The organism is Pseudacidovorax intermedius (assembly GCF_001476815.1).
Taxonomy (GTDB): domain Bacteria; phylum Pseudomonadota; class Gammaproteobacteria; order Burkholderiales; family Burkholderiaceae_C; genus Xenophilus; species Xenophilus intermedius_A.
Genome location: NZ_LDSL01000065.1, coordinates 1 through 40,731, shown reverse-complemented (window position 1 = coordinate 40,731; position 40,731 = coordinate 1). Strand labels below are relative to the sequence as shown.

At 71.7% G+C, this 40,731-nt stretch carries 36 protein-coding genes and 1 pseudogene; 17 read left to right on the top strand and 20 right to left on the bottom strand.

Translation table 11 applies throughout. The annotated features are described in order from the left end of the window. The 4 genes and pseudogenes from NS331_RS11380 to NS331_RS11365 form a co-directional block, all read right to left on the bottom strand. Nucleotides 1-374: pseudogene (locus tag NS331_RS11380) on the bottom strand (DUF4136 domain-containing protein); the annotation flags it as partial. 102 nt (nucleotides 375-476) lie between these two features. After that, on the bottom strand, nucleotides 477-1,418 hold the full coding sequence (gene ttcA / locus NS331_RS11375) for a tRNA 2-thiocytidine(32) synthetase TtcA (RefSeq protein WP_058642106.1): 942 nt from the start codon (nucleotides 1,416-1,418) through the stop codon (nucleotides 477-479). Between the two features lie 65 nt (nucleotides 1,419-1,483). Further along, nucleotides 1,484-1,858, bottom strand: coding sequence for a dihydroneopterin aldolase (locus tag NS331_RS11370; RefSeq protein WP_058642105.1), 375 nt, complete (start codon nucleotides 1,856-1,858; stop codon nucleotides 1,484-1,486). A gap of 11 nt (nucleotides 1,859-1,869) precedes the next feature. Then, nucleotides 1,870-2,646, bottom strand: a complete 777-nt coding sequence (locus NS331_RS11365) for an SDR family oxidoreductase (protein WP_058642104.1) — start codon at nucleotides 2,644-2,646, stop codon at nucleotides 1,870-1,872. A 95-nt stretch (nucleotides 2,647-2,741) separates the two neighbouring features. On the opposite strand from NS331_RS11365, the gene NS331_RS11360 reads away from it, so the two are divergent. From NS331_RS11360 to NS331_RS11345, 4 genes are read left to right on the top strand one after another with little or no spacing between them, the layout of a single operon-like run. Continuing rightward, the gene (locus NS331_RS11360) at nucleotides 2,742-3,872 is read left to right on the top strand and encodes a class I SAM-dependent methyltransferase (RefSeq protein ID WP_058642103.1); all 1,131 of its coding nucleotides are present in this window, start codon (nucleotides 2,742-2,744) and stop codon (nucleotides 3,870-3,872) included. Nucleotides 3,873-3,916: 44 nt separating this feature from the next. After that, on the top strand, nucleotides 3,917-4,678 hold the full coding sequence (gene hisN, locus NS331_RS11355) for a histidinol-phosphatase (RefSeq protein ID WP_058642102.1): 762 nt from the start codon (nucleotides 3,917-3,919) through the stop codon (nucleotides 4,676-4,678). A gap of 21 nt (nucleotides 4,679-4,699) precedes the next feature. Further along, complete coding sequence (locus NS331_RS11350) at nucleotides 4,700-4,894, top strand: DUF2905 domain-containing protein (protein ID WP_058642101.1); 195 nt, start codon at nucleotides 4,700-4,702, stop codon at nucleotides 4,892-4,894. A 37-nt stretch (nucleotides 4,895-4,931) separates the two neighbouring features. Further along, nucleotides 4,932-5,858: an ROK family protein gene (locus tag NS331_RS11345; protein WP_058642100.1), complete on the top strand. Its 927-nt coding sequence runs from the start codon at nucleotides 4,932-4,934 to the stop codon at nucleotides 5,856-5,858. A 15-nt stretch (nucleotides 5,859-5,873) separates the two neighbouring features. On the opposite strand, the gene NS331_RS11340 is transcribed toward NS331_RS11345, so the two are convergent. Continuing rightward, complete coding sequence (locus tag NS331_RS11340) at nucleotides 5,874-6,293, bottom strand: GFA family protein (protein WP_058642099.1); 420 nt, start codon at nucleotides 6,291-6,293, stop codon at nucleotides 5,874-5,876. 110 nt (nucleotides 6,294-6,403) lie between these two features. Next, nucleotides 6,404-7,864, bottom strand: coding sequence for an aminotransferase-like domain-containing protein (locus NS331_RS11335; protein ID WP_058642110.1), 1,461 nt, complete (start codon nucleotides 7,862-7,864; stop codon nucleotides 6,404-6,406). A gap of 180 nt (nucleotides 7,865-8,044) precedes the next feature. Between NS331_RS11335 and NS331_RS11330 the strand changes: the two genes are divergently transcribed. Then, the gene (locus NS331_RS11330) at nucleotides 8,045-8,395 is read left to right on the top strand and encodes a hypothetical protein (protein ID WP_058642098.1); all 351 of its coding nucleotides are present in this window, start codon (nucleotides 8,045-8,047) and stop codon (nucleotides 8,393-8,395) included. Between the two features lie 62 nt (nucleotides 8,396-8,457). On the opposite strand, the gene NS331_RS11325 is transcribed toward NS331_RS11330, so the two are convergent. Next, on the bottom strand, nucleotides 8,458-9,240 hold the full coding sequence (locus NS331_RS11325; protein ID WP_058642097.1) for an SDR family NAD(P)-dependent oxidoreductase: 783 nt from the start codon (nucleotides 9,238-9,240) through the stop codon (nucleotides 8,458-8,460). Between the two features lie 103 nt (nucleotides 9,241-9,343). On the opposite strand from NS331_RS11325, the gene NS331_RS11320 reads away from it, so the two are divergent. Then, nucleotides 9,344-10,273 carry a LysR family transcriptional regulator gene (locus tag NS331_RS11320; protein WP_058642096.1) on the top strand — a complete coding sequence of 310 codons (930 nt, stop codon included), beginning with the start codon at nucleotides 9,344-9,346 and terminating at the stop codon, nucleotides 10,271-10,273. Between the two features lie 120 nt (nucleotides 10,274-10,393). On the opposite strand, the gene otsA is transcribed toward NS331_RS11320, so the two are convergent. The 6 genes from otsA to NS331_RS11290 all read right to left on the bottom strand — a co-directional run bounded on the left by otsA (nucleotide 10,394) and on the right by NS331_RS11290 (nucleotide 17,365). Next, nucleotides 10,394-11,779, bottom strand: coding sequence for an alpha,alpha-trehalose-phosphate synthase (UDP-forming) (gene otsA / locus NS331_RS11315; RefSeq protein ID WP_058642095.1), 1,386 nt, complete (start codon nucleotides 11,777-11,779; stop codon nucleotides 10,394-10,396). A 46-nt stretch (nucleotides 11,780-11,825) separates the two neighbouring features. Further along, nucleotides 11,826-12,575, bottom strand: a complete 750-nt coding sequence (otsB, locus tag NS331_RS11310; protein WP_058642094.1) for a trehalose-phosphatase — start codon at nucleotides 12,573-12,575, stop codon at nucleotides 11,826-11,828. A gap of 88 nt (nucleotides 12,576-12,663) precedes the next feature. After that, complete coding sequence (locus NS331_RS11305; RefSeq protein WP_058642093.1) at nucleotides 12,664-13,914, bottom strand: multifunctional CCA addition/repair protein; 1,251 nt, start codon at nucleotides 13,912-13,914, stop codon at nucleotides 12,664-12,666. A 56-nt stretch (nucleotides 13,915-13,970) separates the two neighbouring features. Continuing rightward, nucleotides 13,971-14,663: a glutathione S-transferase family protein gene (locus tag NS331_RS11300; RefSeq protein ID WP_058642109.1), complete on the bottom strand. Its 693-nt coding sequence runs from the start codon at nucleotides 14,661-14,663 to the stop codon at nucleotides 13,971-13,973. A 99-nt stretch (nucleotides 14,664-14,762) separates the two neighbouring features. After that, on the bottom strand, nucleotides 14,763-15,335 hold the full coding sequence (locus NS331_RS11295) for an MgtC/SapB family protein (protein WP_058642092.1): 573 nt from the start codon (nucleotides 15,333-15,335) through the stop codon (nucleotides 14,763-14,765). 32 nt (nucleotides 15,336-15,367) lie between these two features. Next, on the bottom strand, nucleotides 15,368-17,365 hold the full coding sequence (locus tag NS331_RS11290) for a lytic transglycosylase domain-containing protein (protein WP_058642091.1): 1,998 nt from the start codon (nucleotides 17,363-17,365) through the stop codon (nucleotides 15,368-15,370). Nucleotides 17,366-17,374: 9 nt separating this feature from the next. On the opposite strand from NS331_RS11290, the gene NS331_RS11285 reads away from it, so the two are divergent. Continuing rightward, nucleotides 17,375-17,992, top strand: a complete 618-nt coding sequence (locus NS331_RS11285; protein ID WP_058642090.1) for a 5-formyltetrahydrofolate cyclo-ligase — start codon at nucleotides 17,375-17,377, stop codon at nucleotides 17,990-17,992. A 276-nt stretch (nucleotides 17,993-18,268) separates the two neighbouring features. Here the strand turns inward: NS331_RS11285 and NS331_RS11280 are convergent, their stop codons facing one another. Then, nucleotides 18,269-19,252 carry a LysR substrate-binding domain-containing protein gene (locus tag NS331_RS11280; protein ID WP_058642089.1) on the bottom strand — a complete coding sequence of 328 codons (984 nt, stop codon included), beginning with the start codon at nucleotides 19,250-19,252 and terminating at the stop codon, nucleotides 18,269-18,271. 167 nt (nucleotides 19,253-19,419) lie between these two features. Between NS331_RS11280 and NS331_RS11275 the strand changes: the two genes are divergently transcribed. Then, nucleotides 19,420-19,734, top strand: a complete 315-nt coding sequence (locus NS331_RS11275) for a DUF2917 domain-containing protein (RefSeq protein WP_058642088.1) — start codon at nucleotides 19,420-19,422, stop codon at nucleotides 19,732-19,734. Between the two features lie 117 nt (nucleotides 19,735-19,851). On the opposite strand, the gene NS331_RS11270 is transcribed toward NS331_RS11275, so the two are convergent. Next, a complete protein-coding gene (locus tag NS331_RS11270; protein ID WP_058642087.1) occupies nucleotides 19,852-20,262 on the bottom strand; it encodes a BLUF domain-containing protein in 411 nt (136 codons plus the stop codon). A gap of 108 nt (nucleotides 20,263-20,370) precedes the next feature. Between NS331_RS11270 and NS331_RS11265 the strand changes: the two genes are divergently transcribed. Further along, entirely contained in the window at nucleotides 20,371-21,120 is a 750-nt protein-coding gene (locus NS331_RS11265) for a Crp/Fnr family transcriptional regulator (protein ID WP_058642086.1), read from the top strand. A 303-nt stretch (nucleotides 21,121-21,423) separates the two neighbouring features. Here NS331_RS11265 and NS331_RS11260 read toward each other — a convergent pair whose 3' ends face one another. After that, nucleotides 21,424-22,278, bottom strand: coding sequence for a DUF6279 family lipoprotein (locus tag NS331_RS11260; RefSeq protein WP_242873722.1), 855 nt, complete (start codon nucleotides 22,276-22,278; stop codon nucleotides 21,424-21,426). A gap of 76 nt (nucleotides 22,279-22,354) precedes the next feature. On the opposite strand from NS331_RS11260, the gene glmU reads away from it, so the two are divergent. Further along, complete coding sequence (gene glmU, locus NS331_RS11255; RefSeq protein WP_058642084.1) at nucleotides 22,355-23,785, top strand: bifunctional UDP-N-acetylglucosamine diphosphorylase/glucosamine-1-phosphate N-acetyltransferase GlmU; 1,431 nt, start codon at nucleotides 22,355-22,357, stop codon at nucleotides 23,783-23,785. A 36-nt stretch (nucleotides 23,786-23,821) separates the two neighbouring features. Here glmU and NS331_RS26140 read toward each other — a convergent pair whose 3' ends face one another. Both NS331_RS26140 and NS331_RS11245 read right to left on the bottom strand, forming a co-directional pair. Further along, nucleotides 23,822-25,186 carry an XAC2610-related protein gene (locus NS331_RS26140; RefSeq protein ID WP_153012822.1) on the bottom strand — a complete coding sequence of 455 codons (1,365 nt, stop codon included), beginning with the start codon at nucleotides 25,184-25,186 and terminating at the stop codon, nucleotides 23,822-23,824. 170 nt (nucleotides 25,187-25,356) lie between these two features. Beyond that, complete coding sequence (locus NS331_RS11245; protein WP_058642108.1) at nucleotides 25,357-25,830, bottom strand: Lrp/AsnC family transcriptional regulator; 474 nt, start codon at nucleotides 25,828-25,830, stop codon at nucleotides 25,357-25,359. Between the two features lie 154 nt (nucleotides 25,831-25,984). Here NS331_RS11245 and glmS point away from each other — a divergent pair, with 154 nt between their 5' ends. Further along, complete coding sequence (glmS, locus tag NS331_RS11240) at nucleotides 25,985-27,862, top strand: glutamine--fructose-6-phosphate transaminase (isomerizing) (protein ID WP_058642082.1); 1,878 nt, start codon at nucleotides 25,985-25,987, stop codon at nucleotides 27,860-27,862. Between the two features lie 25 nt (nucleotides 27,863-27,887). Here the strand turns inward: glmS and NS331_RS11235 are convergent, their stop codons facing one another. Beyond that, nucleotides 27,888-28,310, bottom strand: a complete 423-nt coding sequence (locus NS331_RS11235) for a YkvA family protein (RefSeq protein WP_058642081.1) — start codon at nucleotides 28,308-28,310, stop codon at nucleotides 27,888-27,890. Nucleotides 28,311-28,374: 64 nt separating this feature from the next. Next, nucleotides 28,375-29,250, bottom strand: coding sequence for a response regulator (locus NS331_RS11230; protein ID WP_153012821.1), 876 nt, complete (start codon nucleotides 29,248-29,250; stop codon nucleotides 28,375-28,377). A gap of 471 nt (nucleotides 29,251-29,721) precedes the next feature. Here NS331_RS11230 and NS331_RS11225 point away from each other — a divergent pair, with 471 nt between their 5' ends. The 6 genes from NS331_RS11225 (at nucleotide 29,722) to NS331_RS11200 (ending at nucleotide 40,627) form a co-directional block, all read left to right on the top strand. Next, nucleotides 29,722-33,237: a hypothetical protein gene (locus NS331_RS11225; RefSeq protein WP_058642080.1), complete on the top strand. Its 3,516-nt coding sequence runs from the start codon at nucleotides 29,722-29,724 to the stop codon at nucleotides 33,235-33,237. Nucleotides 33,238-33,344: 107 nt separating this feature from the next. Next, nucleotides 33,345-33,866, top strand: coding sequence for an OmpA family protein (locus NS331_RS11220; RefSeq protein ID WP_058642079.1), 522 nt, complete (start codon nucleotides 33,345-33,347; stop codon nucleotides 33,864-33,866). A gap of 43 nt (nucleotides 33,867-33,909) precedes the next feature. Then, a complete protein-coding gene (locus NS331_RS11215) occupies nucleotides 33,910-37,071 on the top strand; it encodes a glutamate ligase domain-containing protein (RefSeq protein WP_242873721.1) in 3,162 nt (1,053 codons plus the stop codon). Nucleotides 37,072-37,128: 57 nt separating this feature from the next. Then, nucleotides 37,129-37,326 carry a hypothetical protein gene (locus NS331_RS11210; RefSeq protein ID WP_058642078.1) on the top strand — a complete coding sequence of 66 codons (198 nt, stop codon included), beginning with the start codon at nucleotides 37,129-37,131 and terminating at the stop codon, nucleotides 37,324-37,326. A 147-nt stretch (nucleotides 37,327-37,473) separates the two neighbouring features. Further along, a complete protein-coding gene (locus NS331_RS11205) occupies nucleotides 37,474-39,303 on the top strand; it encodes a peptidase domain-containing ABC transporter (RefSeq protein WP_058642077.1) in 1,830 nt (609 codons plus the stop codon). A 10-nt stretch (nucleotides 39,304-39,313) separates the two neighbouring features. Then, nucleotides 39,314-40,627 (top strand): HlyD family type I secretion periplasmic adaptor subunit, encoded by a 1,314-nt coding sequence (locus tag NS331_RS11200; RefSeq protein WP_058642076.1) that lies wholly within the window; start codon nucleotides 39,314-39,316, stop codon nucleotides 40,625-40,627. Nucleotides 40,628-40,731 lie beyond the last annotated feature (104 nt).

The following is a 40,731-nucleotide window of genomic DNA, read 5'->3' as shown; positions in this document are numbered from 1 at the left end:
ACGGGCCGGGATGGGGCCCCCAGCCCCAGCCGGGGGCCCCATCCCGGCCCGTCGAAGAAGGGGTCGGCCCAGGGCGACAGTTCCAGCTGCGAGCGGGCGCTCACCTGCACGGCATAGCGCGCGTTGGCGTCGTCGCGCCGCAGGCCGGCGGCGGCGAGGGAGGGTTCGGCCAGGCTTTCGAGGTCGGTCTGGGCGGCGTCGTTCGCCTGCTGCGAAGGCAGCCGCTCGAAGCGGTAGGTGGCGCCCGGCGGGATCGGCGCCTTGGCATAGCTCTGGACGTTGTTGTCCACCACGTAGGAGGTGGCACAGCCAGCCAGGCCGGCGGCCACCGCCGTCATGGCGGCCACGCCGAGAAGTCGCACTGCGCGTTGCATGTCGTCGTCATCCCTGGGGCCGTTGGCCGGCCCCTGTGTCGTTGTCGCGTCGGCTGGACGCGCGGGGGCGCGTCGTGGCTGGGAATTGCCGGGTGGCGGGCCTCAGCCGAGGCTGAGCACCTGCACCGTCGAAGGCATGGCGGGCACGGGCGGCAGTTCGGGCGGATCGAAGGCGCGATCGCCGTCCTCGCTGGCCACGCCGGTCGGCTTCAGACCCTTGAAGTCGTGCAGGGTTCCGTCCAGCAGGTGCGAGGGCGCCACGCTCTGCAGGCTGTGCAGCATGTTCTCCAGCCGGCCGGGGTGCTTGCGCTCCCAGTCGCGCAGCATGTCGCCGACCACCTGGCGCTGCAGGTTCTCCTGGCTGCCGCACAGGTTGCACGGAATGATCGGAAAGCCGCGGTGCTGGGCCCAGCGCACCAGATCCTTCTCGGCCACGTAGGCCAGCGGGCGGATCACCACGTGCCGGCCGTCGTCGCTCACCAGCTTGGGCGGCATGGCCTTGAGCTTGGCGGCGAAGAACATGTTGAGGAAGAAGGTCGCCAGGATGTCGTCGCGGTGGTGGCCCAGCGCGACCTTGGTGGCACCTAGTTCGTCGGCCACGCGGTAGAGGATGCCCCGGCGCAGGCGCGAGCACAGCCCGCAGGTGGTCTTGCCCTCGGGCACCACGCGCTTGACGATGCTGTAGGTGTCCTGTTCCTCGATGTGGAAGGGCACGCCCACCTGCTTCAGGTAGGCCGGCAGCACGTCTTCCGGAAAGCCGGGCTGCTTCTGGTCGAGGTTGACGGCGATCAGCTCGAAGTTGACCGGCGCCCGGGCCTTGAGCTTGAGCAGGATGTCCAGCATGCCGTAGCTGTCCTTGCCGCCCGACAGGCACACCATGACCTTGTCGCCCTCCTCGATCATGTTGTAGTCGGTGATGGCGCGACCGACCTCGCGGCACAGGCGCTTCTCGAGCTTGTGCGTCTCGCGCTCGATCTTCGCGGCCGCCTGGTGGCTGGGGGCGGGGGCTGCGGCGGTTTCGGGTTCGGTCCAGACGGCGTTCATAGGGCGCGATTTTGCCCGCGCTGGCACATCCTCATGGGCGGCGCGGGCCTTCGCGACTCAGGCGTTCACCACTGGCCGGTTTCGACGCGGATCGCGACCTCGCAGTCGTCGAAGATTTCCAGCTTGGCGATCTTCACGCGCACGCCCAGCACGCCGGGCAGTTGCATCAGCCGGCCGGCGACCTGGCCGATCAGGCTTTCCAGCAGGTTCACGTGGTGCGCGGTGCACTCGTCGATGATGATCTTGCGCACCTTGCGGTAGTCGAGCACGTGGAAGATGTCGTCGTCCTGCGGCGCCAGCGGCTGCGGGCCCAGGTTGAGTTCGGCATCGACGCGGATCGGCTGCGGCGCGGTCTTCTCGCTGTCGAGGATGCCCAGGTTGGCATCGAAGCGCAGGCCCGTGAGCGTCAGGCGCTGCTGGCCGTGGAGGGGGGCGGTCATGGCGGTGCTCGTCACATCAATGAAAAGTCGCGGTCGAAGCGCATCAGGTGCTGGCCGCCATCGACCAGCAGCGTGGTGCCGGTCATCGAGTTGTTCTCGAGCGCGAAGCGCACCGTCGCCGCCACGTCCTGCGGCGTGGACGAGCGGCCCAGCGGCGACAGGCGGTGCAGTTGTTCGAAGCGCTCGTCGCTCAGCATGTGGCTGGTGAGCGTGAGGCCCGGCGCCACGCCGACGACGCGCACCCGCGGCGCCAGCGCCAGCGCCAGCAGCGGCGTGGCGGCTTCCAGCGCCGCCTTCGACAGCGTGTAGCTCAGGAAGTCGGGATTCGGGTTCCACAGCTTCTGGTCCAGCAGATGGACCACGGCGCCGTGGCCGTCGCGCTCGTCCAGGTGCTGGCGCAGGGCCTGGGCCAGAAGGATGGCGGCGCCGGTGTTGCTGCGCAGATGGGCCTCCATGGCGGCATAGCCGAAGCTGGCGGCGTCGTCGTGCGCGAAGCGCGAGGCGCTGTGCACCACGGCGTCGAGCCGGCCGAATTCGGCCACCACCTGCGGCACCATGGCGCGCACGGCGGCCTCGTCTTCCAGCTCGGCGCTGATGATCGCGGCGCGGCCCGACAGCCGGGCGCAGTCGGCGGCGGTGGCCTGGGCGTCGTCGCGCGAGCTGCGGTAGTGCACCGCCACCTGCCAGCCGCCCGCCGCCAGGGCCAGCGCGATCTCGCGGCCGAGCCGGCGGCCGGCGCCGGTCACCAGCACGGTACGCGGTTCACTGGCAGGGGGAAGGGCGCTCATGGATGGGGATCGATGGAAGGGGCGGCGATCGTCTGGGTCGGCGCGGCGGGACGGCAAGTCCACCGGCGCCGGACCGCCCGGGCGTTGCAGGGAGAATGGGTGCCGTGAGCACCCCGACGACCCCGCCCAGTGTACCGACCGCCTCCTCGGCCTCTTCAGCCTGCGCGGCGCTGGTGCGGCGCGCCATCGAACGGGACGGCGGCTGGCTGCCCTTCGACCGCTTCATGGCGCTGGCCCTCTACGCGCCCGGCCTGGGTTATTACGCGCACGGCAGCCGCAAGTTCGGCCACCTGCCGCAGTCGGGCAGCGACTTCGTGACGGCGCCCGAGCTGTCGCCCCTGTTCGGCCAGAGCCTGGCCGTGGCGGTGGCCGATGCCTTCGACCACACCGGCACCGACGAGGTGTGGGAATTCGGCGCCGGCAGCGGCGCCCTGGCCGCGCAGCTGCTGGCGAGCCTGGGCGAGCGCGTCGCCCGCTACACCATCGTCGATTTGTCCGGCGCCCTGCGCGCGCGGCAGCAGGAGCGCCTGGCGCCCTGGGCCGGCCGCGTACGCTGGGTCGATGCGCTGCCCGAGGCCATCGAGGGCGTGGTGGTCGGCAACGAGGTGCTGGACGCCATGCCCGTCCAGCTGCTCGTGCGGCGCGCCGGCCAGTGGCAGGAGCGCGGCGTCGTCGTGCAGCCCGATGGCGCCTTCGGCTGGGCGGACCGCCCGACCGGGCTGCGCCCGCCCGTCGAGCCCGAGGGCCCGCAGGACTACCTGACCGAGGTGCATCCCCAGGCCCGCGCCTTCATCGCCACGCTGGCCGAGCGCCTGAAGCGCGGCGCCGCCTACTTCTTGGACTACGGCTTTCCCGAGTCCGAGTACTACCACCCGCAGCGCCACATGGGCACGCTGATGTGCCACCAGGCCCACCGCTCCGACGACGACCCGCTCGTGGCCGTGGGCGACAAGGACATCACCGCCCACGTCGACTTCACCGGCGTCGCGCTGGCCGGCCAGGACGCGGGCCTGGAGGTGCTGGGCTACACCAGCCAGGCGCGCTTTCTGCTCGACTGCGGCCTGGCCGAGCGCATGATGGCCGCACCGTTGGCCGAGCGGGCCCTGGCCGCCCGCCTGATCCACGAGCACGAGATGGGCGAGCTGTTCAAGGTGCTCGCCTTCGCTGCCGGCGAATCGTGGGACGCGGTCGGCTTCCGCCAGGGCGACCGCAGCCACACGCTCTGATTTCTTGCGTTTCCACCGACCGCTCCGCGTCTTTCCGCCCGCCCATGAACGACCTGCTCCGTACCGCCCACGCCCTGGCCGATGCCGCCGCCGCCCAGTCGATGGCGCATTTCCGCCAGCCGCTGGACATCATCACCAAGGCCGACGAAAGCCCTGTCACCCTGGCCGACCGCGCGGCCGAGCAGGCCATGCGTGACATCCTGGCACAGGCCCTGCCGCAGGACGGCATCTACGGCGAGGAGCACGGCCAGCAGAACCTGGACGCGGCCCGCGTGTGGGTGCTGGACCCCATCGACGGCACGCGCAGCTTCATCACCGGCTCGCCGCTGTGGGGCACGCTGATCGGCGCCATCGAGGGCGGGCGCGTCGTGCTGGGCCTGGTCGACATGCCGGTGCTCGGCGAGCGCTGGGTGGGCCAGGACGGCGTGGCCCTGCGCAACGGCCAGCCGGTGCGCGTGCGCGACTGCACGCAGCTGGCCGATGCGCGCATCTTCACCACCTCGCCCGACATCTTCTCGGCCGCGGACTGGACCGCCTTCGACCGCCTGAGCCGCCAGTGCGCCATGCGCCGCTTCGGCGGCGACTGCTACAGCTATGCGCAGCTGGCGGGCGGCACCATCGACCTGGTGGTCGAGGCCGGCCTGCAGCCCTACGACTACCTGGGCCCCGCCGGCCTGGTGGAGGCCGCGGGCGGCGTGATCACCGACTGGGCCGGGCAGCCGCTGGGCCTGCATTCCGATGGCCGCGTCGTGGCCGCCGCCACGCCCGAGCTGCACCGGCAGGCCCTTACGGCCCTGGCCGGCTGAGCCCGTCGCATCCCTTCGCCGATGCTGCGCTGGCTGCTCGTCACGATGCTGGCCCTGCTGCTGTTGCAGGGCCTCACCGGCTGGCTGCGCAAGCTGGGCTTCGGCCGGCTGCCGGGCGACTTCGAATTCAAGCTCTTCGGGCGCCGATGGCAGTTGCCCATCGCCAGCACCCTGGTGCTGAGCATGATCGCTGCCGGCGTGGCCCGGTTGCTGTGACCGTCCTCCCTTTTCATCACCCAAGGAAACCCCGCGCATGAAAGCCTGCGTCGACATCGGCGGCACCAAGGTGGCGGTGAGCCTGGCCCAGGCCGGCAGCACCGACCTGATCGCCCGGCAGAACGCACCCACGGCCAAGACCGGCGACCACGAGGCCGTGGCCCGACAGGTGATGCAGCTCATCGAAGCCGCCTGCGCCGAGGCCGGCGTGCCGGTGTCCCAGGTGGACCAGGTGGGCGTGTCGTCCGCCGGGCCCTTCGTGCTGCGCGAGGGCGCCATCGCCCTGGCCACGCCCAACATCTGCGGCGGCCTGGCCGGCCCCGACCGCGGCCTGCCCAACGACTGGACCTTCGCGCCCATCGAGGCGCCGCTGGCCGCGCGCTTCGGCCGCGTGCGGGTGGAGAACGACGCCGTTGCCGCGCTGGAGGCCGAGCGCCGCTGGGGCGCGCTCAAGGGCGAGGACCACTGCGCCTACGTCACCTGGAGCACCGGCGTGGGCGTGGGCCTGTGCGTGGACGGCCGCACGCTGCGCGGCAAGAACGGCAATGCGGGCCATGCCGGCCACCTCTTCGTCAGCGACGACGACAACGAGGCCCTGTGCGGCTGCGGCAACCGCGGCGACGTGGAGTCGCTCGTCGCCGGCAATGCCATCGCCCGGCGCTTCGGCGTCGAGGCGGCCGAACTCTTCGGCGCCGCGCAGCAGGGCGATGCCAAGGCGCTCGCCACCGTGGACGGCCTGTGCCGGGTGATGGGCCGGCTGCTCTACAACCTCACGGCCGCGCTGGACCTGTCGCGCATCAGCCTGGGCGGCAGCGTGTTCTGGCACAACCGCGACTTCCTGCTGCCGCGGCTGCAGTCGCAGCTGGACGGCCGCCTGCCGGCGCTCACCGACGGCGTGCCACTGGTCGCGGCGGGGCTGGGCGACAAGGTGGGCGACTACGCGGCGCTGGCGCTGGTCGACTGAACCACGGCCCGCCGCTCAACCGGCACCGCCGTCCCCCGGCGGCGCGAACTGCGCCAGTACCTGCGCCTCGGTCAGTTCGGGCGTCTGGTTGGCCAGCGCATAGAAGCCCGGCTTCCTGTCGACGTAGATCTGCTGCGTGATCTCGAAGTCGTCCGTGTCGAACAGGCCGGCCGGCACGAAGAACTCGCCCGTGGGCAGCAGCTTGTAGTACAGGTGCGTGCCGCAGCGCGTGCAGAAGGCCCGCTCGGCCCAGTCCGACGAGGGGTAGACGCCGACCTGCGCCTCGCCTTCGACGCGCAGACCGGTGCCGCAGTGCACCGCCAGCATCGGCCCGCCACCGCCCCAGCGGCGGCAGTAGCCGCAGTGGCAGGCGCCGATCTCGCGCGCATTCGGGGAGTCGACGCGCACGGCGCCACAGAGGCATTGGCCTTTCATGGGTGTTCCTTGGTGGTGTTGCGCGGCCCGGCGAATGCCGGCCGCAACGCACCACTCTAGCGGTGCACGGCGGCGGACGGGCCGATGCCCGCGGGCCGGGCCGTGGCTGTTCAGGCGGCGCGGCGCGCCTGCGGCGCAGCGACGGCGTGCGCCAGTTCCCCCAGCCGCTTCAGGCCCGCTGCCAGCGCCGGCGACCAGGGCAGGCCGCAGTTGATGCGCACGAAGCCGTCGCAGCGCGCGCTGTTGGAGAACAGCGTGCCGGGCGCGACGAGGATGTGTTCTTCCAGCGCCGCATCGAACAGCGCCTGCGCCTGCGCGCCGGGCGGCAGTTCCACCCACAACTGGAGCCCGCCGGGCGGCAGGTTGATGCGGGTGCCTGCCGGAAAGTGCGCGGCGATGGCGTCGGCGGTGCGTTCGCGCTGCAGCCGCAGCGTCTCGCGCAGCCGGCGCAGGTGGCGGTCGTAGGCACTGGTGGCCATGTACTCGCCCACCGCCCATTGCGACAGCTCCTCGTTCATGCGCGTCTGCGCGAACTTGAGCATCTCCACCCGCGCATGCCAGCGGCCGGCATGGATCCAGCCCAGCCGCAGGCCGGGCGCCAGCACCTTGTGCATCGAGGCGCAGTGGATCACGCCGCCGTCGCTGTCGAAGGACTGCACGGCGCGCGGCACGGCGTCCGCGTCCAGCAGCTCGCTGTAGGTGTCGTCCTCGATCAGCGCGGTGCCGTGCGCGCGGCACAGCTGCACCAGCCGCTGCTTGTGGGCATCGGGCATGACGCTGCCCAGCGGGTTCTGCAGGTGCGGCACCACCACCACGGCCTTGATGCCCTGGTAGGTGCGCAGGGCCAGTTCCAGCGCCTCCAGCGACAGGCCGGTCTGCGGGCTGGTGGGAATCTCCAGCGCGCGCATGCCCAGGCTTTCGAGCGCCTGCAGCAGCCCGTAGAAGGTGGGCGATTCGACGGCCACCGTGTCGCCGGGCTGGGCGACGGCGCGCAGGGCCAGGTTGAGCGCCTCGATGCAGCCGTTGGTGGGCAGCACGTCCTCCGGCGCGAGGTGCATGCCGGCGCGCAGTGCCCGCCGCGCCACCGCTTCGCGAAAGGGCGTGCGGCTGCGCGAGGGCGAGGCCTGCGTCAGCAGCTGCGGCCGCTGGCGCAGGCTGCGCACCATGGCCGCGCGCAGGGCCTCGGCCGGGTAGAGCTCGGGCGAGGCGCGGGCGGAGGACAGGTCCAGGTGCACCTCGCCCCAGCGGCGGCGGGTGACGAAGTCGGACACCGTCTGGTGGATGCCCACGAACTGCGCCGGGTCGGGCGGCCGGTCGGCGGCGGGCTCGTCCATGGGCACCATGGCCAGGCGGCGTGGCTGGCGCACGAAGTAGCCGGAGCGCTCGCGCGCCTCGGCGAAACCGTCGCCTTCGAGCGTGCGGCAGACCTGCAGGGCGGTGGACAGGCTGACGCCGTGCAGCCGCATGAGTTCGCGCAGCGACGGCAGCCGGTCGCCGGGCTGCAGCGTGCCGGTGCGCATGGCCTGGGCGTAGTGCTGAGCCAGTTGCTGATAGCGGGGCAGGGAGGACATGGCGTGGATGGTGCGCCCGCGCGCCGGATCGGAACAGATGCAGTTGTGCGACGAATCGACCATAACAGAGCCGGTCCGGCGTGAACTGCTGCGGTCCAAGCCCGGCCCGCGTGTGCCTGTTTTCGGCGGGGCGGCCGCCCTACGCTGAGGCCATCCCGTCACTGCTTCGAGAGGCCTGCCATGCACCCGTCCCGTCCCCGTTCCGACACCACCTGCATCGACCCGGGCGACCGGCTGCAACTGCATGTGCCCCGCGGCACGCTGCTGTTCGCCGTCGAGGGGCAGGTGCACATGGTGGAGCCGCCGCGCTGGCTTGCCGAGCAGATGGTGAGCGTCGAGCAACACCTGTCACCGGGCCAGGTGCATGAGGTCGGGCAGGACGGCTGGGTGCAGCTGACCGCCCTGGCCGGCGCGCCGGCCCGCGTCGCGCGGGTGCCCCCGCCTGCGGTCGGGCCGCGCCTCGCGGCGGGTCTCGCCAAGATGCGGCGGGCGGTGGCCCTGCTGGCGAGGCGGGGCATCCGCATGGCTTGAGGTGGGCGGCCCTGCCCGGCGCGCAGGACGAGCGCGGGCACGACAGCGTCGTCCGCACCGCCTCAAATGAACATGCCGCCGGACACCTCGACGCGCTGCGCCGTCATCCAGTGGTTGCCGGGGCGCAGCAGGGCCGCCACGGCGCCGCCGATGTCGTCGGGCAGGCCCACGCGGCCCTGCGCGGTCTGGCCGGCGATGGCGGCATTCATCTGCGCGTCGTCGCGCACCACGCCGCCGCCGAAGTCGGTCTCGATGGCGCCGGGCGCGATCACGTTCACGGCGATGCGGCGCGGGCCCAGTTCCTTGGCCAGGTAGCGCGTCAGCACCTCGATGCCGCCCTTCATGGTGGCGTAGGCCGCATAGCCCGGCAGCGAAAAGCGCGCGAGGCCGGAAGACACGTTCAGCACGTTCCCGCCGTCGGCCAGCAGCGGCAGCAGCGCCTGGGTGAGGAAGAAGGGGCCCTTGAGGTGCGTGGCCATCAGTTCGTCGAACTGCGCCTCGGTGGTGGCCTCGAAGCTGGCGTGGATGCCCATGCCGGCGTTGTTGACCAGGATGTCGAACTGCGTGCGGCCCCAGGTGGCGGCCAGGGCATCGCGCACCCGGGCGGCGAAGCCGGCGAAGCTGTCCGCCTGCGCCACGTCCAGCGGCAGGGCCACGGCGCGCCGGCCCAGGGCCTGCAGCTCGCGCACGACGGCCTCGGCCTCGTCGGCGCGGCTGCGGTAGGTGAGGATCACGTCGACGCCGTCGCGGCCCAGGTGCAGCGCGGCGCTCTTGCCCAGGCCTCGGCTGCCGCCGGTGACGAGGGCGATGCGGGGGGTGTCGGTGGTTGTGGTGGTGTTGGTCATTGGCGGTCCTTGCGGCGGTGGTTGGGATGACTGGTACTTTAAGAAGATGCAATCGCGCGAAAAAGCCGCGCAGAATGACTTCACTGTCATTTCGAAGTGAACAATGGACCTCGATTCGCTGCGCACCTATGTCCAGGTGGCCGAGCTGGCCAGCTTCACCCGCGCCGCCGAGCGCCTGGGGCTCACCCGGGCGCGCGTGTCGGCCGTGGTGCAGCAGCTCGAAGCCACCCTGGGCACGCGGCTCCTGCAGCGCACCACGCGCACGGTGCGCATCACGCCCGATGGCGAAGCCTTCCTGGAGCGGGCGCAGGCCCTGCTGGCCGAGGCGGACGACCTGCAGTCGCTGTTCAGCCGCCAGCCGGCGGCGCTGCGCGGCCGCATCCGTGCCGACGTGCCACTGCAGCTCGGCGCGCGGCTGGTGCTGCCGCGGCTGCCCGAGTTCCTGGCCGCCCATCCGCTGCTGGAGGTGGACCTGGGCAGCACCGACCGCCGCGTGGACCTGGTGCACGACGGCTTCGACTGCGTGCTGCGCGTGGGCGTTCTGCAGGAATCGGGGCTGGTCGCGCGGCCGGTCGGCCAGATGGCGCAGGCCAACCTGGCCTCGCCGGCGTACCTGGGGAGTCACGGCCATCCGCGCAACCTGGACGACCTGCGCAGCGGCCGGCACCGGCTGGTGCGCTATTCCTCGCGCCTCGCGGGCTGGCCCGCGTTGTGGGAGTACGTGGAGAACGGCGAGCCGCGCAGCGTCGTCATGCCGGCCGCGGTAACGGTGAACAACACCCTGGCCTACGAGGCCGCCTGCCGCGCCGGCCTGGGGATGATCCAGGCGCCCGTGCTGGGCCACCGGGAGGCGCTGGCGCGCGGCGAACTGGTGGAAGTGCTGCCCCAGTGGCGGCCGGCGCCGCTGCCGATCACCCTGCTCTATGCCCACCGGCGTCAGGTGCCGCGGCGGCTGCAGGTGTTCATGGATTGGCTGGCCGGGGTGGTGGGCGAGGCGCTGTCGGCCGACCAGCGTCCGCCGGAAGACCGCTGAGGTCGTAATGTCCGGCCAGGGCCTCTCTCCTGGGCCCGACAGCCGAGCGGTCACGAGGCGCGCAGCGGATGGCGCAGGACGCGCCGCCCGCGCCATCTTCCCGAGACACGGCTGAAGGGGCTATTCGACGCCTGGCGCGTCGCGCAGCGCTTCGAGGAAGGTGCGGCGCCACCAGTGCACGTCCTGCTCCCGGATGCGGGCGAGCAGCTTCTGGTGGCGGGCACGCCGCTCCTCCAGCGGCATGTGCAGCGCCTGCTGGATCGTCTCGGCGGTGCCGTGGGTGTCGTAGGGGTTGACCAGCAGTGCTTCCTTCAACTGCTCCGCCGCACCAGCGAATCGCGACAGCACCAGCACGCCGGGGTCCGCGGGATCCTGCGCCGCCACGTATTCCTTGGCCACCAGGTTCATGCCGTCGCGCAGCGGCGTCACCAGCCCGACGGCGGCGGCGCGGCAGAGGCCGGGCACGCGCTTGCGCGCCACGGTGCGGTGGATGTAGCGCACCGGCATCCAGTCCAGCTCGCCGTAGTCGCCGTTGATGGCGCCGCACAGCGATTCCAGCTCGCGGCGGATGTCGCCGTAGGCATCCACGTCCTCGCGCGTGGGCGAGGCGATCTGGATCAGCGTCGCGCTGCGGTGGTTCTCCGGATAGCGCGCCAGCAGTTCGCGGAAGGCCCGCGCCCGCTGGGGAATGCCCTTGGAATAGTCCAGCCGGTCGATGCCCAGCAGCAGGCGCCGTTGGGAATACTCGCGCTTCATCGTCTCGTGCATGTCGCGCGCCTCCTTGGCGTGCGTCAACGCCAGGAATTCGTCGACGTCGATGCCGATCGGGAAGGCGCTGGCGCGCACCGTCTGGCCCCAGGCGCGGAACCGGTCGTGGCCCAGCGATTCGCCATGCGCTTCGTTGCTCACGTAGCGGTCGAAGTGCTGCACGTCCTGCTGCGCCTGGAAGCCGACCACGTCGTAGGCGAACAGGGAGCGCATCAGCCACTCGTGCTGCGGGATGGCGGCCAGGATGATCTGCGGCGGCAGCGGGATGTGCAGGAAGAAGCCGATCTTCTGCTTGCAGCCCATGGCGCGCAGTTCGGCCGCCAGCGGAATCAGGTGGTAGTCGTGCACCCAGATGATGTCGTCCGGCTGCAGCAGCGGCAGCAGCTTGCGCGCGAACAGCTGGTTCACGCGCCGGTAGCCGCCGATGAAGCCGGCGTCGAAGTTCGCCAGGTCCAGGCGGTTGTGGAACACCGGCCACAGCACCTTGTTGCTGTAGCCCAGGTAGTAGGCGTCGTGGTCCTCGCGCGACAGGTCCAGCGTGGCCAGCGTGACCTTGCCGGCCTGCTGGCGGTGCATCTCGCCCTCGCCCGTGGGCCCGTCCTCGACGATGGTGCCGCTCCAGCCGAACCACAGCCCGCCCGTCTGCTGCAGCGACTCGCCCAGGGCCACCGCCAGGCCGCCGGCGGCGGGCTTGCGCGGATCGGCCACGCGGTTGGAAATCACGACCAGTCTTGCCATGGGTCTTCGCTTCTCCTCGTTCGTTCGTCGTGCGGTACGCGCCGTGTCAGCGTGGCGCGGCGCCTGGCGCGGCAAGCGCGGCGGCCGCGCGCTGGAGCCAGTCGTACACATCCGGCGGGCCGTCCACGCGCGCCGTGGCCCGCGTGCTGCCCGGGCCCACCTTGATGCCCAGGCCACCGAAGGCCTGCGCCACGGCGAAGCCGCTCTCGTCGGTGGTGTCGTCGCCGAAGAAGAAGGGCTTGCGGCCGGTGAAGGGCGCCTCCTTCAGATAGGCGGTGATCGCCGTGCCCTTGTTGGTGCCGGCCGGCTTGATCTCAACCACGCATTTGCCGTGCAGCAGTTCGAATTCGGGGCGGTCGCCTACCGTCTCGGCCATGGTGTCCAGGCACAGCTGCTCCAGCTGCGGCGCCAGTCGGTAGTGCAGCGCGACGGCGGCCTGCTTGCGCTCGACCAGCAGGCCGGTGTGGCGGTTGGCCAGTTCATTGGCGGCGGCGATGACTTCGGACAGGTCGGTGGGTGCGCGCTCCAGCAGGTGGCCGGTGGCATCGCGCCGGTGCGCGCCGTGCTCGCCGGCCGTGGGCAGGCGCAGGGGAGCAAGAAAGCGGTCGAGCACGTCGACGGGACGGCCCGACACGATGGCGACGGCGCCCTGCAGGGCATCGTTGAGCTGCGCCAGCAGCGGGACCAGCCCCTCGGGAACCTTCACCGCTTCAGGCGTCTCGGCAATGCCGACCAGGGTGCCATCGAAGTCCAGGAACAGGGCCGCATCCGGCCCCGGCAGGAAAGGCATTTGCATCTAGCGAAACGTAACAGACCGCGCGTCGGGCCGGCGTCGGCCAATGCCGCGCGGTGCTGAGGGCGCGGGGGCGATGGCGCCGAAAGGGTCAGCCGAGCATCCCGGAAATCGCCACCTCGCGCGCCGCCTGCACCGCCTGGCCGATCTGGGGCCCCTTGGCGCCGCGGGCCAGCGCCTCGCGGGCGATGGGCTCGGTGGCGACGGCCTGCACGGCGGCGAGCACGGCCAGCAGCCGTTCGCGCGGCGGATAGGGCCGCTCCTCGAAACCCAGGCGGCCACGCGCGTCGCATTCGCAGGCCAGCAGCGCATCCGCGAAGCGTTGCGGCCGGCGCAGGGCGTCGCAGCGCTCCAGCAGACGCAGCAGGGCGGCGGCGCCCAGTTCGCCGCTGCGGTGGATGTTGCCGTGCTCTCGGGCGACCACGTCGGCCAGCTCGCGCACCTCGGTCGGCACCCGCCAGCGCTCGCACAGGCCGGCCAGCAGGCGGGCGCTGCGCTGCTCGTGGCCGATGTGGCGTGGCAGCACGTCGGCGGGCGTGGTGCCCTTGCCCAGGTCGTGCGTCAGGCAGGCGAAGCGCACGGGCAGCGGCGCCTGCAGCAGGGCACTCATGTCCAGCACCATCATCAGGTGCACGCCGGTGTCGACCTCGGGATGGTGCTCGGCGCGCTGCGGCACGCCCCACAGCCGGTCGACCTCGGGCAGCAGCACGCGCAGGGCGCCGCATTCGCGCAGCACCTCGAACATGCGTGAGGGCTTCGGCTCCATCAGGCCGCGGGCCAGCTCCTGCCAGACGCGCTCGGGCACCAGCGCATCGGCCTCGCCGGCTTCGACCATGCCGCGCATCAGTTCGAGGGTTTCGGGGGCGACGCTGAAGTCGGGCAGCCTGGCCGCAAAGCGCGCCAGGCGCAGGATGCGGACCGGGTCCTCGCGGAAGGCGTCGGTGACGTGGCGCAGCACCTTCTGCCGAAGGTCGCGTTGGCCGTGGAAGGGGTCGACGAGGGCGTCGATGCGCAGCGGTTCGGCGTCGGCCAGCTCGGCGGGCAGGGCGATGGCGTTGATGGTCAGGTCGCGGCGGGCGAGGTCCTCGTCGAGCGTGACCTCGGGCGCGGCATGGACCACGAAGCCGCGGTAGCCGGGGCCGCTCTTGCGCTCGGTGCGGGCCAGCGCGTATTCCTCGCGCGTGTCGGGATGGAGGAAGACCGGGAAGTCGCGGCCCACCGGCAGGTAGCCGGCGTCCAGCATCTGCTGCGGCGTGGCGCCCACGACCACCCAATCGCGGTCGCTGCCGCGCCGGCCCAGCAACGCATCGCGGATCGCGCCGCCGACGAGAAACTTCTGCATCGGGGCAGTGTAGGGCGGGGCGTGGAGCCGCCGCCCTGCCGCCCGTTCGCACCTTCTCAGTCGCGCGCGCTGCGGTAGGGCTCGTCCATGGGCACGAAGTCGTGCTCGGCCAGCGCGTCGGCGATCCAGGCCTTCATCGCCGGCAGCGCGTACAGGCGCTCGATGTAGGCCTCCACGGCAGCAGGCACGGGCAGCGCATAGGTGCGGATGCGGGTGGCCACCGGCGCGTAGTAGGCATCGGCGATGCCGAAGCCGCCGAAGAGCATGGGACCGCCGTGCTTCTGCAGCAGGCCTTCCCACATCTGGCAGATGCGCGCCAGGTCGGCGGCGACGGCCGGCTCCTCGCGCAGCAGGCGGGCCCCGACCTCGGGCAGCGAGGCCTCGATGTTCATGCCGCAGTGGTTGCGCAGGGCGCCGAAGCCGGCGTGCATCTCGGCGCAGATGCTGCGCGCATGGGCACGGGCGGCGGCGTCGGCGGGCCAGAGCTGCCGGTCGGGGAAGCGCTCGGCCAGGTATTCGGCGATGGCCAGCGTGTCCCACACCACGATCGGCCCGTCGACCAGCACCGGCACCTTGCCGGTCGGGTTGAGGGCGCCCACCACGGCCTTGAAGCGCGAGTCCGCGTCGAAGCTGTCGAAGCGCACCATCACCTCCTCGAAGGCGATGCCGGCCTGCTTCATCAGCACCCAGGGGCGCATGGACCAGGACGAGTAGTTCTTGTTGCCGATGTAGAGCTGGAGCGTGGACATGATGGCCTGCATGACGGAAAGGGAGCAGCCATGCTAGCGGTGCCCCCCACACGGGTTGATGCAAAAAGTGCGCGGGATTGATGCCGCGGCCGGCGCCGTTCAGCCCGGCGGCGGCACGCCTGCGTCGTCGTCGCCGCGGGCCGGTGTGCCGGCCCTGGCGGCCGGCGGCGGCTGGCGCGGCGGCCCCGTCTTGCGGCTCACCCAGATCACCAGCCGCGGCATCGCCTGCAGCACGGCCAGCCCCAGCAGCGCACTGAGGATGGCCGTCACCTCGCGGCCCAGCCCGCAGGCCATGCCGATGGCGGCCGTCATCCACAGGCCGGCGGCGGTGGTCAGGCCTTCCACGTGCTCCTCGTCGCGGCCGCGCTTGAGGATGGTGCCGGCGCACAGGAAGCCCACGCCGGCCACCAGCCCCTGGATCACGCGGCTCATGTCGCCGGGCTCGATGCCCGCCTGCTGCGGCACCAGCACGAACAGGGCCGAGCCGATGGCCACCAGCATGTGGGTGCGCACGCCGGCGGCCTTGCCCTCGTACTCGCGCTCGAAGCCCAGCAGCAGCCCCAGCAGCGCCGCCAGCAGCAGCCGAACCACGATGCGCACCAGCTGCGCCAGGTCCGGCACGTCCGAGAACTCGGTGGCCAGCGTGTCGGCGACGGTGTCCCACCAGTCCATGGTGTGCGTGCCCCTCACGCCTGCTCAGCGCGTCAGGGCAGGTCCTTGTTCGGCTCGGGCTCGGTCGGGTTGCGCGGGCCCACGCGGCCCAGGCGGTCGCGGATGGACTGCGGCCGGCCGGTGATCAGCGCCGCATAGTTGGTGGTGTTGGCCAGCACCTTCTTCACGTAGTCGCGCGTCTCGGCGAAAGGAATGTTCTCGGCCCAGATGGCGGCGTCGAGCACCGGCCCGTTGCGCCAGCTGCGAGGCCGGCCCGGGCCGGCGTTGTAGGCGGCCGCGGCCAGCGCCATGGAGCCGTCGAAGTCGTCCAGCGCCAGCTTGAGGTAGTTGGTGCCGATGGTGATGTTGGTCTCGCGGTCGGTGATCATGTCCGGCGAGTAGGGCAGGCCGATCTTGCGGGCCGTCCAGCGCGCCGTGGCGGGCATCACCTGCATCAGGCCCGAGGCGCCGACGCCCGAGCGGGCGTCCATGATGAAGCGGCTTTCCTGGCGGATCAGGCCGTAGACGTAGGCCGGGTCGAGGCCGATGTCCTGGCTCTTGCGCAGCACCGTGTCGTGGAAGGGCATGGGAAAGCGCTGCGTGGCGTCGATGGTGCCCTTGGTGCGCTCGCTGGTGTTGATGCAGCGGTCCCACAGCTCGCGCTGGCAGGCCAGGTCGGCGGCGGCCAGCAGCGCGCGGTCGTCCATGCCGCCGCGGTCGTGCAGGTTGGTGGCGTAGTTCCACTCGCGCACGCCCTCCGGCCGCAGGCCGATGCCGATGGCATACAGCGCGCGCTGCAGCGAGGGGTTGTTCAGCGCGGCGGCGCGCTCCTCGGGCGTGAGCGGCGCCGGTGCCGTCGGCACCTGGGCGCGCTGGCCCAGGTCTTCCAGCGCCAGCAGCTCGTAGAAGCCGCGGGTGCCGGCGATGGTCTCGAGCAGCGTGCGGGCCTCCTGCTGGCGGCGCTCGCCGCCCTGGGCCATGAGGGCACGGGCGCGCCAGTAGACCCAGGTCGGGTCCTGCTGCGCCTCTTCGCTCATGGCGCGCACGGCGGCATCGACCTCTTTCCACTGGCCCATGCGCAGCGCGGCGCGCACCTTCCAGCCGAGCATGTCGTCGGTCAGGTCGCCGTTCCTGCTGACGTTGGCGAAGTAGCCGGACGCCTGCGGCGAGAGCTTCTGCGCCGCCTGGCGGCCAATGCTGCCCCAGAGCCAGTTGCGCTCCTCGGGGCTGAGCATCGGCCCCCACTTGCTGTCGAGCTGGGCCGCGGCGGTGTCGGGGTCGGCCACGGCCATGCGCAGCAGGGCCATCACGACCATTTCCTTGCGGGCGCGCGAGGCGGCCGAAGCCGAGCCCAGCAGGAACCTGGTGGCGCTGGCGTTGACCTGCTCGAAGGTGGGCAGCGCATCGGGCGCGACCAGGTTGATGGCGGCGCGCGCCGCGGCGGGGCGGTTGGCCTCCATCGCCACGCGGGCCTTCTTCCAGGCGTCGGAGGCCGGCATGGCGCCGGCGGCAATCAGCCGGTCGGCGGCCGACAGGCAGCCGTCGTCCAGCTCGCGCTGGGCCATCCAGTTGCGGCGCACGGTTTCCACCTGCGCGGGCAGCACGCGGCCGTTGCGCAGGCCGTCCACCAGCACGGCGTAGCACTGCACCTCGCGGTCGTCGTTCATGCGGAAGGCGGCATGCGCGGCGGCGAACTCGTCCCAGGCGCGGCGCTGGCCCAGCACCAGCAGCCAGTCGTTGCGCAGGCGGTCTTCCTGGTAGGTGCCGGGATAGCGTGCGAAGAAGGCATAGACCTCGTCGCTGCTGGCCTCGCCCAGACGGGCGCGCAGTTCCCAGTAGGCGGCCCAGGGCTCCAGCGCATGGCCGCGGGCCTGCGGCAGCAGGGCCGACAGCCGGGCCTTGTCGCCGCGCTGGAAGGCCTGCTTCATCTGCAGCAGCACGTCGTCGTTGCGGTTGGCCTGGGCGCAGGCCGGCGGGGCGAGGGTGGCGGCCACCAGGGCCAGCGCCGCGAGCCAGCCGCGGCGGGGTGACAAAATGCCTTGAAACTGCATCGAAGGATTATGGACAAAGCACACGATGAAGAACGCGCAGGCACGGCGGCCTTTCTCAAGACCCAGGTCCGCGCGGCGCTCATCGAGCAACGCCTGGCCCTGCCGGACCGCCTACAACGCGCCGACCTGCTGCAGCGGGTGATGCGGTTCTGGCTGGTGGGCCGGCCCGACACGGTGATCGGCGCCTACTGGCCGATCAAGGGCGAATTCGACCCCCTGCCGGCGCTGCACCGCTGGAAGGAGGACGGCGAGCTGATGGAAGAACCCCAGCGCCGCCGCATCGGCCTGCCGGTGGTGGACCGCGAGACCAAGACGCTGAGCTTCCACGTCTGGTACCCCGGCTGCCCGATGGAGAACGACGCCTACGACATTCCCAAGCCCAAGGACACCGAGCTGATCGTGCCCACGCTGCTGTTCGTGCCCTGCCTGGGCTACAGCGCCGGCGGCTACCGGCTGGGCTACGGCGGCGGCTTCTACGACCGCACGCTGGCGGCGCTGGAGCCGCGGCCCTTCACCGTGGGCCTGGGCTTCGCCAACGGTTTCATCGACGACTTCGAGCCCGAGGCGCACGACGTGCCGCTGGACGCGATCCTCAACGACAACGGCGTGGTCTGGCCAGTGGGCTGAGCCGCTGGACGCGCCGCTCGGCGCGGCATCCGGGTCTGTTCACGGGGTTGCTGATCGGATGGCCGCGGAGCAGGCCATGCCCATGCACCCGCGGAACCGGCTTTGCCGGGCCGCCGGGTGCGCCCCTTGAGGGGGATTGGACTTCCACACGCAGTGAGGAAGTCCAAACGGGGTGGTCTCAACCCACCGCGGAACCGGCTTTGCCCGGCCGCCGGGTGCGCCCCTTGAGGGGGATTGGACTTCCACACGCAGTGAGGAAGTCCAAACGGGGTGGGCTCAATCCATATGGTCGAGGGTGTCCGGATCGGGTCCGTCGCCGATGGTCTGGCGGGTGACCGCCGCCTGGGTGCGCAGCCAGTCGCAGAAGGCGCGCACCTCCGGCCGCAGCGTGCTGCGCGGTGCCACCAGCAGCCAGTAGGCCATGGGCGAATCCATGCGCTGGCGCGGCAGCACTTCCACCAGGTCGCCGCTGGCCAGGCTTTCCGCGATGAGCGGGCTGCGCGCCAGCACCACGCCCTGGCCCGACAGCGCGGCCTGCACCATCTGGTAGGCGTAGTTGAAGTACAGCCAGCGCCGCGGCTGCGCGCGTGCCAGGCCGTTGGTCTCGAACCAGCGGCGCCATGTCAGCCATTCCAGGTGCGTGCGGTGGGCGTCGCCGGCCTCGATCAGCGTGAAGCGCGCGATGTCCCCCGGCTCTCGGATGGCCGGGCTGCTCTTGATGAGCCAGGGGCTGGCCACCGGCATCAGCGTCTCGCCGAACAGGCGCTGGGCGCCCGGCGGCATGGCCTCCGCCGGGCCGTAGCGCAGGGCCATGTCGATGTCGGCCAGGTCCAGGTCCAGCGCGGTGTCGGTGGCGTCGATGCGGATGTCGATGTCCGGGTGCGCCTGCTGGAAGGCCTCCAGCCGCGGGATCAGCCACATCGACGCGAAGGAGGCGAAGGTGGTCAGCGACACGCTCTTGCGGCCCGCGCTCTGGCGGATCTGCCGCACCGCGCCGTCGATGCGCGGCAGCGCCTGCTGCACCGCCAGCAGCAGCTGCGCGCCGGCGGCGGTGAGTTCCACCGCGCGGGTGTGGCGCAAAAACAGCGGCACGCCCACTTCTTCTTCGAGCGACTGGATCTGGCGGCTCACGGCGGACTGGGTGAGGGCCATCTCCTCCGCCGCGGCGCGGAAGTTCAGGTGCCGGGCCACGGCCTCGAAGGCGCGCAGGTAGCCGGCGCCGATGGGCCGGGTGCGCAGGTGGGTCTGGGAATGCTGCATGGGCGGACGGGGCGGGGACGGTCGGGCCGGCCGGCGCGATTGATGCGCCGGCGGCATCAGTAGCCTAGCGCGTTTTCATTGGACCGCGCGCGCCGCCATGCAGATGATCGGTTCCCGAAGCAGACGTGGCGCAATGGGCGACACGCTCTTCGACGAGGAGAACCGCCATGACCGCCGCCACCCTGAGCACCACGACCCGCGAAGCCCTGATCGCCGCGCCCGCCGCCGCGATTCCGCCCGCCGTGCGCCGCGGTGCCTGGCAGCTCAAGGCGGGGCAGGCGATCAGCCTGCGGGCGCAGGGCCGCAGCGTGCTGCGGCTGCGGCAGGGCCGGGTGTGGGTCACCCGCGACGCCACGGCCCACTGGGGCAGCGAAGACCTGGTCGTCGGCCCCGGCGAGGCGCTGGTGGTCGAGGCCGGCCAGCGCATCGTGATGGAGCCCTGGGACGGCTTCGGCGCGACCTACACCTGGGATCAAAGCTAACCCCCAGGCTGCGCGCTCCGCGCTTCGCCTTCCCCCTTTCAAGGGGGCACATCCTGCGGCCCGGCGGAGCCGGTTCCGCGGATGTTCCCGCTTGGCCTGCTGCGCGGGCCCTCGGGGTCAGGCCTGGATGTCGAAGCTCGTGCGCATCTGCAGGAAGCGCTCTACGGCGGAAGGGCCGCTGAGCTGGATCAATGCGCCCAGCGCATCGAGGTCGTCGGTCTCGGCGTAGCCCATGTCGAAGCGGTGGTAGCGCCGCTGGGGCAGCAGGCCTTCGTGCAGGATCCGCATGTCCTCGTGGCGGCTGTCGCCGACGATGCGGCCCATGAGGGCCTCCAGCGTGGGGCGCGGCCCCTCCAGGTGCTGGAAGAAACGCTGGCCATCGAAGATCAACAGTCCGCTCACGCCCGCCTGGGCATTGGTCGGCCGTGCCCGCGACAGGATCTGGCCCACCACCAGCGGCGAGGCCTGGGCACCGAGTTGGCTGGTGTAGAGGAATTCGTACAGGCCGGGGGAAGCGTCAGCGGACATCGACGGTCACTTTAGGGCCGCGGCCCACGGTGCAGGGCGTCCCCGGAATGTCAAAAGACACACGCCGGTTGTCTATATTGGCGTACCCGCACTTCTCGCGTCCGTCCGATGTCGGTGACCCATTCGGCCTGTGGCCATCCGTGCAGCGAATGCCGCCTGCGCACCCTCCCCGCCTTTCTGGCCCTCTCCGAACCCGAGCGCCATGCCGTGGCCGAATGGCGCAGCGGCAGCCGCAAGGTGGCGGCCGGCGAACGCATCATCGCCGAGCACCTGCGCAGCGACCTGCTCTACACGCTCTATTCGGGCTGGGCCTTCCGCTACAAGACGCTCAGCGACGGGCGGCGGCAGATCCTCAATTTTTTGCTGCCCGGTGACCTGGTCGGACTGCAGGACGAATTCGCCGACGGCCGCACCCACGGCGTGGAAGCGGCGTCGGACACGGTGCTGTGCACCTTCCCGCGCGACCGGCTGTGGGACTTCTTTCTGCAGCATCCCAAGCTGGGCTACGACATCACCTGGCTCGCGGCGCGCGAGGAGAAGATGGTGGACGACAACCTGGTGACCGCCGGCCGCCGCACCGCCGCCGAGCGCGTGGCGATGCTGCTGATGCACCTGTACCGCCGGGCCGAGCACCTGGGCATGACGGAAGCGGGGCGGGTGGAGTTTCCCTTCCAGCAGCAGCACATCGCCGATGCGCTGGGCCTGTCGCTGGTGCACACCAACAAGACGCTGCGCAAGCTGCAGCGCCTGGGCCTGCACCGGCTGGAAGGCGGCTGGCTGGAGATCCTGGAGCCGCATGCGCTGGAGGCGCTGGGCGACTATTTCGATCGGCCGATGCGGCCGGTGCCGCTGCTGTGAAATGAGACCACCCCGTTTGGACTTCCTCACTGCGTGTGGAAGTCCAATCCCCTCGAGGGGCGCACCCGGCGGCCCGGCAGAGCCGGTTCCGCGGGGAGCTGAGACCACCCCGTTTGGACTTCCTCACTGCGTGTGGAAGTCCAATCCCCTCGAGGGGCGCACCCGGCGGCCCGGCAAAGCCGGTTCCGCGGGTGCACTGGCTTGGCCTGCTCCGCGGCCATTCGATTCGACGACTGCGGCGGTTTCCATGCCATCCGGGCGGCGCGTGAGCGCCGTGCATCACCGGTGTGGCGGGCGGTGGCTTCAAGGTCCTGAAAGTGCGACGAGGTCCTGCCGGTAGGCCTCGATGCGCTGGGCGGCGCGCTCGCGCTGGGCCGGGCTCATGGCGGCATGCAGGGCCGCGGTGTTGTTGCAGGCTTCCTGGGCCAGCGCGTCCTGCTGGCTGCGCCATTCGCCCGGCGGCGGCTCGAAGACGCGCATGACCAGCGCATGCACCCGCTGGCGCGCCTGCGCGTCGGTGGCGGCCGGGGGCTGCTGCAGCCCGCGCAGCAGGGCCAGCACGTCGGCTTGGCGTGCGCGGCGGGCGGCATCCAGCTTCTCGGGGCTGAACGCGGACTGGCGCACCATCTGCCGCAGCAGGCCGCGCTGGCGGGCGTCGAGCGTGCCGTAGAAGTCCTCGTAACGGTCCAGGAAGGTGTCGTAGCGCTTGTCCTGCACCTCGGCCGGCGTCAGGCGCAGCCACTCGCGGCGGAAGTCGTTGTTGATGCGGCCGAACTTGCGTTCCAGCACCTGCAGCTGCGCAGGCGCCAGGCTCTGGGCCAGCACGGTGGCGTCGGGCTCGGCGCGCACCGCCAGCGCCAGCAGGCGGGCCTGCACGGCGTCCGACAGGGCGCAGACCTGCGCGGGCGTGACGTCGCCGCGGGCCTGGTCGCGCGCCTGGGCGGCGAGCGTGGCCAGGCGTGGCAGCTCCTCGCGCCGGTGCCAGTCCTGCAGGCCGGCCAGCGCCCGCTTCACCTGCAGGCTCTGGGCGCCGTCGAAATCCAGGTAGCCGTCCAGCCACCAGTAGCTGATGTCCGGCAGGTTGTTGTAGCCCAGCCGCACCGCGCTGCAGCCGCCGAGCGCCAGGCCCATCAGCAGCAGGCCGATAATTCCGGCCACCTTTCCCAGCCACTGCCCCGATGCCTGCGGCAGTGCGCACATGCGGCGCCACGCGCCCGACCCTCGCCGACCCACCATGACTTCCGAATCCCGCACGTCCAGCCTTTCGTCCCACGCCATCGATGTCGTCGTCATGGCGGCCGGCAAGGGCACGCGCATGAAGAGCCGCTTGCCCAAAGTGTTGCACCGATTGGCCGGCCGGCCGCTGCTTGCCCATGTGCTGGGTACGGCCGCGGGCCTGGGCGCGCGGCGCGTGGTGGTCGTCACCGGCCACGGCGCGGACGAGGTCGAGGCCGCCATCCCCGCCTGGCAACCGGGCGCCGACGTGCGCTGCGTGCGCCAGTCGCCGCAGCTGGGCACCGGCCATGCCGTGCAGCAGGCGGTGCCGGCGCTGGCCGGTGATGGCGTGGTGCTGGTGCTGTCGGGCGACGTGCCGCTGATCGCCGAGGACACGCTGCGCGCCCTGGTCGCGGCCAGCGGCGGCGAGCGCCTGGCGCTGCTGACCATCGACCTGCCCGACCCGACCGGCTACGGCCGCGTACTGCGCGACGCGGCCGGCGGCGTGCAGGCGATCGTCGAGCACAAGGACGCCAGCGAGGCCCAGCGCCAGGTGCGCGAGATCTATTCGGGCGTGATGGCGGCGCCGGCCCGCGCACTGGCCGGCTGGCTGGCGCGCCTGTCCAACGACAACGCCCAGGGCGAGTACTACCTGACCGACGTGGTCGGCATGGCCGTGGCCGAGGGCCTGCCCGTGGTGGCGCAGAAGACCGCCGATGCGCTGCAGGTGGCCGGCATCAACAGCCCCGCCCAGCTCGCCGCGCTGGAGCGCGACTGGCAGCGCCGCCAGGCCGAACGCCTGATGGACGCCGGCGTGCGCCTGGCCGACCCGGCGCGCTTCGACCTGCGCGGCGAACTGGAATGCGCCGCCGACGTCGAGATCGACATCAACTGCATCTTCGAGGGCCGCGTGCGCCTGGGCGAGGGCGTGCGCATCGGCGCGCACTGCGTCATCTCGGACGCGCGCATCGAGGACGGCGCGGTGATCCATCCCTACACGCACATCGCCGGCGAAGCGGCCGGCGTGGTCGTGGGGGCGGGCGCGCTCGTCGGCCCCTATGCCCGCCTGCGTCCCGGCGCGCAACTGGGCCGCGAAGTGCACATCGGCAATTTCGTCGAAGTGAAGAATTCCACCCTGGCCGACGGCGCCAAGGCCAACCACCTGGCCTACCTGGGCGATGCGACCGTGGGCGCCCGGGTGAACTACGGCGCCGGCAGCATCACGGCCAACTACGACGGCGCCAACAAGCACCGCACGGTGATCGGCGACGACGTGCACGTGGGCAGCAACTGCGTGCTGATCGCACCCGTGAGCCTCGGTGCCGGCGGCACCATCGGCGGCGGCTCGACCATCAGCAAGAGCACCGAGCCCGGCGGGCTGACCGTGGCGCGGGCGCGGCAGGTGAGCTTCGTGAACTGGAAGCGGCCGGTGAAGGGCTCGAAGAAGTGATGGCGGAAGGGCCCCAGGAGCCCTTGACCAGGCAGATCAGTTCTTCCGGCGGTGGCGCTTGAATTTGCAGCGCATCTTTCCCCGGGAGAGCTTGCAGGTCGATTCCTCGATCCATCGGCCGTCCGCCGTGTATTCCTCCGACCAGTTGCCGACTTCGGTCAGGCGCCCCTGGATGTACCGCCAGGTGCTTGAATAGTGGGAGCAGCAACTGCCGCGGGACGCCGAAAAAATCGTCTTGCTTTTCGGATCGATGGAAATCTGGGTCAGGTCTGAAAGCGCCGCGTCGTAGGCGAATTCCCGGGTGGTGGGGTTGAACAGGAAAAAGTTGGTCGAGGAATTGGGGCCGGCGCCGCCGCTGCTGCCGAAAATCGACAAATCCGGGTGGCCATCGAAATTCGCGTCGACCAACTCGAGTGCCTTGGCGGAGGGCTCCTGGGATTCCGAATAGAAATCGCGAAATACCTGAAGTCGTTTGCCGGTGGACGCGTCCCGCACCTCGATGGCCACCGCCGGGCGCTCGGTGTCGTATTCGGGCCCGGCGGCGTCGAATGCGACCCGGAACCTGAAATTGCCAGTGGTGGCGTCCTGGTCGATCCATCGGAGTTCGTCCATCGTGTCTCTATCGAGCCAGCCGCGGACAATGCTGCCGTCCGGCTTCAACCGGACGACCGCCATCCATTGCGAATCGGTGTGGAGAATGCCGACCTGGGCGCCGGCGTCCAGGATCTCGTCCGGGAAGGTGGCCCCACGGCCGGGGTACAGGGGAACGGGCCGTTTCAGTTGCAGGATGCGCTGGATGTCCAGCGGCGCCTGCAACGTGAAGCGGCTTTGGACATGGGTGATTTCTGTAGAGTCGATGTAGTGGCCGTTGGGATTGAAGCCAAATAGCGCCGCAGCGCCAATTTTCTGGGGACTGGGAGGCTCTTTATCTTCGATGTAGGTCGGAGGCAACTGCTGCGTCTGGTCGTAGCCGTCGATGGTGAAGGATTTTCCGTCTGCACCGGCATTGAGCTTGAATGCATGGTTCCTGCAAATCCCGTCGCTCTCGCCAGAGTCATTGAAGCCATAGCCGGTACAACCTTGGTCTGGTGTCCTGGAGGGCTTTGGCGCCGCCGCGGAAGGGGCCAGAAGAACTTGCCATGCGGGGTACGTGCGGGATTCGGTGGTCTGGCGCGCGAGCAGGGCGTACACGGCGTCCGGCCGGACCGCCGGCGCATTGCGGTGGATTTGAATGGTGAAATTGCGGACGTCCGGCGGCAGCGGTGGGTCGGTGTTCCCTAAAGGCGGTTCCACGCGATAAATGCCCGCCGGCAAGGGCGTGTCGGCCCAGGCGATCTGGCCGAACGCCAATGCAGCAGAAATCAATGAAATTGAAGCGAGGCTTGATTTCTGGAAGCGCATGGCTGTTTCAAAAAAAATGTCCGCACCGATTCTAGTGTTTGCAAATCAGAAGAAGGTCGCTGATTTCTGGAACGCTTTCTGGCAGGCAATGCTGAATTGAAAATGGCAGATCGGCGCCCGGCAATCGAGCGCCTTGCCGGCCGGCGCGCTGGGTTCGAGGGGCACGGCATTCAGCCCGTCAGCGGCACCCGCGGCTCGAACTTGGCCCGCCGCACGCTGAAGAAGGCCTTCACGTTGCGCACGTTGGCATCGCTGGTGAACAGGCGCTGCGCCAGGGCCTGGTAGGCCGGCATGTCGCGCACGGTGACGATCAGCACGAAGTCCGGCCCGGGTGAGACGCGGTAGCACTGCTGCACGGCGTCGTCGGGCACGATGCGCGCCTCGAAGGCGGCCAGGGCGCCTTCGTCCTGCCGGTCCAGCGACACCTCGACCACGGCGGTGAGCGTGGCGCCGAGCCGGTCGGCGTCCAGCAGCGCCACTTCGCGCGCGATCAGGCCCGCCTGCCGCAGCCGCTGCACGCGACGCAGGCAGGTGGGCGGGGACAGGTGCAGGTCGGCCGCGAGCTGCTGGTTGGTGCGGGACGCATCGCGCTGCAGGGCGTCGAGCAGGCGGTGGTCGATGGCGTCCAGGTTCAAAGATTCCATGATCGACATCCGAATGGTGATTTATTCCATTCGACGGTGTGGGTGGAATGGATGGTCAGAATTTGAGAAAAAACGAAAGCAACGTTCATTCTGCCTCGCCTAGCATCGCCCACCTCGGCAGCGCGGCTGCCCACGTCTTTCTGGAGATCCATCCATGTGCGGCATCGTCGGCGCAGCTTCCCATCGCGACATCGTTCCCCTGCTGGTGCAGGGCCTGCAGCGGCTGGAATACCGCGGCTATGACTCCTGCGGCGTGGCCGTGCATGCTGGCGGCGGCCTGGGCCGGGCGCGCACCACCTCGCGCGTGGCCGACCTGCTGACGCAGGTGAGCACGGAGCACATCGAAGGCCAGACCGGCATCGCCCACACTCGCTGGGCCACGCATGGCGCGCCGGCGGTGCACAACGCCCATCCGCATTTCAGCCACGGCGTGGGCGAGCTGCCCAGCAGCCAGCGTCCGCCGCGGATCGCGCTGGTGCACAACGGCATCATCGAGAACCACGAAAGCCTGCGCACCGCCCTCATGGCGCGCGGCTACGTCTTCGCCAGCCAGACCGATACCGAGGTCATCGCCCACCTGATCGACAGCGCCTACGACGGCGACCTGTTCGAGGCCTTGAAGACCGCCGTGGCGCAGCTGCACGGCGCCTATGCCATCGCCGTCATCTGCCGCGACGAGCCCCACCGCGTGGTGGGCGCGCGCGCCGGCTCGCCGCTGGTGCTGGGCGTGGGCCAGGGCGAGAACTTCCTGGCCAGCGACGCCATGGCCCTGGCCGGCGTGACCGACCAGATCGTCTACCTGGAAGAGGGCGACCTGGTCGACCTGCAGCCTGGCAAGTACTGGATCGCCGACCGCCACCACAAGCGCGTGGAGCGCCGCGTGCGCACCGTGCATGCCCACAGCGGCGCCGCCGAACTGGGCCCCTACCGCCACTACATGCAGAAGGAGATCTTCGAGCAGCCGCGCGCCATCGCCGACACGCTGGAGGGCGTCGAAGGCATCGTGCCCGAGCTCTTCGACGGTGCCGAGGTGGACGGCCAGCCCGGTGCCAGCGCCTACCGCGTGTTCGAGGAGATCGACCAGGTGCTGATCCTGGCCTGCGGCACCAGCTACTACAGCGGCTGCGCCGCCAAGTACTGGCTGGAGGGCATCGCCGGCGTGCCGACGCAGGTGGAGATCGCCAGCGAATACCGTTACCGCGATTCGGTGCCCAACCCGCGCACGCTGGTCGTCACCATCAGCCAGTCGGGCGAGACGGCCGACACGCTGGCCGCCCTGCGCCATGCGCGCAGCCTGGGCATGGCGCAGACGCTGACCATCTGCAACGTGGCCACCAGCGCCATGGTGCGCGAATGCAAGCTGGCCTACATCACGCGGGCCGGCGTGGAGATCGGCGTGGCCTCGACCAAGGCCTTCACCACGCAACTGGCGGGGCTCTTCCTGCTGACGCTGGCACTGGCCCAGTCCAAGGGCCGCCTGAGCGAAGAGGACGAGGCGCGCTACCTGAAGGAGATGCGCCACCTGCCCGTCGCGCTGCAGTCGGTGCTGGCGCTGGAGCCGCAGGTGGTGGCCTGGGCCGAGGACTTCGCCCGCAAGGAGAACGCGCTCTTCCTGGGCCGCGGCCTGCACTACCCCATCGCGCTGGAAGGTGCGCTCAAGCTCAAGGAAGTGACCTACATCCATGCCGAGGCCTATGCCGCCGGCGAACTCAAGCACGGCCCGCTGGCGCTGGTGACAAGCGAGATGCCCGTGGTGGCCGTGGCGCCCAACGACGCGCTGCTGGACAAGCTCAAGAGCAACCTGCAGGAAGTGCGCGCCCGCGGCGGCGTGCTCTACGTGCTGGCCGACGGCGACACGCACATCGAGAGCAGCGAAGGCCTGCACGTGATCCGCATGCCCGAGCACTACGGCCGGCTGTCGCCGCTTCTGCACGTGGTGCCGCTGCAGCTGCTGGCCTACCACACGGCCTGTGCAAGGGGGACGGACGTCGACAAGCCGCGGAATCTGGCGAAGAGCGTGACGGTGGAGTGAGGCCGCGGGACGCGACCCGCGTGTCCTACCGCGTCGCGCCGCCGGGCACATGGGCCCGCACCCACGGCCAGGCCCAGACGAGCAATGCCGCCGCGACGGCCACCCACAGCAGCACGATCACCACCGCGCCCACCCGGCTGCGCGGCTTGTCGCGGCGCTCGTCCATCCAGGCCTGCGCCTTCGCGCGCGACTCGGCCAGCACCTGCGGCGGCAGCAGCCGGACCGTCAGCCAGATCAGCGCCGGCAGCAGGATCACGTCGTCCAGGAAGCCCAGCACCGGGATGAAGTCGGGAATCAGGTCGATGGGGCTCAGCGCATAGGCCACCACGAAGGCGCCCAGGGCCTTGGCATGCCAGGGCGTGGCGGGATGCGAGCGGGCGAACCAGAGGGCGAGCCCGTCGCGCTTGATGCGGCGGGCCCAGGCACGCAGGGTGTCGATGAAAACCATGGGGCGGGCGGTGCGGCGAGGGCGCCACTATAGGTGGCGCACCCGCCCCGGCGTGCCGCCCGCCTCAGCGTCCGGCAGCCCGGCTTTCCGCGCGGGCGCGGGTCCTGGCCTTCGGTGCGGGCGCCGCCGCCGACGCCGCCGCCGACGTCGGCGCGGCCGTCCTGGCCGGCGCCTTCGCGGAGGCCTTCGCCGGCGCCTTGGGCCGGCCCCGGGGGGTGGGCGTGGCACTCGCCTCGGCGGGCGTGGGCAGGTCGCGTTCCTCGATGGCGTCGAGCCGGTAGCCCATGCGGTAGATGGCGGACAGCAGATAGCCGTTGTGGGGGCGCAGGTCCAGCTTGTGGCGCAGGCGTGAAATGTGCGTGTCCAGCGAGCGCGAGTTCTTCTCGGCCCCCGGACCCACCAGCGTGCCGCACAGGTGGTCGCGCGCCATCAGCCGGCCCAGGTTGCGGAACAGCATCAATGCGAGTTCGAACTCGCGGTTGGTCAGGGGCACCGTCTCGCCCCGGCGCAGGAGTTCGCGCCGGCGCGGCAGCAGGGTGTAGACGCCGAAGGTCAGCTCTGACTCGGTCAGCTGCGGATAGGTGCGGCGCAGCAGGGCCTGCATGCGGGCCTTGAGTTCGCCGGCACGCACCGGCTGGGCCAGATGGTCGTCGGCACCGGCTCCCAGGCCCTCGACGAGCTGCTCATCGTCCTCGCCCGGCGTCATGAAGATGATGGGCACGTTGCTGCCGAGGCCCGTGCGCACCATGCGGATCAGCTCGGCACCGGTCAGGTCGGGCAGGGTCCAGTCGATGACCAGCAGGTCGAAGCTGTGGTGGCGCAGCGTGCGCCACAGGTCCAGCCCGCTGATGAAGCCGAAGCATTCGTGTCCCTCCTCCGTGATCGTGCGGTGCAGCGAATCCAGCGCTGCCGCATCGTCTTCCACAACCGCGATACGCATGGTGTTCCTTCCTCCTCAACTTTGAAAAGCCGGCCGTTGGCACAAGGCTTGGCGATTGAACAGGACAGGTGTCGCGCACTGTGAATTTCTGCGGATATTGTTTAGAAATGGCGGCGTCCGCCTGAAGAACTTTGATGAGTCTTTCAGGGCGCACCCAAGGTGTCTGCCCCATCCAGAGGGCGCTTTTCCCCCGGGGCGCCTCGTGCGCCGGCTGGCGGTCGAGCGTAAATGGTTGCAAAGGCGAGCCGACGGCCAGGGGGGCCGCCATGTCGTTACGGCGTTACGTCCGCGGGGGCCGTAACGCCGGGGCGGCGCGCGGTGCTGCACGGTGCCGGCAAGGGGCCGCCGGCCTCTGCTTTTCCGAACGGTGACAAGCACTTGCGGCGATCGGGACGCGGTCGCGCGGCGAGCCCGGCCGGGCGGCACGCATGTTGCCCCACTGGGGCATCACCGTCGCACAACGAGGCTCCCATGACGCTCCAGACCCCGACCTCCGCCACCCCCTCCAGCCCCGCCGCGGGCGCCGCTGCCGGCGCGCCGCCGCTGCTCATGGCGCAGGCCGGGGGCGTGACGGCCGCCATGGGCACGGCAGGCGGCCCGGCTGGCACCGCCGCTGCCGCCGGTGTCGGCACCCTGTCCAACGCCACGCCCGGCGTCGCCGTCGTGCGCGACGGCGTGCGCATGCCGGTCGAGGGCATGCAGACCCTGATGTCCGGCGACCGGGTGCTCGTGCCCGAGGGCGGCCAGGCGGCCGTGAACTTTCCCGGCGCGGGCGCCGGCCAGGCGCCGCTGGTGGGCACCTTCACCGGCGGCACCGACGCCACCATCGCCACCACGCCCCTGCCGGGCGGCCTGCAGCAGGTGGACGTTGACCTGGCTGCCGGCGACCTGGCCATGGCCCCGGCAGCCGATGCCGAAGGCGCGGCCGTGGCCGTGAAGAAGACGCTGGCCGCCACCGGCGGGCTGGGCCTGGCCGACTTCGCGCTCGCCGCCCTCGGCGGCGCCGCCCTCGCGGCCGTGGCCGACGGCGGCGGCGGGGACGACAGCGTGCTGCCGATTCTGATGGGGCGGCCGGGCGAGGATGGCGATGCGGATGCGGATGCGGATGCGGATGCTGACGCCGACGCAGATGCCGACGCCGACGCAGACGCCGACGCAGACGCCGACGCGGATGCTGACGCTGACGCTGACGCTGACGCTGACGCTGATGCCGATGCCGATGCCGATGCCGATGCCGATGCCGATGCCGACGCCGACGCCGACGCCGACGCCGATGCAGACGCAGACGCCCTCCTGGACCCCACCGACAGCCTCGGCGGCACCGTCGTCGGCGGCGTCTCCGACGCCGTCGGCCTGGGCGACAGCCTGAGCCCCGTCACCGGCGTCGTCGACAACGTCACCACCCTCGTCGACAACGCCCTCGAACCCCTGGTCGGCGGCGAATTCACCGCCGACGACCCCAACGCCCTCGACCCCGTCGACAGCAGCGTCGACAGCCTCACCGACGGCGTCGGCGTGCTCGCCCCCGTCGTCGACGACCTGCTGGGCACCGGCACCACCGACGCCGCCCTCGGCGCGCTCGACACCCAGGTCGACTACGTCACCGACGCCGTCGTCAACCTGGTGGACAACCTCGCCAGCGGCAACGGCCCGCTCGGCAGCGTGCTCGGCGCCACCGGCCTGGACGGCCTCACCGGCAGCCTGCTGGCCGAAGACGGCATGGTCGGCAACGTCGTCGGCGGCGTGCTCGGCGACGACGGCCTGGTGGGCGGCCTGCTCACCCCCGACGGCCTGGTCGGCGGCCTGCTGACCGAGGACGGCCTCGTCGGCGGCCTGCTGGCGGACGACGGCGCCCTGGGCGGTGTGGTCGGCGAAGGCGGCCTCGTGGACGGCGTGACCGACACCCTGCTGGGCGACCAGGGCCTAGTTGGCGGCCTCGTCGGCGGCACCCTGGCCGGCCCGCTGGACGCCGTGCTCGGCGACGACGGCCTGCTCGGCGGCGTGCTGGGCGACGAGGGCCTGGCAGGCGGCCTGCTGGCCGAAGACGGCGTCATCGGCGGCCTGGTCGGCGAGAACGGCGTGGTGGGCGGTCTGCTCGGCGGCGACCTGCTGGGCGGGGATCTGCTCGGCGGTGTGGTCGGGGACGATGGGCTGCTGGGTGGCGTCACTGGCGCAGATGGGCTGCTGGGTGACGTCATCGGCGAAGACGGCCTGCTGGTGGGTGGATTGACCGGCGGCGATGGCGGCGGCAGTGGTGATCAGCTGCTCGACCCGGCCACCGGCGTGGTGGACAGCACCGTCGCCAGCCTGGACGGCCTGCCGCTGGTGGGCGGGCTCGGCCTGTTCGACACCCTCTCGCCCGTCACCGGCCTCGTGGACAACCTGTCCGGCACCGCGAGCGATGCGCTCTCGCCGCTGCTGGGCGGCAGCTTCACGGCCGACAGTCCCAACATGCTGGACCCGGTGGACGACGTCGTCGGCACTGCGACCGGCGCCGTGGACGGCCTGCTTTCGCCCATTACGGGCGACCTGCTTGGCACGGACCTCGTCCACGACGCCCTGGCCGGCGCGACGCAGCAGGTGGACTACCTGACCGATGGTGTGGCGAACCTGGCCGACGGCGCCCTGGGGGGTGACCTGCTCGACGGCGTGATCGGCGACGACGGTCTGCTGGGTGGCGTCACGGGCGGTGATCTGCTGGGCGGTGACCTTCTGGGCGGTGTCGTCGGCGATGACGGTCTGCTCGGTGGGCTGACCGGCGGTGACCTGCTCGGCGGTGATCTTCTTGGCGGCGTGGTCGGGGACGATGGCCTGCTGGGCGGACTGGCGGGTGGCGACCTGCTCGGCGAAGACGGTCTCGTGGGCAACCTGCTCGGCGGTCTGACCGGCGGCGGCGATGGCGGCGACAGCGGCGATCAGCTGCTCGACCCGACCACCGGCGTGGTGGACAACACCGTCGCCAGCCTGGACGACCTGCCACTGGTGGGCGGGCTCGGCCTGTCCGACACCCTCTCGCCCGTCACCGGCCTCGTGGACAACGTGGCCGGCACCGCGAGCGATGCGCTCTCGCCGCTGCTGGGCGGCAGCTTCACGGCCGACAACCCCAACATGCTGGACCCGGTGGACGGCGTCGTCGGCACCGCGACCGGCGCCGTGGACGGCCTGCTCTCGCCCGTCACCGGCGACCTGCTGGGCACGAACCTCGTCCACGACGCACTGGCCGGCGCGACGCAGCAGGTGGACTACCTGACCGACGGCGTAGCGAACCTGGCCGATGGCACCCTGGGGGGCGACCTGCTCGGCGGCGTGGTCGGCGACGACGGGCTGCTGGGTGGCGTCACCGGCGGGGATCTGCTGGGCGGTGTCGTCGGTGAAGACGGTCTGCTGGGGAGCGTCACTGGGGGAGACCTGCTGGGTGGAGAGCTCCTGGGCGGGGTGGTCGGCGACGACGGCCTGCTTGGCGGCCTGACCGGCGGCGACCTGGCTGGCGGCGTGCTGGGCGACCAGGGCGTGGTCGGCGGGCTGCTCGATACGGTCGCGGGCGACAACGGGCTGCTCGGCAATCTGGCGGGCGGCGACCTGCTGGACGGCGTGCTCGGCCAGGACGGCGCGCTCGGCGGCCTGCTGGGCCAGGGCAGCGGCGCCAGTGGCGCGGGCGATCTGCTCGGCAGCGTGCTCAACACCGTCAGCGGCAGCATGGGCAGCGTCGGTGTCGATCTCGACGTCAGCGGCAGTGGCAGCAGCAGCGCCGTCACCGGCGTGCTGGGCACCGTCACCGGCGACAGCGGCCTGCTCGGCGGCCTGCTGTCCAGCGGCAGCAGCAGCGGCGGCACCGGGACGGGCGCAGGCAGCAGCGGCCTCGTCGGCGGCCTGCTGGATGGCCTCTCCGGCGTGACCGAGCCCGTCTCCAGCGGCAGCGGCACCGGCGCAGGCAGCGCCACGCCGGTGCACGCCGTCGGCGGCCTGCTGCACAACCTGCTGGGCTGATCCCACGCCGGACGGGCGGCGCCCGCAAGCGCCCCTTCCTTCCATCCTCCAACACGCCGGCCCGCGCGCACTTCCTGCGCCCGGTGCCGGCCACCCGGGCCTCACGCATGACCACGAACACGCTTTCCCGTTTCTGCCTCGCGCTGGCCGTGCCGGTGCTGCTGGCCGCCTGCGGCACCGCGCCGCGCGATGGCGTGGAAGACACCACCTACTACTACGCCAATCCCAACAAGGCCCGCACCGGCGTGGCCCGCGTGCAGGCCGCGCCGCCGGCGGCGCCCGCGCTCGACGGGCCGGCCGGCGTGGCGCGCATCGTGTACTTCGACTTCGACAGGGTCGAGGTCAAGCCCGAGTACCGTGCCGTCGTCGAGGCCCATGCGCGCTACCTGCGCGAGCAGCCGCGGGCGCGCGTGCTGCTCGAAGGCCACACCGACGACCGCGGCGGCCGCGCGTACAACGTGGCGCTGGGCCAGCGTCGGGCCGAGTCGGTGCGCCAGGCGCTGCAACTGGGCGGCGTGGCCGGCGAGCGCATGGAGGCCACCAGCTGGGGCATGGAGAAGCCCGCCTCGTCCGAACGCACCGAGGCCGGCTGGCAGCTCAACCGCCGCGTCGAGTTCGTCTACCGCTGACCCCGCGGCCGCACGCGCGATGGACCCGGCAACGAGCAGCCCCGTGCGCCCCGCGGGCGACGCCGCCACCGACAGCGGCTGGCCGCTGGCCGGCGCGCCCGCGCAGGCCGGGGGGCGCGGCGACGGCAGTGGCGGCGGCTTCGCCGCGCAGCTGGCCGCCTGCCGCGACAAGGTGGCGGTGATGTGCGCGCCCCTGCCGGCGCCGTATCCGGCCTTCACGCTCTTCTTCTCGGTGACCGACGGCCAGCGCCGCGCGCAGGTGCTGCATGCCACCGGCGCCAGCTTCGACGAGGCCTGGCAGGCCGGCGCGCGGCGCGCCAGCGCCCTCGTGCAGCGCCAGCAGCTGCAGTCGCCCTGGCTGCGGATCGACTGGGTGCAGGGCGTGGGCGAGCTGTCGCTGGGCGAGCTCGAGCAGCAGCTGCGCCAGGTCAAGCGCAACTACTTCCGCCTCGGCCTGGCGTTCGACGAGGGCTTCGCGCAGGCGCTGACCGAGCAGGAGATCAATGCCAATGCCGCCTTCTACGGCGGGCCCGAGGTGGCGCATGCGGTCGTCAACCGCCACAACCTGAATCTCTACCTGCAGCAGCGCTTCCGCGGCCAGCGGCTGCCCGGCCTGGCGCCCGGCGACAGGGTCTGGCTGCTGGCCCTGGGCGGCGTGTTCTGCCAGGAGGACGGCGTCGTCCACCGCCTTGCCGGCAGCGGCCTGGACGCCGGGCGCCGCCAGCTGCCGCCGCTCGACGCGGCCGGGGCGCTGGCGATGGTGCGCACCGGCGCCGCCCACCTGGCCCGCCAGGTGCAGGACAACGGCCGCTTCGTCTACGGCCACTTCCCCTGCTTCGACCGGCCCATCCCCAGCTACAACACGCTGCGCCACGCCAGCTCGCTCTACGCCATGGCCGAGGCCTGGGAGCTCACGCGCGACCCGGCGCTGCGCCAGGCCATCGACCGCGGCCTGCGGCACCTGACGCAGCAGCTGGTGCGCGACTACACCCTGGCCGACGGCCGCGCCGCCGCCTTCCTGGTGGACGTGGGCGAGGAGATCAAGCTCGGCGGCAACGCCGTTGCGCTGCTGGCGCTGGTCAAGGTCAGCGAGATCGCCGGCAGCGCCGAATGGCTGCCGCTCATGGAGCGCCTCGCCACCGGCATCGCCGCCATGCAGGAGGCCGCCACCGGCCGCTTCGTGCACGTGCTGCATGCGCAGGACCTGTCGGTGAAAGAGGTCTCGCGCATCATCTACTACGACGGCGAGGCCGCCTTCGGCCTGCTGCGGCTCTACGCCATGACGCGCGACGAACGCTGGCTGGCCGTGGTGGAACGCGCCTTCGCGCACTTCATCGCCCAGCAGCACTGGCAGGCGCACGACCACTGGCTCAGCTACAGCGTCAACGAACTCACGCGCTGGCGGCCGCTGGAGAAGTACTTCCGCTTCGGCATCCAGAACGTGGCCGGCTACCTGGACTTCGTGCTCGACCGCAAGACCACCTTCCCCACGCTGCTGGAGCTGATGCTCGCGGCCCAGGCCATGATCCGGCGGCTGGAGGGCATGCCGGCCCTGGCCCACCTGCTCGGCGAGATCGACCTGGAGAAGTTCGAACGCGCGCTGCACCACCGCGCCAACTACCTGCAGAACGGCTACTTCTGGCCCGAGATGGCGATGTACTTCCGCCGGCCGGCGGCCATCGTGGGCGCCTTTTTCATCCGCCACCATTCCTTCCGCGTGCGCATCGACGACGTGGAGCACTACCTGTCGGGCATGGTGGCCTACCACCGCCTGATGGCCGAGCGCGAGGCCGCCGGCCAGGCCGCGCCCGCACCCGCCAGCCAGGGCATGCGCTGGTCGGCCGCCGAGCTGGCGCGCATCACCGGCGGCGACTGGGCCCTGGCGCCGCCCGAGGGCTGGCAGGCCGTGGGCATGGCCACGCGCCCCTTCGCGCAGCCGCAGCGCCTGCTGTGCCTGCACGACGAGCGCACCGGCCGGCCCGGCGCGCCCGCGGAGCTGGAGGCGCTGCGGCCCGCCGCCGCCATCCTCTGCGCCCAGCCGGCGCCGCACCTGCAGCGCGGCCTGCCGGTGCTGCGGGTGGACGACGTGCGCCAGGCCATGCTCGCGCTCGGCGCCCACGCGCGCAGCCAGTACCCGGGCCGCGTGGTCGCCGTCGGCGGCGATGCGGCCCGCGACACCGCCGCCGCCATGCTGGTGCAGGCCCTGGGCGCCTGGGGCCGTGTGGGCGAGCCCGAGTCGCGCCAGCGCCTGCCCCTGGGCGTGGCCTGGGCGCTGAGCTGCCTGCCGCAGGAGGCCGCCGCCTGGGTGCTGGAACTGGGCCCGGGCCCGTCGGCCGCCATGGTGCAGGTCGCGCAGCCGCAGGTGCTGGTGCTGGCCGCCGACCCGGCCGAGGCGGGTGCCCCCGCACAGCGTCGCAAGGCCCTGCTGGCCATCGAGGCCCTGCACGAGGGCGCCTGCCTGGTGCTGTGCCGCGACAGCGCGGACCACGACGCCCTGGCCGCCGCCGCCGCGCAGCGCGGCCTGCGCGTGCTCGCCCATGGCCGGCATGCGCAGGCCGACGTGCGCCTCGTCGACGGCGCCGGGGCAGCGACGGCGGCCCCCGGCGAACTGCAGGTGCAGGTGGACGGCCAGCGGCTGCCGCTGCGCCTGCAGGCCGTGGGCGCCCACGTGGGCCTGGGCGCCACCGCCGTCGTCGCCACCGTGCTCGCCCTGCAGTGGCAGGCGCAGATGGCCGCGGCGCTGGCGGCGCTGGCCGGCTTCGAGCGGCACGAATGGCGCGGCCCGGTGCTGGACGTGCCGGTGGCGGGCGGCCGCTTCCATTTCGTCGACGAGACGCACGACGCCAATCCCACCTCCATGCGCGCCGCGCTGTCGCTGCTGGCCCGGGCGCCCTGCGCCCCACAGGCGCGCGTGGCGGTGCTGGGCGAGATGCACGGCCTGGGCGCCGAGGCCCAGCGCCACCACCTGGCCCTGCAGGCCGACCTGCTGGCCGCGCAGCCGGGCCGCGTGCTGCTGTGCGGGCCGCTGATGGCGCCACTGGCCCAGCGGCTGAAGCCGCTCGTCACGGTGCGCTGGTTCGCCGACGTGGCCGAGCTGGTCGCCGTCTTCGCCCAGCTGGTGGCGGCCGGCGACTGGGTGCTGGCCAAGGGCGGCGCGCGCATCGGTCTGTCGCGGCTGGCCAAGGCCGTCAAGGCGATGGCCTGACCGACCGCCCGCCCACGCCGCGCCCGTCCGTTCCGATCCCATCCTTCGACGCCCCCGATGCGCAACGACCTGTCCTCCCTGACCCCTGGCGAGCGCCCCTGCCTGCGGCGCGCCCGCCGCCCGCGGCGCCTGCCCGCGCCCGGCATGCGGCCGGCGCGTGACCCGGCCTGGTACCGCGGCCTGCGCTTCCTGTGCATCTGGGTGCTGCTGATGGCGGCCTGCGCCCAGATCGGCCTGTTGCTCGCACGCACCTGAAGCCTTTCTTCTGCTTTTCCCCATGTGTGCCGCACCGGCGTTGGGCCCTCTTTCCTGTCGTTTTCCCTGCTCCTGCGGATGCGGCTGTACGCCTTCGGAAACAGCGATTAACAATCTGTTTATGGTCTTCCACGGCGACGGACATCCATGCTGAAGTACCTGCTGCCACGCCAGCTGGTGGCGCCGGCCACGCCGGCGGGCGAGGGCGCGGACGCCCCGGCCAGCCCGCATGCCGATGCCCTCGGCCGGGCCTTCGGCGCCGCCTATCCGGCGGTGCGCCAGGCCGCCTGGTGGTCGGTGCCGATCAGCCTGTTCGGCCTGCTGCCGTCCATCTTTCTGCTGCAGGTGTACGACCGCGTGATCTACCGCAGCGGCACCTCCACGCTGTGGGCGCTGTTCAGCGGCATCCTGTTCTTCCTGGCCATCGAGTTCGTGCTGCGCCGGCGCCGCTCGCGCCTGCTGCGCGATGCCGGCGCCACCATCGACCATGGCATCTCGGGCGCGCTGCTGCAGTCCATGCTCGAACGGCCGCTGCGCGCGCTGGAGGAGCGGCCCGCCGCTGCCTGGTTCCTGCTGTTCCGCGACGTCGGCGCGGTGCGCATGACGCTCAGCAGCGGCCTCGCGCAGGCCATCTTCGACCTGCCCATGGCGCTGTTCGCGCTGGTGGTCATCGGCATCGTGGCGCTGCCGGTGCTGCCGGTGGTGGTGGTCTTCCTGGGCATCATGGCCTTCCTGGCCTGGTGGTGGGCCGACGAGGTGCGCGCCGGCCGCGTGGAGGAGACGGAGCGCAGCCGCAGCCTGGAGCGCATGACGGCCGAGATCTGCGCCGCGCGCGAGACGCTCAAGACCCAGGCCAACGACGGCCCCACGCTCGCCGGCTGGCGCCAGACCTACGACCGCTGGCTGGCCGAGAGCTTCCGCAAGAACGGCGAGATCGAGACCGCGCGCGACGGCACCACCGTGCTGCTGACCATCTTCTCCACCGTCGTCATCACCGCCGGCGCGCTGTCGGTGATGCAGCAGTGGATGACCGTCGGCGGCCTGGTGGCGGCCAACATGCTGGCCATGCGGGCGCTGCAGCCGGTGGCGGGGCTGGTGTCCAACTGGCGCGCGCTGGCCACCGCGGCTGAGGCCGCCAGCCGGCTCGAGAAGGTGCTGGTCGAGCCGGTGGAGCGCGCGCCCAGCGGCCTGAACCTGCCGCAGCCGCCCGGCCTGGTGCGGCTGCGCGACGTGGACTTCCGCTTCCATGCGCAGGGCCGGCCGGTGTTCGAGAGGCTGCAACTGGCCATCGGCCCCGCCGGCCTGCATGCCGTGGTGGGCCGCAACGGCGCCGGCAAGTCCACGCTGGTGCGGCTGATCTGCGGCCTCTATGCGCCGACCGCCGGCACCGTGAGCCTGGGCGAGTACGACCTGGCCCAGTTCGGTCGCGACGACCGCGCCAAATGGATCAGCTACCTCTCACAGGAGGTCTACTGGTTCGCCGGCGAGATCATCGAGACCCTGCGCCGCTGCGCCCCCGGCCATGGCGACGAGCAGATCGTGGCCGCCTGCAAGCTGGCCGGCGCGCACGACTTCGTCTCGCGCCTGCCGGCCGGCTACCGCACCCGCATCGGCGAGGGCGGCACCGGCCTGTCGGTGGGCGAGCGGCGCAAGCTGGGCCTGGCGCTGGCCTTCCTGCGCAAGCCCTCGGTGCTGGTGCTGGACGAGCCCAGCAACGACCTCGACTTCCACAGCGAGCGCCAGCTCATCAACACCCTGGTGGCCATCGCCCGCACGCGCACGGTGATCGTGGTCACGCATTCGCTGCGCATGGTGGCGGCGGCCACGCACGTCTACCACGTCACCGGCGACGGTGCGGTGGAGCAGGGCGCGCCGGCGGACATGGTGCCGCGCCTCTTCGGCAGCCGGCGCGGCGAGCCCGAGCCCGCGACCGCTGCTGCCGCCGCCGTGGCGTCCGCGTCCGCTTCCGCCGCATGAGGCACCGGCCATGAAGAACGACCTGCCCCAAGTCCTGCTGCGCGCCGAAGACCGGCCGCCACCGCCCGACGGCCCGGGCCGCCGGCGCGGCTGGCTCGCCGGCGCCGCCATCGGCCTGCTGGCGCTGGTGGCGCTGGGCTTTCCCATGGAGACCGTGGTGGTCGCCAGCGGCAAGGTGATCCCTTCCGACCGCGTCAAGTCCATCCAGCACCTGGAAGGCGGCATCGTGCGCGCTGTGCTCGTGCGCGAGGGCGAGCGCGTCAAGGCCGGCCAGCCGCTGGTGGAGATCGACCTGGGCGGCAGCGGCCTCAACCTCGAGGAACTGACGGCCCGCCAGGCCGCCACGCAGGCCGCGCGCCTGCGCCTCACGGCCGAGAGCCGCGGCGAGCCCTTGCGGCGCGAGAGCTTTCCGGCCGCGATGGACGCCGACGTGGTGCGCGGCGAACTGGGCGCCTGGCAGGCCCGCTCGCTGGAGCAGCGCGGCATCGCCGCCGGCGCCCAGGCCGCGCTGGAGGCGGCGCGCAGCAAGCAGATGGAGCAGCAGGCCAAGGTGGCCGGCCTGACGCAGCGCGTCGCCCTGGCGCGCAAGGAGCTGGAGATCTCCGAGCAGCTGGCCGCCGAGAAGCTGATCGGCCAGCTGGAGGTGCTGGACAAGCGGCGCGAGGCCGAGGTCGCGTCCGCCGAACTCGCGGTGGCGCGCCAGGGCGTGGTCTCGGCCAGCGCCGCCATCGGCGAGGCGCAGGCCAAGCTGGCCGAGGCCGAGGGGAGCTTCCGCCGCCGCGCGTCGGACGAACTCTCGACCGTCGAGCGGCAACTGGCCAGCCTCAACGAGGACCTGCAGCGCGCCCGCAACCAGCGCTCGCGCACGGTGGTCACGGCGCCGGGCGAGGGCATCGTCAAGGGCCTGCGCAGCGGCAGCCCCGGCTGGGTCATCAAGCCGGGCGAGGCCATCCTGGAGGTGGTGCCCGACGATGCGCAGGTGATGGTCGAGGCGCGCCTGAGCCCCAACGACCGCGGCTTCTTGCATGCCGGCCAGAAGGCGCGCGTGAAGATCACGGCCTACGACTTCCTGCGCTACGGCACGGTGGACGGCCGCGTGGACCTGGTGGCCGCCGACGCCGACCGCGACGCCACGCTGCCCACCGCGCCGCCCTACTACCGGCTGCAGGTGAGCACCGGCGCCTCGCACGTCGGGCGGCCCGAGAACCGCATCACGCCCGGCATGGAGGCCGAGGTGGACCTGATCGTGGGCACCGATCCCTTCATCTGGTACATCCTGCGGCCCGTCCTGAAGATGCAGCGGGAGGCATTCCGTGAGCCTTGAGTCGATGCCGAGGCAAGCAGCGATGAGGCTGGCAACCACGACCAGCGTGCGGACGGCTGCGGCGCGGTCTTGCTCCTTCCCCCGCTGGGGGAAGGCAGGGATGG

What these genes read in the sequence shown, in the direction of transcription:
- ttcA (WP_058642106.1), bottom strand. Translation starts at nt 1,418, where the DNA reads ATGAACGCCGTCTGGACCGAACCCGAAACCGCCGCAGCCCCCGCCCCC.
- NS331_RS11370 (WP_058642105.1), bottom strand. Translation starts at nt 1,858, where the DNA reads ATGACCGCCCCCCTCCACGGCCAGCAGCGCCTGACGCTCACGGGCCTG.
- NS331_RS11365 (WP_058642104.1), bottom strand. Translation starts at nt 2,646, where the DNA reads ATGAGCGCCCTTCCCCCTGCCAGTGAACCGCGTACCGTGCTGGTGACC.
- NS331_RS11360 (WP_058642103.1), top strand. Translation starts at nt 2,742, where the DNA reads ATGGGTGCCGTGAGCACCCCGACGACCCCGCCCAGTGTACCGACCGCC.
- hisN (WP_058642102.1), top strand. Translation starts at nt 3,917, where the DNA reads ATGAACGACCTGCTCCGTACCGCCCACGCCCTGGCCGATGCCGCCGCC.
- NS331_RS11350 (WP_058642101.1), top strand. Translation starts at nt 4,700, where the DNA reads ATGCTGCGCTGGCTGCTCGTCACGATGCTGGCCCTGCTGCTGTTGCAG.
- NS331_RS11345 (WP_058642100.1), top strand. Translation starts at nt 4,932, where the DNA reads ATGAAAGCCTGCGTCGACATCGGCGGCACCAAGGTGGCGGTGAGCCTG.
- NS331_RS11340 (WP_058642099.1), bottom strand. Translation starts at nt 6,293, where the DNA reads ATGAAAGGCCAATGCCTCTGTGGCGCCGTGCGCGTCGACTCCCCGAAT.
- NS331_RS11335 (WP_058642110.1), bottom strand. Translation starts at nt 7,864, where the DNA reads ATGTCCTCCCTGCCCCGCTATCAGCAACTGGCTCAGCACTACGCCCAG.
- NS331_RS11330 (WP_058642098.1), top strand. Translation starts at nt 8,045, where the DNA reads ATGCACCCGTCCCGTCCCCGTTCCGACACCACCTGCATCGACCCGGGC.
- NS331_RS11325 (WP_058642097.1), bottom strand. Translation starts at nt 9,240, where the DNA reads ATGACCAACACCACCACAACCACCGACACCCCCCGCATCGCCCTCGTC.
- NS331_RS11320 (WP_058642096.1), top strand. Translation starts at nt 9,344, where the DNA reads ATGGACCTCGATTCGCTGCGCACCTATGTCCAGGTGGCCGAGCTGGCC.
- otsA (WP_058642095.1), bottom strand. Translation starts at nt 11,779, where the DNA reads ATGGCAAGACTGGTCGTGATTTCCAACCGCGTGGCCGATCCGCGCAAG.
- otsB (WP_058642094.1), bottom strand. Translation starts at nt 12,575, where the DNA reads ATGCAAATGCCTTTCCTGCCGGGGCCGGATGCGGCCCTGTTCCTGGAC.
- NS331_RS11305 (WP_058642093.1), bottom strand. Translation starts at nt 13,914, where the DNA reads ATGCAGAAGTTTCTCGTCGGCGGCGCGATCCGCGATGCGTTGCTGGGC.
- NS331_RS11300 (WP_058642109.1), bottom strand. Translation starts at nt 14,663, where the DNA reads ATGTCCACGCTCCAGCTCTACATCGGCAACAAGAACTACTCGTCCTGG.
- NS331_RS11295 (WP_058642092.1), bottom strand. Translation starts at nt 15,335, where the DNA reads ATGGACTGGTGGGACACCGTCGCCGACACGCTGGCCACCGAGTTCTCG.
- NS331_RS11290 (WP_058642091.1), bottom strand. Translation starts at nt 17,365, where the DNA reads ATGCAGTTTCAAGGCATTTTGTCACCCCGCCGCGGCTGGCTCGCGGCG.
- NS331_RS11285 (WP_058642090.1), top strand. Translation starts at nt 17,375, where the DNA reads ATGGACAAAGCACACGATGAAGAACGCGCAGGCACGGCGGCCTTTCTC.
- NS331_RS11280 (WP_058642089.1), bottom strand. Translation starts at nt 19,252, where the DNA reads ATGCAGCATTCCCAGACCCACCTGCGCACCCGGCCCATCGGCGCCGGC.
- NS331_RS11275 (WP_058642088.1), top strand. Translation starts at nt 19,420, where the DNA reads ATGACCGCCGCCACCCTGAGCACCACGACCCGCGAAGCCCTGATCGCC.
- NS331_RS11270 (WP_058642087.1), bottom strand. Translation starts at nt 20,262, where the DNA reads ATGTCCGCTGACGCTTCCCCCGGCCTGTACGAATTCCTCTACACCAGC.
- NS331_RS11265 (WP_058642086.1), top strand. Translation starts at nt 20,371, where the DNA reads ATGTCGGTGACCCATTCGGCCTGTGGCCATCCGTGCAGCGAATGCCGC.
- glmU (WP_058642084.1), top strand. Translation starts at nt 22,355, where the DNA reads ATGACTTCCGAATCCCGCACGTCCAGCCTTTCGTCCCACGCCATCGAT.
- NS331_RS26140 (WP_153012822.1), bottom strand. Translation starts at nt 25,186, where the DNA reads ATGCGCTTCCAGAAATCAAGCCTCGCTTCAATTTCATTGATTTCTGCT.
- NS331_RS11245 (WP_058642108.1), bottom strand. Translation starts at nt 25,830, where the DNA reads ATGGAATCTTTGAACCTGGACGCCATCGACCACCGCCTGCTCGACGCC.
- glmS (WP_058642082.1), top strand. Translation starts at nt 25,985, where the DNA reads ATGTGCGGCATCGTCGGCGCAGCTTCCCATCGCGACATCGTTCCCCTG.
- NS331_RS11235 (WP_058642081.1), bottom strand. Translation starts at nt 28,310, where the DNA reads ATGGTTTTCATCGACACCCTGCGTGCCTGGGCCCGCCGCATCAAGCGC.
- NS331_RS11230 (WP_153012821.1), bottom strand. Translation starts at nt 29,250, where the DNA reads ATGCGTATCGCGGTTGTGGAAGACGATGCGGCAGCGCTGGATTCGCTG.
- NS331_RS11225 (WP_058642080.1), top strand. Translation starts at nt 29,722, where the DNA reads ATGACGCTCCAGACCCCGACCTCCGCCACCCCCTCCAGCCCCGCCGCG.
- NS331_RS11220 (WP_058642079.1), top strand. Translation starts at nt 33,345, where the DNA reads ATGACCACGAACACGCTTTCCCGTTTCTGCCTCGCGCTGGCCGTGCCG.
- NS331_RS11210 (WP_058642078.1), top strand. Translation starts at nt 37,129, where the DNA reads ATGCGCAACGACCTGTCCTCCCTGACCCCTGGCGAGCGCCCCTGCCTG.
- NS331_RS11205 (WP_058642077.1), top strand. Translation starts at nt 37,474, where the DNA reads ATGCTGAAGTACCTGCTGCCACGCCAGCTGGTGGCGCCGGCCACGCCG.
- NS331_RS11200 (WP_058642076.1), top strand. Translation starts at nt 39,314, where the DNA reads ATGAAGAACGACCTGCCCCAAGTCCTGCTGCGCGCCGAAGACCGGCCG.